The organism is Shewanella sp. SM95 (assembly GCF_025653595.1).
Lineage (GTDB): Bacteria > Pseudomonadota > Gammaproteobacteria > Enterobacterales > Shewanellaceae > Shewanella > Shewanella oncorhynchi.
Genome location: NZ_JAKKSE010000013.1, coordinates 1 through 57671 on the forward strand (window position 1 = coordinate 1; position 57671 = coordinate 57671).

The following is a 57671-nucleotide window of genomic DNA, read 5'->3' on the forward strand; positions in this document are numbered from 1 at the left end:
TCGAGACTAGGACGTTGATAGGCATGGTGTGTAAGCGTTGTGAGGCGTTGAGCTAACATGTACTAATGACTCGAGAGGCTTAACCATACAACCCAGATGGGTTTTACTGAAAATGTTCCAGACATTTTCTAGCACTTCCTCCTTCCATGGAGGTCGTACGAAAAGCCTTAGACAGAATATCGACACTTGATGAAGTTTGAACTCAAACAAAGAAAATCAGCTTTCCGAATTATTATTAGCGTGAGCCAGWGATGGACACGGTAATAAACAGAATTTGCTTGGTGACAATAGCCTTGTGGAACCACCTGATCCCATCCCGAACTCAGAAGTGAAACGCAAACGCGCCGATGGTAGTGTGGGGTCTCCCCATGTGAGAGTAGGTCATCGCCAAGCGCCTAATTATCTCATTGAGATGTAACCAAGCCAGCTGAATAAGCTGGCTTTTTTACGTCTGCAATTTGTTAAATCCAGCCTAGTGTCTATTCAATTAGTCAGTTTTCCTCCTATTTTTCTCTCCTTAACACTCTCTTTCACTCTTCATGACATCAATAATAAGTAATGGTTGTTGGTTATTTGTACGGTTATTTTGTCAATGCTCCGATTTTGCTACAGCGATCTTAGTTCTCGATCGAGCCTAGCTATTGCTATTAGTTAAGCGGTTACTTACCTTATGTTTTAATTTATTGGGGTAGATAAGGATCTGAGATGAAGTTAGAGATGATTTGCACTGGGGAAGAGGTGTTGGCGGGACAGATTGTTGATACCAACGCCGCTTGGTTTGCTAGTACTATGATGGAGCATGGTGTCGAGATCCAGCGTCGAGTAACCGTCGGCGATCGCCTTGAGGATCTGATTGCGGTTTTCCAAGAACGTAGCTTACATGCAGATGTGATTCTCGTTAATGGTGGTCTCGGGCCGACAAGTGATGATATGTCTGCTTTAGCGATGGCGAAGGCGAAGGGCGAACCATTGGTTGAGAATGCGGAGTGGCGTGAGCGTTTAGAGGAGTGGTTTACCCGTAATAACCGTGAAATGCCTTTAAGTAATCTCAAGCAAGCTATGCTACCAGCCTCAGCTGTGATGGTTGATAACCCCGTTGGAACCGCTTGTGGTTTTAGAGTTAAGCTTAACCGCGCTTGGTTATTCTTTACGCCTGGTGTGCCTTTTGAGCTGAAGCACATGGTTACAGAGCAGTTTGTGCCCTTTATTCGCGAAGAGTTTAACCTTGATGCTAAGGTCGCCTTAAAGAAACTATTGACCATAGGCCAAGGTGAGTCCGCTTTGGCAGATAAGTTAGAACCGCTAGAGCTGCCAGAAGGCATTACTATTGGTTACCGCTCTTCTATGCCGCATATTGAGATTAAGATTTTCGCCCGTGGCGAGAAGGCGATTGCGGTATTACCTCGCGTCGCTGGGCACATCAAAATGGTGCTGGGTACTGCGGTTGTGGCGGAAGATAAAGCCACCCTTGCCGAAGAAATTCATTATAAGCTGCTTAACTCAGGCTTGACCTTAAGCGTTGCCGAGTCTTGCACTGGCGGCATGATCACCAGTCAGTTAGTTGATTTCCCTGGCAGTTCATCTTACTTACAGCACGGATTAGTGACTTACAGTAATGAATCTAAAGTTCGCGTGTTAGGTGTTAATCCTTCAACCTTAGATGATCATGGTGCTGTCTCTATTGCGACTGTGGAAGAAATGGCTAAGGGGGCAAGGCAAATTTTAGATAGTGACTATGCACTGGCAACCAGTGGAATTGCGGGGCCCGATGGTGGCACAGATGAGAAACCTGTGGGCACTGTGGCGATCGCTTTAGCAACTCGCGGCGGTGTTTATAGTCAGATGATTAAACTACCGAGACGTTCACGGGATCTGGTACGGAGTTTAAGTGCTGCAGTGGCTTACGATATGCTAAGACGTGAGCTTTTAGCTGAAGCTGTGATCGTCGATTATCAGTCGATTGGGCGATTCAGTAAGTAACTCTTATACGGGCATATACCAGTTTAAACCCGCCAACAAAAATGCTCCCGAGGGAGCATTTTAACTTCTACAGAGATACAAAAATGGCAGATTATTTAGTGAACTTAAGCACTAATTTGCCTGGGGCAACTTGAATGCTTTCGGTCATTTTTGCCATCAGTGCTTGGTTACTGTCCTTGGTATCTAGTACATACACAGGCTGGTTTTCTAAGAATTGCCTTAGATAACCCATCACCTGCGGCGTGGCACTGCTAATCGCTTTTTCAATATCCTTGGGCGTTGATTCCACTTTGACTAATTCGAGTTGGCGCAGATAGACACTGTGCGTTGCGCTGTCATACCAAGGCTTGGCTTCGAAAGTCGTAGTGAGTTTGACACTCAATGGAAAGATCGGATTCTTAATTGATACTTGAGTTGTGGCACTTACGCTCATAGTGTCAGGTTTTGCACCTAGCTTGACACTGATGTCGTTAATGCGTACTTCTGCGCCAACTAATTGATTGCCTTGTTTAATCTCAAAATGGATCTCTTTACTGAGGTACTGCTCCATTTCGTGCTCGCTGATACTGTACTGCGAGACGCAGCCGCCAAGCAGTACAGTCAGTCCCAAGCAAATCGTGCGGGAAAGTTTTTTCATTAACCAGTGTTTCTCATACCCGCTGCCACACCTGCAATAGTCAGCATTAGCGCTAATTGCACATGTTCAGACGCAGGAGTTTCGGTTGTTTCCTTACGTGTCCGCGCTAATAGCTCGGTTTGTAAGAAGTTTAATGGATCGATATACGGATTTCGCAGTTTAACTGATTCGCGATTCCACGGTGTATGCGCCATTAAACTATCCGATTTTGTCAGCTCAAGCACGACTTTAATGCCCAGATCTAAGCGTTGGCGCAAGGTTTCGCCTAAGTGATGCAAGTCCTTAGGTACTAAACAGGTTTCGTAGTAGCGGGCCAAATTAGGTTCCGCCTTGGCGTAGACCATTTCTAGCATTGAAATGCGAGTGCTGAAGAAAGGCCATTCCCGTTCCATCTCTTGCAGTAAGCCCATTTCACCGCGTTCACAGGCGGCTTGAAGTGCTTCACCGGCGCCAAGCCATGCAGGTAACATCAAGCGGTTTTGCGACCAAGCAAAAATCCACGGAATTGCCCGTAGGCTTTCAATCCCGCCATCGACACGACGTTTAGCTGGGCGGCTGCCGAGTGGCAGTTTTCCTAATTCCACTTCTGGCGTTGCCGCGCGGAAATAAGCCACAAAATCAGGTTCATCACGCACTATGCCACGGTATGCACCCACTGATTCTTCAGCGATACGTTGCATGCAATTGCGCCATTCTTGCTTCGGCTCTGGCGGTGGTAATAGGGTTGCTTCCAATACGGCCGAGGTATACAGGGCCAAGCTTTGAACCGCGAGTTTTGGCAAGCCAAACTTGAAGCGGATCATTTCGCCCTGCTCAGTCACACGAATGCGGCCATCTACCGAACCTGGTGGTTGCGATAGGATAGCCTTGTGTGCAGGACCACCCCCGCGACCAATGCTGCCACCACGGCCATGGAATAGCGTAAGCTTGACGCCCGCTTGTTTACAGACCGCCACTAACTGCTCTTGAGCGTGATACTGAGCCCAAGCCGCCGCCATTACGCCGGCATCTTTAGCTGAGTCAGAGTAACCAATCATGACTTCTTGCATGCCTTTGGTATAACCACGATACCAGTCGATATCGAGCAAATCGGTAATACAGGCCGCGGCGTTGTTTAAGTCACTTAAGGTTTCAAACAGCGGTACTACACGCATTGGGTGCGAACAGCCCGTTTCTTTGAGTAACAGTAAAACCGTTAAGACATCTGATGGTTTACCCGCCATCGAAATCACATAGGATCCGAGTGCTTTTACCGGATGTTTAGCAATCAAACGACAGGTATTAAGCACTTCGGCCACATCGGCCGAGGGTTGCCAGTTACTTGGGATCAGTGGACGACGGTTGCTGAGTTCACGTAATAAGAAGGCTTGCTTCTCGGTTTCATCCCAATGGTTGAAATCACCCATGCCGAGATAGCGAGTTAACTCGGCGAGCACATCGCTGTGACGGCTGGCGTCTTGGCGAATGTCGAGCCTGAGCATATGAATGCCAAAACAGGCGAGACGGCGGAGAATGTCGAGCAATAAACCGTTGGCAATTAAGCGCATACCGCAGTCGGTCAAACTCTTATAAAGCATTTCTAACGGTGCTTTGAGATCGCTTTCTTGCCAAATCAGGCTCGACTTATCGACTTCAGGATTGTGGCCTTCGATGCGCGCATTTAAATAATCTATGGTGTCACGCAGTCTTTGACGAATAGATCGCAGCACGTGGCGGTAAGGTTCGCAGCTGTTATTGGTATAAGCCTTTAACTCATCATTGGCTTCTTCCATCGACAGTTCACCGACCAGCAGCACGATATCTTTTAAGAATAATCTGGCGGCTGCATGGCGGTTACGATCGAGCACCTCTTGGGTGACTTTGGCAGTTACAAACGGGTTGCCGTCGCGATCGCCGCCCATCCAGCTTGAAAAGCGCACTGGCGCTATATCAATCGGTAATTGCTGCCCTGTGCGTTGCTGCACTCGATCGTTAAGTTGTCTTAAGAAGTCAGGCACCGCATGCCAGAGTGACTCTTCAATGGTGGATAATCCCCAGCGAGCCTCATCTACTGGAGTTGGGCGCTCGCGGCGGATCTCATTGGTGTGCCATATTTGCGCAATTAATTGACGCAGGCGCAGATTGATCTGTTGACGTTCTCTATCCGACAGTTGGTCGTTTTCTTGCTCTGTTAAGCAGTCGACAATGGCGGCGTATTTTTGGATCAGGGTGCGACGGGATATTTCAGTGGGGTGCGCTGTTAGCACCAGATCAATATCCAGTGTTTTTAGACAGTCGAGCATTTTAGCTTGGTCGACACGACCATTGAGCATGCGTCCTAGAAGTTGTTCCACTGGGTCTGGCACGCAGACAAGTTCGTCGCAATTACGACTGATAGTATGAAATTGCTCGGATAAGTTAGCTAAGTTAAGAAATTGGTTAAAAGCTTTTGCAAAAGGGACTAATTCTTCGTCTGGCAAAGCTGTCAGTAACTCGAGCATTTGCTCTCTGGCGGCTTGGTCGCCTCGGCGTGAGTCTTTGGCAAGCTTACGGATCTGTTCAACCTTCTCAAGAAAAGAGTCCCCAAGATGGGTACGCATAGTATCGCCAAGGATTTGGCCTAACATACTCACGTTCGATCTTAATGACGCATACATATCTGTCATATTGTCTGCCATGGTTACTGACATAGTTACTCCGAATAGAAAAACATGAAAATTCCGCTGTGCATTTAGCCCGTTAGCACAATACCTATCACTTGGGGCTATGGTCAACAGCAGAACTTATAACTTATACGACTGGCTTATCCGATATGCAACCAATCACGGTATTTGATGAAGAATATTCAATAGAAATGCGAAGTCACGCAATATTTTTTGATGATTAGTGCAAGTGAATATGAAGTGCATCATTTTATGCTTTGCAGACATGTATCTTAGCTGTTAATGAAAAGGACTGATTTGGCTCATATTGACCCTGGATAACTGAGTTATTAACGAGTTAGCTGAGTGGGCGGCGTGTTTTCGATATCCCAGTTTGAGCTTAAAATATGAAAATAAATTAAAAATATATATTCACATATATTGCATAAGTAGATCTTTGTGGTAGTCTAGCCATCAGTTGAGATGAGTCACCCCCTGTGACCTGTAGAGTGAATATCATGATGTACAGTATTAGCCTGACAGTGAATAAAATAACAACCTATTACGATTTCCTGCGACGATAGTCTTGTCATCATAGATATGCGCGGTTGCGTGTAAGCTATTCATCTACTCTTTAAGTTTCTTTGATTCGGTTAATAAGACAAAAAACATGAAAAATATCGCCATTATTGGTGCCAGTGGTTACACAGGCGCGCAATTGACCGCTTTAATCCATGCAGAAGCAGAACTGACGATTCAAGGGTTGTATGTTTCTGAAAACAGTTTAGATAAAGGTAAGCCTTTAGCGGATTTGTATCCTAGCTATAGCCATATCGCATTAACGCTGTCGCCATTGTCCGATGAAGCTAAGGTAAAAATCGTTGCCGAAGCCGATGCCGTGGTGTTAGCGACTGAGCACTCGGTGAGCCTGCATTTAGCGGCTTGGTTTTATAGCCAAGGGTTAGCGGTATTCGATTTAAGCGGTGCCTATCGTTTCAGTGATGTGGCGCAATATCCGAAGTGGTATGGCTTTGAGCATGAATATCCTGAAGTTTTAGCCAAAGCCGTGTATGGCCTTGCCGAATGGAATACTAAAGAAATCGCTGCGACTAAGATGATTGCCGTGCCAGGTTGTTACCCGACCGCATCATTGACAGCGTTAAAACCGCTAGCGAGTTTACTGACATCGGCTTATCCGGTAATCAATGCCGTGAGCGGCGTAACAGGGGCGGGCCGTAAAGCGCAGTTACACACCAGTTTTTGTGAAGTGAGCCTGACACCTTACGGCGTATTAGGCCACAGACATCAACCCGAGATCGCCACTCAGCTTGGCCAAGAAGTGATATTTACACCGCACCTTGGTAACTTTAAGCGTGGCATTTTAGCGACCATTACCGTACAGCTAAAACCAGGCACTACGACTGCCGATGTGGCCGCGGCCTATAGTGTGTATGACAAGGCGCCATTGGTAACTGTAAAGCACAATCAGTTCCCGAAAGTGGACGATGTGGTGCTGACACCTAACTGCCACTTAGGTTGGAAGTTTGATGAGAATAGCGGTTACTTAGTGGTAGCCAGTGCCATCGATAACTTGATGAAAGGTGCTGCCAGCCAAGCGCTGCAATGCATAAAGATTCATTTTAACCTTTAATTGTTCATCCTTATTTAAGAGAGTCGTCAAGATGTCTACAAACAACTCAGTATTAGTGCTTAAAGTGGGCGGCGCGCTGCTGCAATGTGAAATGGGGATGGCGCGATTGATGGATACGGCTGCGGCTATGTTAGCCAATGGTCAGCAAGTGTTGATGGTACATGGCGGCGGCTGTCTGGTGGATGAGCAGTTAGCGGCTAATGGTATGGAGACCGTCAAGTTAGAAGGTTTACGTGTGACTCCGCCAGAGCAAATGCCGATTATTGCCGGCGCACTTGCTGGCACTTCGAACAAAATCCTTCAAGGCGCAGCGACTAAGGCTGGCATTGTGAGTGTGGGTATGAGTCTTGCCGATGGCAATACTGTTTCGGCTAAGATTAAAGATGAGCGTTTAGGCCTTGTTGGCGAAGTCACGCCAAACGATGGCACTTATCTTAAGTTTATCCTCGAGCAAGGTTGGATGCCGATTTGTAGCTCTATCGCCATGATGGACGATGGTCAAATGCTTAACGTCAATGCTGACCAAGCGGCGACGGCCTTAGCTAAATTAGTGGGCGGCAAGTTAGTGCTGCTGTCGGATGTTTCTGGGGTGCTCGATGGTAAAGGCCAGCTCATCCATAGTTTAAATGGCAAGCAGATAGCAGACCTTGTTAAGCAAGGTGTGATCGAAAAGGGAATGAAGGTCAAAGTTGAAGCTGCGCTCGAAGTAGCACAGTGGATGGGGCAGGCGGTACAAGTTGCCTCGTGGCGTGATGCAAGCCAATTAATCGCATTAGCAAAAGGTGAAGCCGTAGGAACACAAATCCAACCATAAGTGGAGTAGGTTATGAAGCATTTACTATCGATAAAAGACTTAACCCAGCAGCAGTTACAGGATCTAATTGCCTTGGCAAAAACGATCAAAGCCAATCCGGCTGAGTATCGTCATGCGCTGGATGGCAAGAGTGTGGTGATGTTATTTGAAAAGCCCTCACTCAGAACACGCGTTAGCTTTGATATCGGTATTAATAAGCTCGGTGGCCACTGTTTATACCTAGACCAGCAAAATGGTGAACTGGGAAAACGGGAATCGGTTGCTGACTTTGCTTCTAACCTGTCATGTTGGGCCGACGCAATTGTGGCGAGAACCTATTCACACACCACCATTGAACAATTAGCCGAGTTCGGCTCAGTGCCCGTGATCAATGCGCTGTCGGATCTTTATCATCCTTGCCAAGCCTTAGCTGACTTTTTAACTCTGGCAGAGCAGTTTGAGGATGTCAGTAAAGCTAAATTAGCTTATGTTGGTGATGGTAATAATGTCACTAACTCGCTGATGTACTGTGCGGCTATTCTCGGTGCCACCATGACAGTGATCTGCCCAGCGGGTCACTTTCCTGATGGCTACGTAGTGGCAGAAGTGCAAGAGCTCGCCAAACGATATGGCGGCAAGATAGTGCTGACCTCAGATATCGATGCGATTGAAGGCCACGATGCGATTTATACCGATACTTGGATTTCCATGGGCGACCCAACGCCTTTGTCGGATATCAAAGCGAAGTTTGCACCATACCAAGTAAACAAAGCTTTGATGGCGAAAGCGGGCGCTAACTTCTTTATGCATTGTTTGCCCGCCCACCGTGGTGTAGAAGTAACAGATGAAGTGATGGACGGTGCAGGATCCTTAATTCTGCAACAAGCCGAAAATCGGATGCATGCCCAAAATGCGGTACTGGTAACCTTATTTAGTTAAATTAACCCTGTTTAGCAGCCTGTTTTCTCCTTGAGAGAAACGAGTCATAGGAATTTAAGATGTCTATCGAGATAAAAAATACTGGCGTGAAAAAAGTGGTTTTAGCCTATTCAGGTGGTCTAGATACCTCGGCCATTATTCCTTGGTTAAAAGAAAACTACGATAACTGCGAAATCATCGCATTCTGCGCCGACGTCGGCCAAGGCGAAGAAGAGCTGGTTGGCTTGACTGAAAAAGCTTTAGCTTCAGGTGCTTCTGAATGTCATATCGTCGATCTAAAAGAAGAATTCGTTAAAGACTATATCTACCCAACGATTGCGAGCGGTGCGATTTACGAAGGCACTTATTTACTCGGTACGTCAATGGCGCGTCCTATCATTGCTAAAGCGCAAGTTGAAGTGGCTCGTAAAGTGGGCGCAGATGCTCTGTGCCACGGTTGTACTGGTAAAGGGAACGACCAAGTGCGTTTCGAAGGTTGCTTCGCCGCATTAGCACCTGATTTAAAAGTGATTGCACCATGGCGTGAATGGACTATGCAGAGCCGTGAAGATCTGCTGGCCTATTTAGCTGAACGTGACATCAAGACGTCAGCGTCAGCGACTAAAATCTATAGCCGTGATGCCAACGCTTTCCATATTTCCCATGAAGGTGGTGAGTTAGAAGATCCATGGAACGAGCCAAGCAAAGGCGTATGGACACTGACTGCCGATCCTGAAGATGCACCGAACAAGCCTGAATATGTGTCGCTAGAAGTAGAACATGGCCGTATCACTAAAGTGAATGGTGAAGCCCTAACGCCTTATGCTGCACTGATGACATTAAACGCCATTGCTGCGCCACACGGTGTGGGTCGTATCGACATTACCGAAAACCGTTTAGTCGGCATGAAGTCTCGCGGTTGTTACGAAACACCCGGCGGCACTGTGATGTTCGCAGCACTACGTGCAATTGAAGAGCTTGTACTCGACAAGACTAGCCGTAACTGGCGTGAGCAAGTTGCCGCACAAATGGCGCATTTAGTGTATGACGGCCGTTGGTTCACGCCACTGTGTAAGTCACTGCTGGCAGCATCTGAGTCACTGGCTGAATCAGTTAACGGTGAAGTTGTGGTAAAACTCTACAAAGGCCAAGCGAGCGCAGTGAAGAAACGTTCACCTAACAGCTTGTACTCTGAAGCGTTTGCCACCTTTGGTGAAGATCAAGTTTACGATCAAAAACATGCAGAAGGCTTTATCCGCCTGTACTCATTAGCGAGCCGCATCCGCGCACTCAACGCTAATGATGTAAAGTCTAAGTAATAGGTCGTTTAAAAGGGCGCCTAGCGCCCTTTTTTGTTTTTAGGTTTTGATTGAGTTTTTGATTCAGATGAGTCGATTTCAAATAAGCAGTGAGTAAGGGGAGTTAGCATGGCTTTATGGGGTGGAAGATTTCAGGGCGAAACGAGCGCGCTATTCAAATTATTCAACGATTCGTTACCCGTGGATTATCGCTTGTTCGAACAGGATGTGGTCGGCTCCATTGCTTGGGCGGATGCGATTGCCAGCGTGGGAATTATCTCGGCAACTGAATGCAGCGACTTGAAAAAAGCGCTCAATGATTTGCTGGTGGAAGTGCAGGGCGATCCGGCGATTATTCTCGCCTCGGGCGCTGAAGATATTCACAGTTTCGTCGAGTCGGCCTTGATTGCCAAAGTGGGCGATCTCGGTAAGAAATTGCACACTGGTCGTAGTCGTAACGATCAAGTTGCCACCGATTTAAAGCTTTGGTGTCAATCCGAAGGCAAAGCATTACTCGCGCGCCTTCAAGGTTTACATGCTGAATTACTGGCGTTGGCTGAGCGTGAATTTGATGCGGTAATGCCGGGTTATACTCACTTGCAGCGCGCGCAACCTGTGACATTTGGTCACTGGTGTTTAGCGTATGTGGAAATGACTGAGCGGGATATCAGCCGTTTAGCCGATGCGTTAACCCGCGCGAATACCTGTCCATTAGGTTCAGGCGCCCTTGCGGGCACAGCTTATAAGATGGATCGACATGCTCTGGCCGCGGCGCTGAATTTTGCCTCGCCAACGCTGAATAGCTTAGATAGCGTATCAGACAGAGATCACGTGGTAGAGCTTTGTTCAACCGCATCGATCAGCATGATGCACTTAAGCCGTATGGCCGAAGATCTGATCTTCTTTAACTCGGGTGAGGCAAATTTTATTTCCCTGAGTGATGAAGTAACTTCGGGTTCATCCCTGATGCCACAGAAGAAAAATCCAGACGCATTAGAGCTTATCCGTGGCAAAACTGGCCGGGTTTATGGCAGCTTAGTGGGCATTCTCACTACGATGAAAGCGCTACCTTTGGCGTACAACAAAGATATGCAGGAAGATAAAGAAGGCCTGTTTGACGTGGTCGATAGTTGGGCAATTTGCCTCGATATGGCGGCGTTAGTGTTGTCAGGTTTGAAGGTCAATCGCCCTAATGCGCTGTTAGCGGCACAGCAAGGTTATGCAAATTCTACTGAGCTTGCGGATTATCTCGTGTCTAAAGGCATGCCTTTCCGTGAGGCGCACCATGTTGTGGGTGAAGTCGTGGTTGCTGCGATAGCGAAGCAAATTCCGCTTGAGGATTTCTCCTTGGCCGAATTAAAAACTTTTGCCGCTATCATTGAAGATGATGTCTATCCAAACCTGACTATTGAAGCTTGTTTAGCGAAACGTGACGTGCTCGGTGGTACTGCATTGCCACAAATTCAGCAGGCGATTGCGGCCAAGAAAGTACGTTAGCGAGTTATTCAAATCCACAATTCAAGCCAATAAAAAACGCGACCTAATGTCGCGTTTTTTATTGGGCCACAATTAGTGGTAATGAATTTTTAGCATTTGTTTATTGGAATAAATCATCGGTTGGTGCATCGATGAATAAATTGTTTTCATCCTGAGTTTCGCTGATGTATTCCTTCGGCTCTGTACCTGAAATAAAGTACTCGAACGCACTGGTATAGTCGGTTTTTCGAGTAAGTTTACCCGTCGCTAAATCAATGCGTACCGAAACTATGCCTTCTGGCGGAATCGAGGTTGTCTCAGGAGTGCCTTGTAAGACACTGTTCATAAACTCGTTCCAGCCTGGACCTGCTGTTTTCGCACCCGCTTCGGCGCCAGTTATCTGATCTTTTTCGCCGTTTGCATTCCATGCGGTTCTGCCCAGTTGGCGACCGTGATCGTCGAAACCGACCCAGAAAGTGCTAGTGATGACTGGGCTAAAACCACTGAACCAAGTGTCGCGCGATTCGTTTGTGGTACCCGTTTTACCTGCAATATCATGGCGCTTAATCAATTTTGCTGCGCGCCAAGCCGTACCTTGCCAACCCGTGCCTTTACTCCAATCGCCGCCGCCCCAGATCACGCTCTTCAGTGCTTCGGTAATGAGGAATGCCGTTTGCTCTGAAATAATTTGCGGAGCGTAGCGACCGGTTTGATCGAAACACTGCGCAACAGGTGCACTAGGCTCAGCACCAGAGTCTCCACTTACGCTGAACGCCACAGGATCGCTCGGTGTAACTGGTTGGTTAAGACTTTGGCTAGGCTTACAGGCCAATGTAGGGTTCGCTTTTTCGATAACATTGCCGTAAGCATCTTCTACGCGATCAATATAGAAAGGTTCGAGTAAGAAACCGCCGTTAGCAAATACGTTAAATGCAGTAACCACTTGCAATGGCGTGACTGAAGACGAACCTAATGCAATCGATTCGTTGCGAGGTAAGTCGTTAGGATCAAAACCAAATTCAACGAGTTGAGCAATGGTTTCGTCGAGTCCGACATGTCGCATTGCACGCACAGACATAACGTTAATAGATTGCGCTAAACCCACACGTAAACGAGTGGGGCCTCCATAGATATCGGGTGAGTTTTTAGGGCGCCATGCAGTGCCTTGGCTGATATCGGGTTTATTAATTGGCGCATTGTCTATGAGGGTCGCTAAGGTAAAGCCTTTCTCTAATGCTGCGGCATAGATGAAAGGTTTAATATTCGAACCTAATTGACGTTTCGCTTGAGTCACTCGGTTGTATTGGCTTTGGCTAAAGCTATAACCACCAACTAAAGTGCGAATAGCACCATTTTTGGGGTCGAGTGATACTGTTGCGCTGGCGACTTCTGGTACTTGCGATAGTTGCAAATATTGGCCGTTATCACGGATCCAAATACGCTCGCCGACCTTGAGTATGTCAGAAGCTGATTTCGGTACACTGCCTTGACGCTTATCAGTAATAAACTTACGTGCCCACTTCAATCCATCCCAAGTAATGACTTTAGTTTCGCCTTTGGCGGTCATTATACTTGCTTGCTGATCTGCAATGCTGATGACTGCGGCGGGTTGCAATTCTTGTACTGAAGCAATCTTGGCTAGTTCAGTTTTGATTTGAGCAGATTCAGGTTTTTCGTCCGTCCACAACACGGCAGCAGGACCACGGTAGCCATGGCGTTCATCATAGGCATAGACGTTATTACGCAGTGCCTGTTGAGCTTTAAGTTGTAGATCCGATGAGATAGTCGTATAGACGTTGTAGCCATTGGTATAGGCTTCTTCTTCACCGTACTTCTGTACCATGTAATCCCGAGCCATTTCAGAAATATAAGGGGCATAGAGATCAATTTCAGCGCCATGATATCTGGCTACCAATTGCTCTTGTAGTGCCGCTTGGTATTCGGTTTGGCTGATGTAGCCGACTTCATTCATCCGCATGAGGACGACATTACGGCGAGCTAATGCACGCGAAGGTGACGTGATTGGATTGAGTGTAGAGGGCGCCTTGGGTAGGCCTGCAATAACGGCCAGTTCAGATAAGCTGAGTTCCTGCACGTTTTTACCGAAATACACTTGCGCAGCAGCCCCAACACCGTAGGCCCGTTGGCCTAAGTAAATGCGGTTTACGTAGAGCTCTAAAATTTCATCTTTGGTGAGTAACTCTTCAATATGATAGGAGATAAAAATCTCCTTCACTTTACGAATAATAGTCTTATCTCGGGTTAAGAAGAAGTTACGTGCGACTTGCATGGTAATCGTACTCGCACCTTGCTTTTTCTCACCAGTGGTCAACATCACTAATGCGGCGCGAAGCACGCCAACAGGGTCTATACCACCATGTTCATAAAAGCGGGCATCTTCGGTTGCGATAAACGCCTGTAGCAGAGGTTTTGGCACTTCGTCTAACGTTAGTGGAATGCGACGTTTCTCACCGAATTGAGAAATAAGTTTGCCGTCACTACTGTAAATACGTAAAGGTGTTTGAAGTTGCACATTTTTTAGTGTTGAAACATCCGGTAAATCCGGCAAAACATAAAAGTATGCTGCCACAATGGCGCCTACGCCCAAAAGGGCTAGACTGAATAGTGCTATAACAATACGTTTTAACCACTTCACCAAAATTTATCCTAATGTTCTGTTAAGTGCGACAGTATATAAGGCGCACACGTCTTGGTGAAGTAAAAACGTGAGACTCACAAAATAGCATTTGTAAAATGATGAAACATTCGATACAAGTAAGTATAACAAGTTGATTTTGTGCTAATCTCTTTTACTGAAATATAAATAAAAAAGTGACAATGGATATGCTTTCAAATTTATGGAAGCGTCAGGCTCCGCAGATGGTGGGAATCGATATCGGTTCCCATGAAGTTAAGGCCATTTTGTTGAGTAAGACTGCTGACGGATACAAAATATTGAGTCATGCCGCGGTACCCATTAAGAAGGGGGCCGTTAACGATCATGATATTCGTGATGCTGATGCCGTTGTTGAATGCCTTAAGCAAATAAAACGTAGCCTGCCTAAATCCGTTAAATATGCCGCTGTTTCTGTTTCGGGTTCTGCTGTGATGACGAAAGTGATCTACATGGATGCCTCCCTTAGTGAGGAAGAAATGGAGGCACAGATAGAAATTGAAGCCGATAACCTTATTCCGTATTCACTCGATGAAGTTAGCATAGATTTTGAAACGCTAAACGTAAACAGTACCGATCCTACTAAAGTTGATGTGCTGTTGAGCGCATGCCGCACTGATAATATTGATGTCAGAGTCGATGCGCTGGATAGCGTGGAACTTGAGGCTAAAGTGGTGGATGTTGAAGGTTACGCTTTAGGTCGAGCTGCCGAGTTAATTCTGGCTCAGCTTCCAGAAGGAGCGAAACATAAAGCCGTCGCTATGGTTGATATCGGCGCGAATATGACGACTTTCTCTGTGGTTGAATCGGGTGAGACGACTTTTATTCGTGAGCAAGCTTTCGGTGGTGAGCAATTTACTCAGTCGATATTATCCTTCTATGGCATGTCTTATGATCAAGCTGAGAAAGCAAAGATTGAAGGCGACTTACCACGAAATTATATGTTTGAAGTTTTGTCACCTTTTCAAACTCAGCTATTACAACAAATAAAACGTACGCTGCAGATTTATTGCACTTCCAGCGGTAAAGATAAAGTCGACTACCTCGTATTATGCGGTGGAACATCTAAATTAGAAGGTATGGCTAATTTACTGACGAATGAATTGGGTGTTCACACTATTATCGCCGATCCTTTTCAAGGGTGTTTGCATGCCGATGAGTCGGTTAAAAGTGCGCTGCAACCTACAATCAGCAAATATATGGTTGCTTGTGGCTTAGCATTGAGGAGTTACGGTCAATGGCGAACATAAACCTACTCCCTTGGCGAGAAGAGGCGAGAGAAAAACAAAAGCGCGACTATATTGGTATTTTAGCGGCAGTATTTTTAGCGTCGGCGATTTTAGTCTATGTCGCAGTATCTTTATTAGATGTTATGACAGATGAGCAAAAAGCACGTAACGCTTATTTGCAATCGGAAATCAGTCTGCTTGAAACACAAATTTCTGAGATCAAGAAAATTACTGAACGTAAGAAAGATATTGAGCGGCGTACAGAAATTATTCTTAATCTACAGCAATCCCGTAATTTGCCTACTCACGTATTAGATGAGCTTGTTCGAATTGTACCTCCAGGAATATATCTGTCTAGCCTAGAGAAAAAGGGCAGTTTGTTGCTGATTGAAGGGCGTAGTGAATCGAACAATAACGTCGCCAACATGATGCGAAAAGTGAAAACTTCCGAATGGTTAACCGATCCTAATATGCAATCGATCGTGACCCAAAATGAAGAGTTACGGCAATTACAGCGTTTTAGTTTGAGAGTCACTATTAAAGGCGCGAGTGTAGATGAGCCTGAGAAAATGACAAAAGGAGCGAGTAAATGAAACTCGATCTAAGTCAATTTAATGATATCGACTTTGAAAATATTGGTGGTTGGCCAAATCAAGTTAAAACCTTTTTTGCGATCCTTTTAGCACTCTGTGTTTTTGCTGCGGGATATTTCTTGGTCGTCTCCGATTCGGTAGATATTTATACCGCAGAGCAAGATAAAGAAGTGCAGCTCAGAGATGATTTCAAGAATAAGTATCAACTTGCGGCAAATTTAAAACTCTACCGAGAGCAGCTAGCGACGATGGAAGTGCAGTTTGCAGAGTTACTGAAGATGCTGCCCTCTGAAAATGAAATGCCAGGTTTGCTAGACGATTTAACTTTTGTCGCTACGGATGCAGGACTCAAAATTAATAGTTTGAATTGGGAGGCCGAAATTCAGCGGGATTTCTATATTGAGTTTCCAATTAAAATGTCTGTGACGGGAGATTACCATCAGCTAGGTAGTATGGTGAGTGGTGTCGCTAAGCTGCCGCGTATCGTTAGCCTCCATGATTTCACCATTAAGCGAGATGAAGCCGGCAACTTAGCAATGGATATCTTAGCCAAGACATACCGCTTTAAAGAAGGGGCTGAATTACCGCCAGAAAAACCTGCTAATAAGGGGAAGAAATAATGAAATTCTTACCTTTGTTAGCCTTGAGTCTTTTTTTAATGGGTTGTGTTGGCGATCGTAGTGATTTAGAGCTATTTGTTACTACAACCAAAGCGCAACACGTTGCTCATATCCCGCCCTTGAAAGAGCCGCCAAGATTTGAGCATTTTGCCTATCAAGCCGAATTAATGCGTAGCCCTTTTGTACCACCTTCGCGTGAGTTAACGGAAGAAGTTGTTGATACCAGCAAAGATTGTTTACAACCGGACTTAAAGCGTCGAAAAGGACGATTAGAAACTTATCCTTTAGATAATTTAAAAATGCGTGGCACCTTAAGTGAAGCCGATACAACTTGGGCGTTAGTTGAAACAAATGACGGCAGTGTTTATCGGATGGGCGTTGGTGAGTATTTAGGTCTGTTTAATGGACGCATTTCTAAAGTTACTTCACAAAATGTCGAAGTAGTAGAATTAATTCCAGATGGTTCAGGTTGTTGGTCCGAAAGGACGAGCAATTTAGAACTTTCTGGAGAATAACGAGCGAAGGATGAGGGAATAATGAAATCTTCTGCCGCGATAAAAGTCCCGTTAATTTCTTCAGGCTTAATCAAGTCTGTTATTGGGATCGCATTGGTATTTGGAATTTTGCCATCGAGTTATGCTGCAAACCGATTAATGGATGTTAAGTACCATGCCTTGGTTGACCACCAGTTAGAGCTAGAGTTGGTATTTGAAGAAGCGGTCACTCCGCCAGTTATTGACTCTAATGCCTCGCCTGCAGAGCTCGTATTAACCTTTGATAATAGTATTTCTGGTTTATCTAAGGATCGCTTACCCATTAATCAAGTCGGTGTAACTGACATGATGACTGAGCAGCAAGATACTCGTCTTAAAGTCACCTTAGGTATGTCCAAAGTGAAACCTTACCAAGGTTCAGTCATGGGCAACTCATATCGACTCACTATTAATGATGAGGTTGCAGGCGCTCAGACTCAGGCAGAAAATCCCTTCGTTAATAGCATTAAAAATATCGATTTTCGTCGTAATGAAAATGGTGGCGGTGAGTTATTGGTCTATTTGAATAACCGCTCTGTTGCCGTTAACGTTGAGCAAGTGGGCGCTAAACTCGAAGTTAAGTTATATAACACTGATATTAATAGTGATCTGCTTTATGTTATGGATGTGAAAGATTTTTCAACGCCAGTAAAAAGCTTCGAGACATTTAAAGAAGATCTAACAACGCGCATTTTAGTTGATATTGCTGGTGAATATGAGTTCAGTTATAAGCAAGAGGATAATCTCTTTAGACTCTCTATGAATAAAGTTGAGAGAGTTGCCGCCAAGAAAGATGTTAAAAAATACAATGGCCGTACTTTATCGCTTAACTTTCAAAATATCCCTGTACGTACTGTTTTGCAGATCATTGCTGACTATAACAATTTTAACTTAGTCACGAGTGATACTGTTGAAGGCAACATCACCTTGAGGTTGGACGATGTGCCCTGGGACCAAGCATTAGATTTGATTCTACAAACCAAAGGCCTAGATAAGCGTATCGAAGGCAACATCTTAATGGTGGCACCGAGCGAAGAGTTGGCTATTCGTGAAAGCCAAAATCTCAAAAATAGGCAAGAAGTTAAAGAGTTAGCACCTTTGTATTCTGAGTACTTGCAAATTAACTATGCCAAAGCGATCGACATTGCTGAGCTGCTGAAAAGCGCAGATTCTAGCTTACTATCGCCACGCGGCTCAGTTGCGGTCGATGAACGTACCAACACTGTACTCGTGAAAGATACGGCAGAAACGATTGAGAACATCCATCGTTTAGTCGAAGTACTCGATATCCCTATTCGTCAAGTACTGATCGAGTCACGTATGGTAACGGTCAAAGATGATGTCTCTGAAGACTTAGGCATACGTTGGGGCGTAACGGATCAGCAGGGCAGTAAGGGAACCTCTGGTACATTAGAAGGTGCTCAGAGTATTGCCAACGGCATCATTCCAACTCCAGACCAACGTTTAAACGTTAATTTGCCTGCGGCAGTGACCAATCCAACAAGTATCGCATTCCACGTTGCTAAGTTGGCAGATGGTACTATTCTTGATTTGGAATTGAGTGCGTTAGAGCAAGAAAATAAGGGTGAAATTATCGCCAGCCCTCGTATTACCACCTCTAACCAAAAGGCGGCTTATATTGAGCAGGGTGTGGAGATCCCTTATGTGCAGTCGACTTCAAGCGGTGCAACCTCGGTCACTTTTAAGAAAGCCGTGTTGTCCTTGCGAGTTACACCACAAATTACACCTGATAACCGCGTTATTTTAGATTTGGAAATCACCCAAGACTCTCAGGGCAAGACGGTTGACACACCAACGGGCCCCGCTGTCGCCATCGATACCCAGCGTATTGGCACTCAAGTGCTAGTTGATAACGGTGAAACCATAGTCCTTGGTGGTATTTATCAGCAAAACTTGATCAGCCGTGTGAGTAAAGTCCCTATTCTCGGTGACATTCCCTTAGTCGGTTTCCTGTTTAGGAACACAACAGACAAAAATGAGCGCCAAGAGCTACTTATTTTCGTAACCCCCAAAATAGTCGGTGAGAAGATCTAAGCACTTGCTATGTATCGACTAAAGCCAGCAGTGATTGCTGGCTTTATTATTACTGGAATACAATTCTTTGCATAAATAGCGCACATGGCTTGCCATAGTAGACCCTAAGCTGAGATAATCCTCGGTCAAGTCTCATAAGAGCAAGGTAACATATAGGTCGGCTTGATGTTGAGTCGATATAGGCATACTTTTCAATAAGATTCAGACGTACAAGAAATGGCTGAAAAACGTAATATTTTTCTGGTAGGCCCTATGGGCGCAGGTAAAAGCACAATTGGTCGCCATCTGGCGCAAATGCTGCATTTAGAATTCCACGATTCGGATCAAGAGATTGAACAACGCACAGGCGCTGATATTGCTTGGGTGTTTGACGTCGAAGGTGAAGAAGGCTTCCGTCGTCGTGAAGCTCAGGTTATTGCTGATTTGTCTGAGAAACAAGGTATCGTCCTTGCCACCGGTGGTGGTTCAGTACAAAGCAAAGATATCCGTAATCATCTGTCTGCTCGTGGCATTGTGGTTTACCTGGAAACCACTATCGACAAACAGGTTGCTCGTACTCAAAGAGACAAGCGACGCCCATTATTGCAAGTGGATGATCCTCGAGAAGTGTTGGAGAATCTTGCAGAGATCCGTAATCCATTGTACGAAGAAATTGCCGATGTGATTGTCAAAACCGATGATCAAAGCGCAAAGATCGTCGCAAATCAGATCATTGAGCAATTAGGTTTTTAGGCAGAATTTATGAAGCAAATTCAGGTTGATTTAGGTGTACGTAGTTATCCCATTTACATTGGCCAGAATTTGATGAGTGATGGCGAGACTTTGTCTCGCTACCTGCTTAAAAAACGTATTCTTATCGTCACCAATGAAACTGTCGCGCCTTTGTATCTTAAACAGATACAAGAGACGATGGCTTCGTTTGGTGAGGTCGAGAGTGTTATCCTTCCCGATGGCGAACAATTCAAAGACTTAGCACATCTAGATACTATTTTTACTGCATTGCTGCAGCAAAACTATGGTCGAGATTCTGTGCTGGTGGCTTTGGGTGGCGGCGTGATTGGTGATATGACGGGCTTTGCCGCGGCATGTTATCAACGTGGGATCGATTTTATTCAAATTCCGACAACTTTATTGTCGCAGGTGGATTCTTCCGTCGGCGGTAAAACGGCTGTTAACCATCCTCTTGGTAAAAACATGATTGGGGCCTTTTATCAGCCACAAATCGTGCTTATCGATACTTTATGTTTACATACGCTTCCAGCGCGCGAGTTTGCGGCGGGAATGGCGGAAGTCATCAAGTATGGCATCATGTGGGATGCTGATTTTTTTCAATGGCTTGAAGATAATGTAACGGCGCTAAAAACCTTAGATGCCGAAGCATTAGTTTATGCTATCTCTCGTTGCTGTGAGATTAAAGCCGATGTGGTTAGCCAAGATGAAACTGAGCAGGGCGTGCGTGCTTTGTTGAATCTGGGTCATACCTTTGGTCACGCGATTGAAGCCGAAATGGGCTACGGTAATTGGCTGCATGGTGAAGCCGTGTCAGCTGGCACAGTCCTTGCTGCTAAAACAGCTAAAGCACTGGGGCTTATCGATGAGTCAATAGTTTGTCGTATCATACAGTTACTACAAGCTTTTGAACTTCCAGTGAGTGCGCCGGAATCTATGGATTTCGACAGTTTCATTCAACATATGCGACGCGATAAAAAAGTTTTAGGCGGTCAGATTCGACTGGTGCTCCCAACGGCAATAGGCCGCGCGGATGTGTTTAGTCAAGTCACAGAATCTACCCTTGAACAGGTTATTCGCTGCGCATAAAAACTGTGTGGTGGGCGAGTGACGTTTCAGGGTTCTGTCTTGCTTCCTTCTCAGGAAGCCCTCATACAAAGAATGCATCATGTTGCCAGTTATAGCGATCAGCTGCTGGTGCTTTCTGGTGTCAGCGGTTCAGGAAAAACGACCTTAGTTACCGGATTAGCGACCGATTTTGACGAGTCAAATGCGGCATTTGTGATTTGTCCTATGCATGCCGATAACGCTGAGATACGCCGCAAAATTCTAGTCCAGCTAATTTCATCCCCTATTTTTGACGACGACATTCCCCTCGCCGATACCCTGTTGCGGCTTGCGAGCACGCAAACTAAACCTTTACATATTATTATCGATGATGCGCATTTATTACCTAAGGCGCTCTGGGCTGAGTGTATTATTCTCAATCAGATCCAGTGTGCGGGTAAGAATATTGCCGTCACGCTCACGGTTCCACCGGCATTCTTAGCGGACCTATTGCCACAATTACCCGAGCAATTGCGGCGGCAAATATTGCCTATCAGTATTGAGCCGTTAACCATGCCAGAGCGTGAAGCTTTGTATCAAACATTGCTGAGATACAGCGATCAAAACCCTTTTACGCCAAGGGAAATCGTACGCAGTCAGCTTGAGAAGCAAATGGGTACGCCGCAAGAAGTGGTCAATCTGTTAGATAAAGCCTTGCATAGCCCGCAAGAGAAAACATCTTCTTGGATGAAATATAAAGCTGTGGTGACAGCTGTGAGCATGTTGTTAGCGCTAGGTATTTGGCTTGGTGTTACTCAACCATTTTCTGAAGAGCAAGCCCTAGAGACTGCGACTTTTCCTGCGATAGATTCACCCGCTTTCTTGTCCTATGGGCAAAAAATCTTAGCCCCCTATTTTGCTCTGCGCGCTGATCAATTAAAGTTTGCCGCCGTACCCGTGACCGTTAACGAAATAGAAACATCCAAAGCCAAAACAGAACCGGCTGTCGATCCATTAAGTGAATTCCATGGTGAGGCACCACATCCTGAGCCTGATGATGCAGCCTTAGTGATCGTTGGTGAAGTCAGTAGCAAGTCTTTTGGTGGTGATGAGCCAACTGTGGATGCAGAGCCTCAAGCTAAAACGGTAGATGTTCAGTCCCCAGCGCCAGAGGTGGCAAAGGTTGATAAAACAGTTTTGGAACCGCAAAAGCCACTCAAAGGTTATACCGTACAAATAGCGAGTGTTGCTCAGTTAGATACCCTGCGTTCGACATTAAAGAGTCTTGAGAATGTCGAGGGTGTTCGAGTCGCAAAGTATAAACAGCGGTGGGTTGTCCTCGTTGGTCACTACAGCAGTAGCAAATTGGCTTCGAATGCGGCGGCTCAATTGGTTAAGGAGTATCGTTTTGAGCAACCTTGGGTCAGAAAATGGGCCGATTTGAAAGATTATCAAGTAGAAGAAAGTCTCTCAAATCGTGAAATTTCAGAATAAACAGAGTACAATCATGGCCTTTATTTTTGTCGGCATTCATCAAGTTAAATGATAAAAAAACACAGAGCCTTCCTTAAGTGGGCTGGCGGTAAATTTAAATTGGTGGATGATTTAGCCAGTTATTTACCCGCAGGAGACCGTTTGGTCGAGCCGTTTGTGGGTGCAGGATCCGTTTTCTTGAATACGGATTATCCTAGCTACCTGCTCTGTGACATTAATCAGGACTTGATCGAGTTATATCAGATAGTGAAGCATCAACCAGAAGCATACATTGCCGCAGCTAAAGCATTGTTTGTCGATGAGATGAATCAAAAGGAAGCTTACTATCAGGTGCGGACCGACTTTAATAAATGTCGCGACCCTTTCCAGCGTTCTGTGTATTTTCTTTATTTAAATCGCCATGGTTTTAATGGCTTATGCCGTTATAACCGTAAGGGTGGCTTCAATGTGCCCTTTGGCTCCTATAAAAAACCTTATTTCCCCGAAAAGGAAATCTGGGCCTTTTCTGAAAAAGCGCAACGTGCTGAGTTTAAATGCATTGGTTACGAAAAAGCCTTTGAGCAGACACGCAGTGGCGATGTTATCTATTGCGATCCACCTTACGCACCGTTATCTACTACATCCAGTTTCACGACATATGTTGGTGCAGGTTTTAGTTTAGACGATCAAGCACTGCTGGCTCGTCATTCGCGCCATACCGCGTTAGAGCGTGGTATTCCGGTATTGATTAGTAATCACGATATTCCATTAACTCGCGAGTTATATCGCGGCGCGCATTTAGCGAAAATTCAAGTGCAACGCAACATTAGCCAAAATGGCAGTGGTCGTAATAAAGTGGATGAGTTGATGGCGCTATATGATGAAAACTACGATCCAAAAGACGACTAGTTTCAACATAAATAACGTTTAGCTAAGCACTTGTCCTACGAGAAACATCAGACTTGCCACTAGGATGACAGCTAACACTATGCCCATCACTATGTAGGGCAATGGGGAACTGGTTTGAAAATCTTTTTTACGATTTTCGCTAGTTTGTACCCCGAAAAAGGCGGCAATGGTACTGTGGAATACTTGCCAAATGCGGCTAAGCATTAATAGGCGAGATGCGACGTAGTGGGCTTGAGATCATCCATAGGTTTATCTTGATGACCATGTAATAGTTCAAGTAGATCGACAAAGTGGAACTGACTCGAACGGTTTTTACCTGTAAGCCACGTTTTCCAGCTTAAGGTTTGTGCTTGATCGGCGCAGCGATTATTAGGGTGGCTACTGGGCAGTGCATTGTTGTAACGAGTGTCATTGCTACAAGCGCAAGATGCAGTTTCGGTATTTTCCGTCAGTTTTTCAACGCCAAAAGCTAGCGTGGCCACTACAACTGCAGTAAATGCCAACATCATAGATGACTTGAATGTCACCGACCTAACATAGTGTGAAAACTGACTAAACCGCTCCATCATAACGCTTCCTTTGGAATGAACCAGCACTGCGCCTCGAGTATAACAAACTCGCTTAGTTTATGAACAAAAAATTATCAATTCCAGCCAAAATGCTCGGAAATATTAGCTTATTTTACCGAATCTAAGCCCCAATTTACTGCGATAGCTGCAGAGTGCGCTGCTTTACTGACATAGACATAGCGGATCAATTGCCAGAAATGTGGCTTTAGCTATAGAGGCTTAGCTTGGCTCAGGGTAAAATAAGGCACTTTTTATCCAAATAGCAGCGAGTGTTTTATGCGTCCATTCTTGATTGCTCCATCAATTTTATCTGCCGATTTTGCCCGTTTGGGTGACGATGTAAAAGCTGTGTTAGATGCGGGAACCGACGTAGTACATTTTGATGTGATGGATAATCACTATGTTCCTAACTTAACGATTGGCCCTATGGTGTGCCAAGCACTGCGTAACTATGGGATTACCGCTGATATTGATGTGCATTTGATGGTCAAGCCGGTTGACCGTATCGTGCCTGATTTTGCTAAAGCGGGCGCGTCTATTATTACTTTCCACCCAGAAGCCTCTGAGCACGTCGATCGCACTCTTCAGCTCATCAAAGAGTGCGGTTGCAAGGCGGGTCTCGTGTTTAATCCTGCGACACCACTGCATTATCTTGACCATGTGATGGATAAACTCGACGTGATCCTATTGATGTCAGTGAACCCTGGTTTTGGTGGTCAATCCTTTATTCCATCAACCTTAGATAAGCTGCGCCAAGTGCGTGCGCGTATTGATGCCAGTGGTTTTGATATTCGTTTAGAAGTCGATGGCGGCGTTAAGGTCGACAATATCGCCGAAATCGCGGCCGCCGGTGCGGACATGTTTGTTGCGGGCTCGGCTATTTTCGGCAAGCCCGATTATAAGGCCGTTGTTGATGAGATGCGTGCCGAACTTGCTAAAGTTGGGGCATAGCCATGTGGGATAAGATTAAAGCGATTGCGTTTGATCTAGATGGCACGCTGATTGACAGTGTGCCGGACCTAACCGTTGCTACGCAGGAAGCCTTGACTGAGTTAGGTTTGAAGAGCTGCTCTGAGGCGCAAGTTCGTACTTGGGTCGGTAACGGTGCAGAGATGTTGATGCGCCGTGCTATGAGTCATGCTTTGGGTACGGATGTTGAGCAAACAACCCTTGATGCGGCTATGCCGATTTTTATGCATCATTATCAAGAAAATCTTGAAAAGCACAGTGCGCTGTATAGCGACGTGCATCAAGTGCTGCAAACTTTGTTTGATGCAGGCTTTAAGTTAGCGGTTGTCACCAATAAACCCTATCGTTTTACCATGCCATTACTCAATGCTTTTGGGATTAACGACTTTTTCAGCTTAGTGTTAGGTGGCGATACCTTAGCTAAGATGAAGCCTGACCCTTTGCCGCTGCAGCATTTATTGCATGAGTGGCAATTGGAGAAAACTGAGTTATTGATGGTCGGCGATTCTAAAAACGACATTTTAGCGGCGAAAGCGGCTGGGATAGCGTCAATCGGCTTGACCTACGGCTACAACTACGGTGAAGATATTGGCCTCAGTGGCCCAGATGCCGTATGTGAGCAATTTAGTGAGATTCTGAACTGGGTAAAACCTACCAAGTAATGGGGGGTTACCTGTTCTTTAGTCGATTTTTTTTAGTCTTTTTATATATAGATAGTGGAGCAATGACGTAATGACCAAACCCATAGTACTCAGCGGTGCACAGCCGTCCGGCGAATTAACCATAGGTAACTACATGGGTGCATTGCGTCAATGGGTTGCGATGCAAGATAGCCACGACTGCCTGTATTGTGTAGTTGATTTGCATGCCATTACTGTGCGCCAAGATCCTAAAGCATTGCGCGAAGCGTGTTTAGATACCTTAGCCCTGTATTTGGCCTGTGGCGTCGATCCTAAAAAGAGTACAGTGTTTATCCAGTCACAGGTGCCACAACATACGCAATTGGGTTGGGCATTAAACTGCTATACCCAAATGGGCGAGTTGAGCCGCATGACTCAGTTTAAAGATAAATCACAAAAGCACGCTAACAACATCAACGTGGGTTTATTTGGCTACCCAGTGTTGATGGCGGCGGATATTCTGATTTATCAAGCGAACGAAATCCCTGTTGGCCAAGATCAGAAGCAACACCTTGAGTTAACGCGTGATATCGCTACTCGTTTTAACAATGCCTATGGTGATACTTTCACCATTCCTGAGCCGTTTATTCCTGAGCTTGGCGCTAAAGTTATGTCACTGCAGGAGCCGCTAAAGAAGATGTCTAAGTCAGACGATAATCGTAATAACGTTATCGGCCTGCTAGAAGATCCGAAATCAGTGCTGAAGAAGCTGAAAAAAGCCATGACAGACAGTGATGAGCCGCCAGTCGTGCGTTTTGATGTGGATAATAAACCGGGTGTTTCTAACCTGCTGAGTCTCATGTCGGGTGTGACAGGGCAAAGCATTGCGAGCCTAGAAGCCGAGTTTGAAGGCAAGATGTATGGCCATTTGAAAGGTGCAGCAGGTGAAGCGGTTGTGAGCATGTTAGAGCCACTACAAGAGCGTTACCGCGCGATTCGTAGCGATCGCGCTTACTTAGACCAAGTGATGAAAGCTGGTGCACAGAGTGCGCAGGCGCGCGCCGAAGTGACCCTGAAGAAAGTGTATGAGAAGATTGGTTTGTTAGTGTAATCAATCGATCGATAAATTAAGCCGACGTTCGCGTCGGCTTTTTTGTGCCTGTAAATTCATCCTAAGCCTGTGATTTTAGCCAAGATGAGAAAGCGGCAATCGCTGGTTCTGATAAACGGCGTTGCTTACAAAAGAAGGTAAATTCAAATCCGGTATGCACATCGGGAAGATTCAAGGCGACTAAACGCCCCGTGGTGATATCGCCAGCCACCATAAAGTCCGGCGCTAGGGCTAAGCCTTGGCCAGCAATCGCCGCTTCAATCGCCATCACAATATGACTAAACACATGCTGTTGTTCGTTATCGAGTGGTATTTGGTGCGCCGATGACCACTTGTGCCAGTCAAGCCCTAATGGCCCTTCATCAACCACCAGCAGAGCTTGTTGCTGGAAATTACTCAGGCTTATGTCGCGCCATTTAAGGTAAAAACTGGGGCTGCATACAGGAATTAAACGCTCTTTGTGCAGTAACTGTTGCCAATAGCCACGTTGATTTAGCTTACCAGCGATGAAGATATCCGCGGTGCTGGTGCTTAGATCAGGATCTTGGGTGATCATCTCGAGGCGGATTTTCACGCTCGGATATTGGCGGCGAAAATCGGCGAGTCTTGGGATCAACCATTTTACTGAAAATGAGCTGTAAACGGCTAGGCAGAGCTGTTGATTTGGCGTATCGCGTACTTTTAAGTTGAGGTCGCTTAACTCGTTGAATATCCTCTCTAACTCTAAAAATAGTCCGTGCCCCTTAGGCGTTAACTGCAGTTTACGCCCCTGACGGTCGAACAGTTGCTCGCCAAAATACTCTTCTAATACTCGCACTTGGTGCGACACTGCACTTTGGGTGATGCACAGTTCATCGGCGGCCTTAGAAAAATGCTGCTGTCTGGCGGCAGCTTCAAACACTTGTAGAGCGCGTAATGGCGGGAGCTTTCTCATGATTTTCAATATCTAAAGGCTTTAGTATGAATTTAATTCATCTAGCATGAGAAAGCATCATTTCAGCTTAAGTTTTGCGAGGATTATCATGCCGCCATTGAGATTTATGGATGTTAAAAAATGCAACGCCCAGTAGTTATTGGTTTGATTTTATTGATAGTAGGTAACCTATTCAGTGCCTTCTATGATGTATCGATCAAGTGGTTACCGGACGATGCGAGTGCCTCGACTTTCCTCCTTGTCAGGCAAATCTCTTCAGTATTTATGTTGTTGCCAGTGTGGCTGTATTCGCAGCGTCCGATGACGACACATATCTCAGTTCACCTTTGGCGTGCCAACATAGGCTCAGTTGGCGCGCTTTTTTTAATTATTGGCTTAATGGCATTGCCGCTCGCGACAGTTAGCTCATTGTTTTACTCCGCACCGCTAATGATTATTTTGATGGGGTATTTCTTCTTGAGCGAGAGGATCACCGCTGCTCAGACAATCTGTACTGGCTTAGGTTTTGTCGGCATCTTGATTATCCTGCGGCCGAGCGAAATGAACTGGTACGGCATTGCTGTACTGTTTTCTGCTTTTACTTTTGCAGTGAATCAGTTAGCACTTAAAAAAGTACCCCATGCTGAGCATCCCGTGCTAACGCTAATGCTATATAACTTGCTGGGTATTCCGGCAACGTTAGTGATTGCAGCGTTTCAGGGGATTGAGGGTTTGAGTTGGGAGCTGGTGGGCGTGGCCTTGCTGAGCAACGCATTTTTATTGGTTTATCACTGGTTTTGTGTGCTGGCTTACCGCAAGGCACAGGCGAGTGATATCGCGATTGCGGAATACACAGGCTTGTTGTTTATTGTCTTTTTAGGCTGGTTGTTGTTCGATGAATGGTTGGATAACTTAAGTTGGCTCGGTGCCGCCTTAATCGTATTGCCTTCGTTGTTTTTACCTTGGCTAGGATCGCTCCTATCAAAATCGGCACCTAAGATAGCGGATACACTCACGGGAAAATAACAGCAAGGGTTAAAGCCTAAGTGGGCGAGTTAGCTCACCACTTAGGCTCAAGTTTTAAATAGGTAAACTGCAAAATTACTTAGCATACTCAAATACTTTCACCACTTTACGCACGCCAGCAGTATTACGGGCGATATCAACAGCTAAGTCTGCTTGTGAGCGATGAATAACTCCCAGCAGGAAGACTTCACCATTTTCAGTGATGACTTTAATGCGAGTCACATCCAAATCTTTTTCGTTCAGCATGCGGCCCTTCACTTTGGTTGTAACCCAAGTGTCATTGCTGCGGGTGGTGAAAGAGGTTGGATTGCCAATGCGGATTTGATTATGTATTTTGCCGCCGAGCTTAAGATCTTGTACGACCTTGATGGCTTTATCCCTTAACGTAGAGTTAGGGGCTTGGCCTATCATAAGTACATTGCCATTGACGGATACACCTGTGATATTCGTTTGTTTTTTAAGATCTTCTTGCTCTAGCAGTGCGCTGGTGATCTTAAAATCAGTATTGGTATCATCAAGCTGAGTCTTAACAGTACGTTCGTCGTTGGCCATCATAGCGCCACTGACTGCGCCCACCATAACGGCACCGGCGCAGCCTTGAAGCAGCAAGCAAACCATTAACAGCGGGGCAGCGTGTCTCATTGCTGCTCGTCCTGTGGGAAGAGGGTGCGGTCAATATTGTCACACAGGCAATGGATCACCAGTAGGTGCACTTCTTGGATACGTGCAGTGACATTTGAAGGTACGCGGATTTCCACATCGTTCACGCTCAGTAGGCCAGCCATAGCACCGCCATCTTTACCTGTTAGCGCTACGATAGTCATGTCGCGGCTTAATGCGGCTTCAATGGCTTTAATCACGTTACCTGAGTTACCGCTGGTCGAGATTGCTAGCAGAATGTCGCCCGGTTGACCTAAGGCAAAAATCTGTTTTGAGAAAATCTCATCATAGCTATAGTCGTTGGCGATAGCTGTGATGGTTGAAGTATCGGTAGACAGAGCGATGGCTGGTAAGGGTGGACGCTCAATCTCGTAGCGGTTTAGTAGTTCTGCTGAGAAATGTTGCGCATCACCAGCACTGCCGCCGTTACCGCAAGCAAGGATTTTATTGCCACCCAAAAGACAGTGCACCATCATCTCGGCCGCTTTGGCGATGGATTCTGGCAGTGCTTCGGCTGCATCGATTTTTGTCTGGATAGATTCAGTAAAGCTGTCTTTAATGCGTTCTAACATGGATAAATCCTTTCAGGATAAAGTGTTGCTATCATGCCATATTTCCACAAGCGTGTTGAGGCACAGACGTTAAAATAATTTGTGTAGTCACTCTTTCACTATTGGCACTTAAAAGGCATCGACTAGCCAATGAATTTGATCGGCTTCCATGGCGATGACATCGAAACGACAGGGCACATCGAGTCTATTGAGTTGTAAATAGTGGCTAGCCGCTTTGCGAATTCGCGAAATCTGCGCGCTGCTTAGGGCCTGTAATGCGCCGCCATATTGATTTGCCGAACGATACTTCACTTCGACAAATACCCAATGGTTTTTATGGCGCATGATTAAATCAATTTCCCCAAACGGATAGCGGACATTACGTTCGACAAAAGTTAATCCTTGTTGTTCAAGGTAACGTTGGGCGTGCGATTCTGCCTGCTGTCCGAGTGTCATAACTGGCGGAAGCTACCTCTTTCATAACGTCCCCAGCTTAATTGGCGGTTGACTATTCCATCTGGACTGACAGATAAAGCACCACTGCGACCATTGAATTGATAACCTGTGAATGAGCGCATTTGCGCTAAACGGCCGATCAAATCCATTGCATCATAACCCATAACAAACAAACGTTTCTGACTGTTATTCCAGCCCGAAAATAGTGTGTTGACCATCAGATTTTCTTCGCCGTTTTGCATTAGCCAAGGTGCGTCGCTTAGGGTCAGGTTATTTAAATCCTGCGCCGTTTGTGTGCTTTCATTTTCAACTCGGCTGCGGCTTGAGGTATATAAAGGCACAGGTTGTGTGAAAACGCTAAAATTTACGTCGATAAAGGCCTTGAGCAGGGTTAGATCCTGTGGCGTTGAAATCATATAAATGGCATCAATATCTTGGCGCGAGCGGAAGTCGGCTTGTACTGAATTGCCTAAAAGCTCTTTAATACGGGCGATCCGCTCTTGGCTATCGCGCACACCAAGGGCATCTTGTACTGTGGTGCGCATTTTATCACCGCCATCGAAGTAGTGAACTTCGACAGGGTTATCGCTCTTCTTTTTCCATGCTTGAATAAAGCTTTCGGCCATGCGTTTGCCAAGGGCATCGTTACTGGCGAGCAGTAACGGCATAGTTACGCCATCTTGATATAAATGCTCCGCCGCATCGGCCGCCTCTTGTGCAGGAGATAATGCAAAGTAGAACTTATTCGGATCGGGTGTGAACTTATCAACCTGATTTAAAAATAGTTGTGGTACAGGCGCAGCAGGTGCTGTTGCTGTATTGGCCGTTTTGTCTGGGTTGGCAGTATTAGCCACCGCATTAGTGGCGGTAGTGTTTGCCGCATTGATCACTTGCAGTTGTTCAATTTCAGTTGGCAGTAATGGGCCAATAATAAATTCGGCTCCCGCAGTTAGCGCCTGTTGGTAAGCGCTGGCAGCATCGTTTGCCGTGTCATAAAAGTTGACTGCGACTTGGTCATTTTGCTTGGCCATGTAACTGGCTAATATGCCTTGGCGAATTGCATTGGCAGCGTTAGCTCTTGGGCCTGTCAGCGGCAACAGCACAGCAATGTTTTTTGGCGTAAATGGCTTAGCGTTTAAGGCTCTGTCAAGATCGGCGGGCAGCTTAGCCGCTGCAGGATGATAAGGATTTTGTTTCTGCCATTCGCCTAAGTAGCGTACTAACTGTGTCGGATCGACAGCATAATGCTTCGCGATATAAGCCAGTTGTAACCAACCCGTAAACACAGGAGTCTTAGCATCTTGGGTAAAGGCTTTTAAGGTTTGTTCGTGCATTGGCTGCAGTACTTGCCAAATCGCGTTATTCACCTCGTTGGCTTGGGCGGGGGGCAAGTAAGTCGTCAGTAAACTCAGTTCACGCACTTGCTCAATAGGCTGTTTATTCAATTGATATAAATGCGCCTTGAATTGGTGATAAGCCGTCATCTGCCAGCTTGGCAAACTCCAATTGCTTGGATAATTCAGAACTTTAAGTGCATCACTATAGGTGGACGTATGTTCAAGCACGCGCGCGGTCAAGTATTTATGTTCGGCCAGAAATGTTGGGCTCTGATTCAAGCTTGGCTGTATTGATTTTAGTAGCTTCTGCGCTGCTGCGTAGTCGTTGGCATTGATGTAGGCATGGGCTGCGAGCAGCAGATTAGTATCGCGCTGCTGCGGATCTTTGCTATTGGCGGCTTGTGCCAAATACACATTGGCCGACAAAGGTGCGGATGCTAAAGAGGTGGCCACTGTGGGTGCAGTTCCGGTCGAGGTGGGCGTTGAAGTGCCACAACCCGCCAAGATTACCGATAAAATGGCCACGGAAACGAACTTAGTTGTATTCAGGCTTTTTAACACTGGGCTTCACTCTGGTAAGATGCAGCCTCTAGTTTAACCTTCTCTCGCGCTTGACGAAAGTCTTGGCACTGTCATTACAGAGGTATATATGGACCAAAGCGTCGCACTCTACATAGTTCCTACTCCCATAGGTAATTTGGGCGATATGAGCTCACGGGCAATAGAGGTGCTGAATCAGGTTTCATTGATCGCCTGTGAAGATACTCGCCACAGCGGTAAGTTATTGAGCCACTTTGGTATTACTACAAAAACTACGGCGCTGCATGACCATAACGAGCGTGCTCGTGCCCAGTGGATTGTCGATCAGCTTGCAGCTGGACTGTCGATTGCATTAATTTCAGATGCGGGTACCCCGTTGATTTCCGATCCGGGTTATCACTTGGTTTCCCATGTGCGCCAATCTGGGTTTAATGTGATCCCCTTACCCGGCCCTTGCGCGGCAATTACCGCTCTGAGCGCCTCGGGTTTGCCATCGGACCGTTTTTCTTTCGAAGGTTTTCTGCCGTCTAAAGAAAAAGCCCGCGCTGATAAGTTATTGGCACTGAAAGAAGATCCGCGCACGCTGATATTTTATGAATCACCACACCGCATCGAGCACAGTCTAACGACTATGGTTGAAGTGCTTGGTGGCGAACGCCATGTCGTCATGGCGCGTGAAGTAACCAAAACCTTCGAAACTTTTTTATCTGGTCCTGTCTCAGAGGTGCTTGCCACCGTAAGTACTGACCTGAATCAGCAGAAGGGTGAAATCGTGCTTATGGTGCATGGCTACCATTTGAGTGATGACGAAGCAATTCCCACCGTCGCCATTAATACGCTCAAACTCTTATGTGAGGAATTGCCATTGAAGAAAGCCGCAGCAATTGCCGCGCAAATTCATGGACTTAAAAAGAACGCTCTGTACAAATACGGCCTAGAGTCTGATTTATAAGCGCTAAAACGGTTACGAGCGGATTATCTGTGGTGCATCAGGGTGGCTTAGGCTATAATCCGCGCCGAGTTGGCCAGACAGTCGCCGCGTTCGCAAGAACGGGGAGGAAAGTCCGGGCTCCAAAGAGCGGGGTGCCAGGTAACGCCTGGGCGGTGCGAACCGACGACAAGTGCAACAGAGAGTAGACCGCCTGCCTGATTTATCAGGTCGGTAAGGGTGAAAGGGTGCGGTAAGAGCGCACCGTGCGGCTAGCAATAGTTCGTAGCAAGGTAAACTCCACCCGGAGCAAGACCAAATAGGGTTCCGTATGGCGTGGCTCGCGTTGGAACCGGGTAGGTCGCTTGAGCCTGTGAGCGATTGCAGGCCTAGATGAATGACTGTCCAAGACAGGACCCGGCTTATCGGCCAACTCACCTCATTCAACAAAAAGCCCGTTTGTCATTACGACAAACGGGCTTTTTGTTTTTTAATTTATACGGTAATGATAAATTTTATTTGATTAACTCATTAAAAAATCAGAGTTATCTCGTTCTCCCGTCCCTTCAGTCTATCGCTTATTTAGCTTTCAGTTTAGCCGCCATTACAGCCATTTCTAGTCTTTCTTCGTTGTAGGTAAAAATTACTCAATGCAGGTAACATCTACCGTTAACTGGGAGAGTCAATAGGAATAATTTAGTTCTAAGCTTTTGTTTTTATGCGTTTATATTGTTTGGTATAGCCATTGCATTGGTTTGTACGCAAAGTGCAGCATCTGGTTGCATTGCACAGTGTTCACCAAGGAGGCTTTCTATGGCCAGTTCAAAAAGCGTAGCAGAACAAACTAACAGTAAAGATAGCGGTGCTTTAAATTCACCCACAACAGCGAAAGCAACTGAAGTGACGCACCATGCTGTTGATGTAGTAGCAGAGAAAGCCGCAGTTGCAGAAGACACTTTGCGTAAAACGGCAGCTAGCTCACAGGAAACTCTGGCGCTAAAGCAGGAGGAAATCAAATTACAACTGCAAAGTTCTTATAGCAAAACCCGTGAGTTGGCAGCGCAAAATCCATTGGCTACAGCTGGGATTGCCTTTGCCGCTGGTGTGGTATTAACGGCTTTATTGCGCCGTCGCTAAGGTGGATTTATGCAAAACCGTGCAAGGTCAGAGGCGCCAGAACAAAGGCCCGTCCAGCATAGTGCGCAAACCGCCAAAACTGGGCAGACAGCATCAGCTGCTGCCCAGCATAAAGTTATTGATCAGGCAATGGATCAACTGGCTGAAATAGCTGTTCTTAGTAGTTCAGTGAAGCAAGCCTATCTCGAGCAGTTGAAGTTGGCCGGGAAAATAGCAACGGCAGAATGGCGGTTAACAGGGCGTAGCCTGATTATCGCTGCGGCTTTAGTCGTCTGTTTTGGTACTGGCATTACGTTATTCTGGGGCAGTATTTTATTGCTGTTGGGCTATATGCTGTTTCAATTGAGCGGTTCGTTATTGGCCACAGTGAGCGCTTTGGTGGTGCTACAGTTTGTTTTATTGCTTTGGTGTTGGCGTAGTCTTGACTATGTGCTGTCACAAACTGGCTTTTCGAAGACTTGGCAGCAATTACAGCTTTTGCTCTCGACTCGAGAGTCGGAACATCAAAAATAGGAGGTGCGAGTATGCTAATTCAACAGTTACTTAAAAAACAGCAGTTGAAGCTGACTGTGCTGACGGAACAAGGCCAGTTGCAGCATGATTTGTTACTGATGAGGAAACGACAATTAGCGCAAAGCAGTCGTGATTTTATAGGATCGACGCCAGGTTTAATCGTCAGTTTTAGCCTTGGCTGTCTGTTTCAAATGCGCCACAACAGCACTGTAAAACTACTGCGTAGCACTTTTGGCTTGCGTTGGATTACCAAACTCATCGCTTGAGAATGATGTAAATGCTGTGATTTTTACCTTAATGATTTCCATTGGTGCAGGTATGGGTTTCGCTGCTATTAGTTGTCGTCAATGCCGCTACAATTATGCCTCGAGTCAGTAAGTGTAAGTATTTTGCTTGTTGTGTAGGACAAGGTGTGGGACTGGCGATAAGTTGTTGAATTTGGCTTAAATAAAGAGCTGCTATGCTATGGGCTAATGTGTAGCTTGGAATAATAAATTCGTCAGTGTTGAAGGTGTTGATCAATTTATTTTCGATATGTTGCACAAGTTTAGTTTGTAATTGTTTAGTTGCAGCATCGAGGTCGCTACCTAGTCTAAATGACATGGAACGGCGAAACATGCTGTTTCGGCTAAAAGTAATAAGCAGTTTTTCCAATGAGGGTGGTGTGTTGGTTGAAAGCCAGTCTTCGGTTGACCGTAGATCTGCGAATATATCTTCAAAAATATTTTGATGTAGTGCAATAAGAATATCCAACTTGCGTTTGAAGTAGCGATAAAACGTCGTGCGCCCGACATCGGCTTTGTGCGCAATATCTGCCACTGCAATATCACGATAATCTTGTTGTTTAAGCATTTCCTTGAAAACGTGGAGAACCTTGAGCATCGCTCGCGGGCTTTGTTCTATGCGCATGTGGGGCTTGGTGTGCATACTGGATTTTGCTCCAAATTCAATTCAGGCGTTTGATTATACCTTAGCCTCAATGGCTCCTGTGTTGTGATTTTTACTTAAGTGGAACAGATAGGCTCAGGTGTACCATTTGAAACATGCGGGCGAGTTTGTGCCTGATGGTTAGGAATAATGGGCTTTATAGTGACGGTCATAGGGTTAACTGCAACGACAGTGTTACCTGAAATATGAAATTGTTACTACCGATGGAGAATCTGTGATGAGTGAAAATATTGAAGCGGCTCAAAGTGATAAACCAAATCATCCAATCAAACACAAATTAAGAGTAGGTATTTTTCTTTATCCCGGCATGACGATGCTCGATGCCTATGGGCCACTACAGTTTTTAGCCTTTGTACCATCTTTTGAAACCTTCACTTTTGCGAAAACCTGCATGCTATTACCCTGTGATGCGGGCGTTAACTTACAACCTAATTACGATTTCGATAATTGTCCACCGATAGATATCCTGTTAGTGCCTGGGAGCGCAAATCCTTTGGCGCAAATACAGGATGAGCAAGTCATTTCTTTCTTAAAACGCAAGGGGGAGCAAGCGCAATACATTACATCTGTATGCACTGGAGCCTTGATTCTTGCGGCAACAGGTTTACTTAATGGTTATCGCACGACCACTCACTGGGCTTATGCTTCAGTATTGGCACAATATCCTCAAATTACTTTTGAAAATAAACGTATTGTGATTGACCGTAATCGGATCAGTGGCGGCGGTATTACTGCAGGGCTCGATTTTGCTTTGGCACTCATTGCCAATATAGAGGGTGAACAACAGGCTAAAACACTGCAGTTATTGTTTGAATATGATCCTAAACCGCCCTTTAATTATGGCTCACCTATATTGGCTGATGCTCTTTTGGTACAGAGGGTTGAACAGGAGGTCAGGCAGATAGCGTCAGGATTATTTTAGGCCACAAGGCGCCAAAGATTGTCTTAAAAAGTACATAGTTCATACGATTATTATGTACCTTAGGTTTAAAAACTGCTTTTCACTAGGAATCGCCATTCCCAGCTGTTTACTGACTCGCCGCCCGTATAAGGGAGTGAAAAATCGATATGGGCTACGTTGCCATAGCTGGATCGAGAGGAATAAATCCGCGCGCCTATGCCTATGCTACCCAGTGGACCGCTGACTTCGTTATTCTCGGCGAGTTGGCCGCCGGAGGCTTGACCCAGATCGGCAAAGACTGCCCAGCCTAATTCAGCCAGTTGGTATAAGTTGATATTGGGGTAGTTGCGTATCTCGGCGGTCAGTAACCACTGATTATCCCCTTGTTGGTATTCGTTTGGATAACCGCGCACGCCAGTTTCATCCCCTAATCCTTTTGTTAGATCCAGATAAGTGTTCTGTGAAAGGCTAGCCCAAGCTTTACCATAAGCCGTCCACTTAGGATGGATTTGATAGAAGTATTCGGCTTGAACATCGACCTTATAAGTATCTTTTTGGGTGGTACCGATAGTGCTTGTTCCACCCATTTCTAACAGCCACAGTTGATCGTTAAACTTATACCCGCCAGTGCTTTGCCAGTTAACGTGGTAGCCTAAGGGATTGTTATCACCTATATCATTGGTTTCTATGCCGAATTGTACATAGTGATGCCAACCTAAGTTAAAGTCTTCATTGTTGGTGATCAGGTGAACATTATTCAGTACGTGGAAATCATCTTCGATAAACTCGTAGGCGACCCAAGGGTACATAAAGTCCCTGTCTTGAGGGAGCATGGACGTAGGATAGCGCTCAGAATGGGCAAACTCGTGCTTGTCTTGGGTGACACCAGTAATAAAGCGAGAAAGATGCTGACTGTTTTTATTAATTAACCAGCCGTATTGCAGATTGAGATAGTCGACTGTGTGTGTGAACTCATTCACCTCTTGCCCATTTTGTCTGAGGGTATCTGTACGGTTATCGTCTAAAAACTCCGCCGAATACATGGTACTCGTATTGAGGGAATAGAAGGGTTTACTCACATAAACGTGTTTAGCTTGACCGTCGCTATTGTCGTAGAACTCAGCGGCAACTGTGCCGTGCTCAATAATGCTGAGCGGCGCTTCAAAAGCAAATTTATAGCCATTCCGGGACTCATTGGATTGATATTTAAGTCGAGTGCGGATCCCCGTTCCAAGCAAGTTGTCTTCTTTGAGCCCGAAGGAGTAACGGGTGTCGCCACCTGAACTACTCAAACTCGCTGTTGGTAATAATGACCAATTATCCCAGGTCTCCACCACCACGGACTCAACGGATGGATCGACATCGGCTTGGGGATCTTTCTCGGCGATATAAATTTTCGCATCGCGAATGTAAGGCATTGCCCGTAAAAGTCGTTGGGATTCGTCGAGATCTTTTTGTGTAACAGTATCATTTTCGCTGAAGGTTAGATTATCGAGAACCACATATTCTTTGGTATTGATATGCAGGGCGTTAGCCCAGCGGTGAATGAAAAAAGCATCGGGATCTGACTCATCAAAAATGGGGTTGTTGACCACCACAATCTTGCTGACTTTTTGTTTTGTTTGATCTTGGTTTGCGGGATCGGCGAGCTTAGCCTCTTCTGCTTGGGCAACTCTGATTAGGTTGCCAACACAACAAGATAGGATGCATGCATACTGAAAAAATTTCTGCATAAAAGGCCACTCCCATGAAATCGACGACTGCAGCGAAAACAATTTCACGTTGCAATTCACAATTTAATAACACATGGAAAACGAGTGTTAGTCAAGGAAACATTTTAATAAGTTTCTTATTTTACTTAAGGTTAGCTTAAGATTATCTTGAGGTGGCGGCTGGGCGCGGGCTCCAGCCGGATTAGCGATTGTTACAGTGTACGCCTAGGTGGGACTGCGACGTTAGCAAAGATGAGCCCCGCAATTAGCGACATAAAAATCAAAAAGATTTGCGAGCCTATGTGCGACTGATTGAGCATGGTCTCACCTGAGATCAGTGCATTGAGTCCGATATAGGTTTTACTGCCAGGGACTAAGATCACTATTCCCTGCAACAAGGCGATGGAGGCAGGCGCCTTCATCCAGCGGGCGAAGAGGTTAGAATAAATTCCTACTGCCAAGGCACCAAAGAAGATCCCCACCGAATCACCAAAATAATGTCCGCCGAGCATGGCTGAGAAAAACGCCACTATCCCAGCCAATACGCCCCAAGGCGAATCTTGCATCCGTGCTTTAAAGATAAAAACCAGCGCCATAGATAGAATCGGAACTGCCGACCAAATTGCCCAGCGAGGTAAACCCTCTGGTTCAATATGAATCGCTTCGCCGAACATAGCTTTACCGATTGCCATGCCGAGCACTGCGCCAAAGTACAGCTTAAATAATTGCATGCTCGCATCCATGATGCGCGCCGTGCCAGAAATTAAATCCCGTGCGGCGAGTTCGGCTAAACCTAAGGTTAAGGCTAAGCCGGGAATAAAAATAATAATGGAGGAGAGGATCACTACTGGGATATTAATATTTGGATCGATACGCGCTATGCCACAGGCTGCGATGGCGCAAAGGATAGTGGCGAAGGGTTCGAGCACTTCGGCCATGCGGGCCGAGCGTTCGGCACGGTATACCAAGCCATAGACGAATAAGCCTAATAATCCTGACCAAAATACATCGTTCCAACCCGTGCCCATCAGCATAGCGAAAGCGGCGGCAGAAGTTCCAAAAGAAAAGCAAGTTAATACAGGGCCATAAGGATTGGGTTTATTGGCAATTTCTTCTAAGCGATCTAAGGCCTCGGCCAAAGTGCGTTTACCTGAGGTTAACTCATCGACCAATTCATCGGTGCGGGCGAGTGAGCCCAAATCGAGTTCACCGGGCTTAACGCGAGCGGCATGGTTATATTCTTGATCGGTATCATGTTGCAAAACGAAGGTCATCGACGTTGGAGATATAAGGAAATAGCCTTCGATACCTAAGGTGCGTGCAACGGTTTGTAAGTGGGTTTCTAGACGATAAGCGGGTGTGCCAAACTTATGCAAGGCTTTGCCTAGCTTTATGATAAATCTGCGTTTTTCGATAAACTCGTCGTTATCCAATCGGGGTATTCACTGTATAAAAAGTTGTAGGGAATGACGCGCGCATATTAACCTATCTTGTCTATAAAAGGTTAATGGCTTTTAACCTTAATACAAATAAATTGCTGATTTTTTGCAGCTCGGGCTATAGTCAGCTTTTTGATAAGGGGAAATAGGCATGTCTTTGATGGTAACGGGTCTTTACGCTAGCCTCACAGGGCTATTAATTGTCGCTTTGGCTTATCGAGTAGTGAAATTAAGGCGAGGTCAGAAAATCGGCCTAGGGGATGGTGGTAACAGCGCCTTAGCTTTGGCTAATCGAGTGCATGTTAACCTGATCGAAAATGCGCCTATCGTATTGATTTTAATGCTGGTGGCCGAAGCGGGTGGCTTGCCTGCATTTTATTTACACTGTTTTGGGACTGTGTGGATAGTGGCGCGCTTACTCCATGCTATTGGCTTAACTCAAGGCCAAGGTGGTTACCATTTTGGTCGTTTTTGGGGCGTATTGCTCACTTGGCTAGTGATTATCAGTTTGGCGTTGGTGAATTTGCTGCATTTTGCTCAAGGTTTAGGAAAGGGTCTCTAGGCTCGCAGGTTTGGGCGGTCAATTCCGCCCTAAGCCATATCCATAGCGGATTTAGGGGTATTACGCTTCTGGCTCAAATACCCCTGAAAATGCCTCGATTGGTGTTTTTTTAATCGCATCTATCCTCCATTCCCTGCTATACTCCGCGTCCCTAAATTGGCGTAACTTATTTTCGTGGCGCCTTTATTTGACATTACGTTTTCGGGTCACAATCCATGCAAGTTGAATCCACACTCTTTAGTCATCCCAAGTATTGGGCCACGGGCGACAGCACTGCGCCTTTCTTACCTATGTCTCGCAAGGAGATGGATAAGCTTGGTTGGGATAGCTGTGACATCATCATAGTCACAGGCGACGCTTATGTGGATCACCCAAGCTTTGGCATGGCGGTGATCGGCCGTATGTTAGAGGCTCAAGGTTACCGAGTTGGGATTATTTCCCAGCCAGATTGGTCGAGCAAAGAAGCCTTTATGCAATTGGGCCGCCCGAATCTGTTTTTTGGCGTCACCGCCGGCAACATGGATTCGATGATTAACCGTTACACCGCAGATCGTCGTTTACGTTCTGACGATGCTTATACCGCGGGTGATATTGGCGGCAAGCGCCCAGATCGCGCCGTGACTGTGTACACCCAGCGTTGTAAAGAAGCCTTTAAAGATGTGCCTGTGATTATTGGTGGTATCGAAGCCAGTTTGCGCCGCATCGCCCATTACGATTATTGGTCGGACAAAGTACGCCGTAGTGTGATTTTCGATGCTAAGGCCGACATTCTGATGTACGGCAATGCCGAGCGTCCTTTAGTCGAAGTGGCACGCCGCTTAGCTGCCGGTGAACCAATAAGCTCGTTGCATGATGTGCGTGGCACAGCCGTTATCCGTAAAGAGCCGCTGCCCGAATGGCGTGGTATGGACTCGCGCAAGATTGACCAACTGCACAAGATAGAGCCGTTGCCGAATCCTTACGGCGCCGATGATGTGGGTTGTGCTAACTTGTCCGGCCCGTCGGATGTGAAGATATTCGATAACGAAGCCCCTAAGCCAATTAGCGTTCAGCCGCCTAAACCTAAGCCATGGGATAAAACCTATGTGCTGCTGCCAGCGTTTGAAAAAGTCTCTGAAGACAAATACTTATATGCCCATGCTTCACGGATTTTACACCAAGAGCAAAACCCAGGTTGTGCCCGCGCGTTATTTCAACCCCATGGCGACCGCGCCGTTTGGGTGAATCCGCCCGCATGGCCGCTCAATACCGATGAGATGGATGCCGTATTCGATTTACCTTACCAGCGTATTCCTCATCCGATTTACGGCAAGGAAAAAATTCCTGCCTATGACATGATCAAGACGTCTATCAACATCATGCGTGGTTGCTTTGGTGGCTGTTCTTTCTGCTCGATTACCGAGCATGAAGGTCGAATCATTCAGAGTCGCTCACAAGAGTCGATTGTTAAAGAAATCAAAGATATTCAGGAAAAAGTGCCTGGCTTTACTGGGGTGATTTCCGATTTAGGTGGCCCAACCGCCAACATGTATCGTTTAGGTTGTACTAGCGAAAAGGCCGAAAAAACCTGTCGGCGTTTATCCTGTGTGTTCCCATCGATTTGCGGCCACTTAGGCACAGATCATAAACACACTATCGACCTGTACCGCGCGGCGCGTGCCGTCCCTGGCATCAAGAAAGTATTGATTGCCTCTGGCGTGCGTTACGACTTGGCGATCGAAGATCCGGCTTACGTTAAAGAGTTAGTGCAGCACCATGTGGGCGGCTACTTAAAAATCGCCCCTGAGCATACCGAAGAAGGTCCGCTCAGCAAGATGATGAAGCCCGGCATGGGCGCCTACGATAAGTTTAAAGAATTGTTCGACAAGTTTTCTAAGGAAGCGGGTAAAGAGCAGTTCCTGATCCCTTACTTTATTTCGGCGCATCCAGGCACGACCGACGAAGACATGGTGAACTTAGCGCTGTGGTTGAAGGAGCGTAAGTTCAAGCTCGACCAAGTACAGAACTTTTATCCGTCACCGATGGCGAATGCGACCACGATTTATCATACCGAGTTAAACTCGCTGAAAAACGTCAAGCACACCAGCGAAGTGGTATCTGTGCCGAAGAAAGGGCGCCAACGTCGCTTGCACAAAGCATTGCTGCGTTATCACGATCCTGCGGGTTGGCCATTGATCCGTGAAGGCTTAACCGCCATGGGGCGTGAAGACTTGATCGGTAATAGTCCGCATCAGTTAGTGCCGCCAGAAGGTCGAAATGAGCGCGGACCTAAGTGGATGAAAGATGCCAACCAAGGCCAAAAAGCCTTTACTCGCTTCTCGGGCAATCAGTTTGATGACCGCAAGGGCGACGGTAAATCTAAAAGTGCAGCTAAAGGCGGCGCGCAAGCTCAGGCTGGTGCTGAGTCAAAACCAGCCGCTAAAGGCGGAAAACCCGCAGCGAATGGCGCTAAGCCAACGGGATCTAAACCAACTGGCTCTAAACCCAGCGGAGCCCATTCGAGCCGTCCGGGAGCAAAAGCGCCCTTCGGCCAGTCTGGTTTTAAGGCAAGTGGCTCTCAAGCTAAAAGCGGTTCTCAGGCTAAAGGTGGAAGTCCATCAAAGAGTGGTGGTAAACCAGCAGGTAAGCCATCTCAAGGTCGCCAACAGGCCAAGTAATCACTTTTCGCCATCACAAATAATGTTTAAAGGCTGCTCCAGATATGGTTTGGAGCGGCCTAGCTAGCATGGTCATTCCGCTAAAATAGTCCTCAACTGGTATCGCTGGGCGAACTATTATAAGATCCCTGTCTGATGTTTATGTCTACTATTTGTTTATATTCGATATTTTAGCTATACATCTCACCCATATCCGCTGTTCGTTAACTAACATTAGATATTATGAATAAAAAGCGTAGACCCAGTCTTCAAGACGTTGCCGATCAAGTTGGGGTCACCAAAATGACGGTGAGTCGCTATTTAAAAAATCCAACAAGGGTGGCGCAAAGCACTCAAGAGAAGATTGCTGTCGCACTAGAAACCTTAGGTTATATTCCTAATCGCGCGCCGGAAATTTTAGCGCAAGCAACTAGTCGCGCCATTGGCGTGTTAGTGCCTTCGTTAACCAACCAAGTATTTGCTGAAGTGCTGCGCGGTATCGAGAATGTGACCGGCAAACGCGGTTATCAAACCATGCTGGCTCACTACGGGTATCAGGCCGAATTAGAAGAAGAGCGGGTGGCATCACTGCTCTCTTACAATATTGATGGCTTACTCTTGTCCGAAAGTTACCACACGCCGCGTACCGTGCGAATGATTGAAACGGCGGGCATTCCGGTCATCGAAATGATGGATAGCGTGTCGCCTTCGATTCAACAGTGTGTGGGTTTCGATAACACTGCGGCCGCATGCGAAATGGTTAAGGCCATGATTGCACAAGGCTATCGCCACATTGCCTACCTAGGCGCGCGCATGGATATTCGTACTCAGCTTAAGATGCGAGGCTACGAGTTAGCGATGCAGGAGGCTCAGCTTACACCTTTGGCGATGACCACAAATGAGGCCTCGTCGTTTTCCTTGGGGGCGTCGTTATTGCAACAAACATTAGCGAAATATCCCTATGTGGATAGCTTTTTTTGCACCAACGATGATTTGGCTGCGGGGGTGATATTTGAGTGTCAAAGACAAGGCATCAAGATCCCTGAACAAATTGGCGTTGCAGGGTTTCATGGCCATGATATTGGCCAATCTATGACGCCAAAATTGGCGAGCATTATTACGCCGAGAAAAGAGATAGGTCGAATTGCTGCCACTGAGCTATTAGACAGGCTAAATGGCAAAGAGATAGCAGAATCGGTTATCGACCTGGGCTATCGTATTGATTTAGGGGAAACACTGTAGACTTCCCCTCGTTCTTTCGCTTAACGACTTATGTTTGTCATCACAGGTTATCGTTAGAGAAACGCAGAGATGATGACTGCGACTATGCCGCCCGTCGTACCGATAATGGTCTCCATTACAGTCCAAGTTTGCAGTGTTTGTTTTTCTGACAATCCAAGAAAACGGTTAGCGAGCCAGAAGCCTGAGTCATTGACGTGTGAGAGCACAATCGAACCACCGCCAATGGCAATCGTAATTGCCGCCAATTGAGCACCATCTAAGTTTAGTGGTTCAAGTATTGGGATGATAAGGCCGCAAGCCGTTAACATGGCCACGGTTGCCGACCCTTGGATCACGCGCACCGAAGCCGACAAAATAAATGCCAGTATTACAATCGGTAATCCCGAACCTGCCAACATATTGCCTAATGCATCGCCGACACCCGAGTCAATCAGCACTTGCTTGAACACGCCGCCAGCACCGGTGACGAGAATAATGATCCCAGCAGGTTGTAACGCACTGCTACAGATTTCCATGATGCGCTCATTGGGAATATTGCGTCTCACGCCCAGTACATAGAATGCGATTAAACAGGCTAGCAAAATGGCGGTGAATGGATGACCTATCAAGGCGAGCCAATTATGCAGATCGGATTTTTCATCAATAAAGCGTGACACCACAGTCTTTAAACCGATAAGCAGCAGTGGGAACACCACAATACTGATTGATAGCGCAAATGAGGGGATTGGTCCACCTTCTCGTTCACCTTTTTCCTGCTGCTCGTGGGCAGGCAGCTCAACATGGACTTTTTGGGAGATGAGGCTGGCAAAGAGTGGGCCGCCTAGAATCATCGCCGGAATCGATGCCAATAAACCGAAGACTATCATGTAGCCAAAGTCGGCATTGAGCTGGGAAGCGACCAAAATAGGCCCCGGTGCAGGGATGAGAAATGCCTGACATGTGGCAATACCCGCGAGCAGTGAAATACCAATTTTAACGACGCTGCCGCCCCCTTTACGAACCACGGCAAAGGCGATGCCAATCAGCAGTACCACAGCAACGTCGAAGAAGAGGGGGAGCGCACAGATAAAGCCTGTAAAGGTCATGGCCCAGTGAGCTTTGTCGTTACCAAATTTATTCAGCAGTGTATGGGCTATCTGATCTAGCGCGCCAGTCTCTTCCATTACCCGGCCAAACATGGCTCCCAAAGCGACCACCACCGCAACAAAGCCCAGTGTTCCCCCCATACCTTGTTGAATCGTATTGGTAATATCAGCTGGGTTCATACCAGAGAAAAGGCCGGCAATGATCGACACCAGTATCAGTGATACTACTGCATGTAATCTCACTTTCATCACTAAGAACAGTAGCAGGGCGATTGAACCCAGTGCTGTCAGAATCAATGACATATCAGACATAAGAGGACTTTTCCTTGTTAGTTAAGTTGTCCACATTTTTGTAGGTTACCGGTAACATGTTACCCGTAATATGGTAGAGTGGGAAGTGACTAAATTCGAGAATTGGCATGAGGTTAACAAAGTGACTGAGAGAAAAAAAGGCAATAGCTATGTGTTCATGGGCGTCTCTAGTTGTGGCAAATCTTCGATTGGTGCCGCGGTCGCTGAGGCGTTAGAGACGAAATTTATCGATGGTGATGACCTGCATCCTAGAGCCAATATTATCAAGATGAAATCTGGCTCACCGCTCAATGATAGCGATCGTGCTCCTTGGCTTGAGCGCATCAACGACGCTGTGTATAGCATTGAGCAAAAGGGTGAAGAGGGGGTTATTGTCTGCTCTGCACTGCGTCGTCAGTATCGTGACTTAATCCGTCAGAACAACAGCAAGCTGGTGTTCATTCATCTATACGGAGATTTTGAATTAGTCAAAACACGCATGTTTGCCAGAAAAGCCCACTTCATGCCGATTGAGCTACTCAAGAGTCAGTTCGACACGCTGGAAATGCCCGCGACTGATGAAGCTGACGTTATCCAAGTGAGTATAGATGGCACTTTCGAAGAAGTCGTACAACGCTGTATTAATGCGATAAATGGCGAAGGGTAAGGTCAACGTTGGCCATTGAAGTCAAGCGCAAAGTCGTAATGCACATCGGCTTAAACCGCTCAATTTTTTAGAAAAAAAGCCACTCCAGAAACTAACTTGGAGTGGCGTAGAGATAATGGTAAGCCTGCGGTACCATCCAATGAGTGTTACGGCGAGCGTTTGTAGACGGAACGTGCGCCGCACCTCAGCCTCAAATAAGCTCACGCATATGAGCGATGACGCGAGCTGCCTATCCTGCTAAACATGATTTAACTCAACATGTGATTAGAACTGTCACTAAAGACTGTTACTCAAAATCGTCCTGCTTCATGCGACTAAGCAATGCCAAAGTAGAATGAGCGCTTTAGAAACCTTAGCTAACATCTCCTTTAGTCCTAAAAAAAGTAGTTAATCCCCACTGCGAAGCTGTTGTCTTCCTGTGCTTCGAGTGCAGGATCATCCATATCACTGAAATCTAGCTTCATCTCGGCAAACATCACAGTGTCGTTACTGTAGCGATAATGCAGCCCCAGCATGGCAAATTGGCGAGTCCATTGACCTTGAATCGGCGTAGCTACATCTGTGTCTAAATCTAAATAACTGAGTACAACCATAGGCACAAAACCGTTGTCGAATTGATAGGCCGTCATCAACTCGACACCAGTGGCGTCGTAGAGATCGCCGTTGACCAGTTCATTATTTTTACTTTTGTGAGCGTTAAAGCCCACATAGAGACCGTTGGCCTCACGTCCTTCGGCATAGTGATAGTAGTCACCATACATGGCACCAATGCCGACAATTTCATTGGTTTCATCGACTTGAGTATTGCCTAAGTGGCCTTCAAAATCGCCGCGGTTAAAACCTGCGAGTAGCTTAAATTTATCGGTTACCGCATAAGTGATACTGGCGCCGTAGCTGCTGTCAAAACTCAGTTCTGAGTTGGTCATCTCGCTACCGTCATCGTTCTTTAGGCTGACATCACCATTGGTTTTGGCGGCATATTGCAGGGCGATTTGTACTGGACCTAAATTATTACGGTAAATGAAGGCGGAATCGGCACGGCCTGTACCTGTGAGGCTGCCATCACCGAAGGTGTAAGCGCCAACGCTGTAACCTGCAAATACGTTCGGTAAATCTGTCGTGCCTGCGACATCGTAATAGGCACCCCATTGTTTACCGAAACTCAGGTTGCCCCATGTATCATGGGACATGCCAACATAACCTAAGCGGTTATAGAGAAAATCATCGGTTTTTTCGGCGGCGAGTTTGCCCCCTTGCATCACTAGCCCATCGTCGCTGGAGACCATGTTGATCCCCCATTCTGTGGTAGCAAAAGCGGTCCAACCATTTTTCTCGCTGCGCTCGAAGCTGAATCTTAGGCGTGACGAGTCGTCGATAACTGAAGTATCGTGGCTGTCATTTAATGCTGCAAACCCTAACCAACCCGTTAAATCTAAGGTATTTTTTTGATCTTTATAGAGTTCAACCGCCTGACTGCTGGTGGCCGTTAATAGCATAGGTAACACTAAAGCGAGACAAGTCTTATTCATAAATCCCCCGATAATGAGCAAGTATTCTCCAGGGGATCATAGGCTTGGCCTATGATCCCAGAGTTATCGTTAGTCGTGATGTGGATGTTGGTATTAATTGTTTCCGATCATGCGTTAGCCGTATTTAGGCTGGACGTGTGTCGGCAACAGGCGCTTGGTTTGAGATCACGCCGAAAATAGTCCAACCGAAGAAGGTGGCTATGGCGCCAAGCATCACTGCGGTTTCGCCAGAGCTGTACAAAGCATAGAAGCTATACAACGCACCGATTACGGCGATCACGTTGGCAACGCGGGCTTTATTGATAGGCACTTTTTGCTGTCTTTGCATTATGCCAAGCGCGGCCATAGATAAGATATAAGGCACAATGTTGGTGACGACGGCGAGGTTAACGAGTGCTTCGAACTGCTTACTCAGTGATGGGCTAATGGTCATCAGCGATAATGCTGTTTGGATCGAGACGATAATAGTCATGCCCCAAATTGGCGCATCGGCTTTGCTGACTTTAGAGAAAATTTTAGGAAAAAATCCTTCATCGGCAGAGGCTTTAAACACTTGGGCAATAGTGAACTGCCAACCTAAGAGTGATCCAGTACAGGAGATAATGGCGCAGGCCATCACGATTTTACCGACCACAGGATTAAACATTTGTGCGAAGGCTAAACCGAATGGCGCATTCGACATGGCAAGCTCGGCGTTTGGCACAATACCGGCAATGACGTTAGTGGAAACGATATAAATCACTGCTGCACCTAAGGTTCCGCCCATCACGGCGATAGGTACGTTTTTTTCTGGGTTATCGACGGCTTCGGAGTTTGCACAGGCCGATTCTAAACCGAGGAACGCCCACAAAGTCATAGCGATAGAACCGCCTAACGCTTTGAAGAATGGCATATCATGCGGGTTCCATGCACCTTTATAGAGGTCGATGTCAAACCAGAACCAACCAATTAAAGATACGCCAATCACTGGCAGAATAATTCCCCACACAGTCACGCTACTGACGCGACCCGTGATGCGGGCACCACCGAAGTTAGCAATGGTTGCCAACCAAAGTACACCAATGGTCGCAAGACAAATTGCCATCGGGCTTAAGTTAACTTCCAGCAACACGGCAGCGTAACCCACGGCAGAGATGGCAATCGCGACGTTGGCGATTAACAGCGAGACGGCATAGGTGTAGTTGGCCATAAAGTTGCCAGAACGGCCGAAGGCATACTCGGCATAACCGCCCATACCACCGGATTTTTTACTGAACATACCGCACTTAGCAAAGGCGAAGGCGAGGGCCGTTGACCCTGCAGCTGTTACTAACCAAGATAAAATGGAGATAGTACCGACTTGAGCTAATTGGGTTGGCAGCATAATAATGCCCGAACCCATCATGTTGACTATGGTGATAATAGTTAATTGGACGACGCCAATTTTATTTTCTGATTTACTCATACTAATAACCTAATTTAGGTGACTTATTATAGGAGGCATGAATTTGACTGCAGAGTGGGGTTAATAAACTCTGCAGTCAGTCTTCATTATTTATTTAGTACATAGCCCATTGCTTGAATTTTGCCGTCTGCGGTATTTTCGAGATAAACACCTTGCAGTTCTGGTGAGAATCCAGGTAATAGGTTGATGCCATCTTCAAGGGCAAGGAAATAACGCTGAACAGAACCGCCCCATATTTCACCTGGCACCATACATAACACGCCTGGTGGGTAAGGGAGCGCGCCTTCTGCTGCAATTCTTCCTTCAATTTGCGAGAGTGGGACTAATTCTACTTTGCCACGAATAAACTCTAGGTTTGCTTCCTGCGGGTCCATCACTTTTGTAGGGAAATGTGCTTTACGGAACATTTCTTTCTGCAGTTGTTTTACGTCATGGCTGACATAAAGATTGTGCATTTCTTGGCAGAGTTGACGGATAGAATAGTCTTTATAACGGGCTTTATTGGCGTTATAAACGTTAGGTAATACTTCAGATAATGGCGCATCTTCATCGACTAATTTCTCGAAACGAGATATTTGTGATACCAGATGTTGCATCTTGGCCATATCTTCCGCAGGTGTCATCAGGAATAAAATCGAATTCAAGTCGCACTTCTCTGGAATAATATTATTTTCCCGTAAGAAGTTAGCCAGAATAGTCGCTGGAATACCAAATTCGGTATATTTGCCTGTTTCAGCATCTATGCCCGGTGTTGTTAATAAGAACTTACAAGGGTCAACAAAGTATTGGCCTTTTTCATAACCTTCGAAGGAGTGCCATTTCTGACCAGGTTCGAATTCGAAGAAGCGTAAGTCATCGGCCATTTGTTCGGTTTCATAGTCTTGCCATAGGCGGCCATCGATCATTGTTGGCACGAATGGTTTGATATATTTACACTTTTTGAGCAATAGCTTACGTGCTTCGATACCCGCTTTTACCGCTTCGCGCCACAGATAACGACCGCTTGCGCCTTCATGCATTTTCGCATTTACATCTAGCGCCGCAAATAAAGGATAGAAGGGACTGGTAGAGGCATGCATCATAAAGGCGTTGTTGAAGCGTTTATGGTTGCAATATCTATCTTGGCCTTTGATATGTTTATCTTTTTTATGGATTTGCGAGGTTTGTGAGAAACCCGCCTGCTGTTTATGCACCGACTGAGTCACGATAATGCCTGGATCTTCAGCAGTCAGTTCGAGCAAGAGTGGTGAGCAGTCATTCATCATCGGGATGAACTGTTCATAACCCACCCAAGCCGAGTCAAATAAGACGTAGTCACAAAGATGGCCAATTTTATCAATCACTTGTCGAGCATTGTAGATGGTGCCGTCATAGGTGCCGAGTTGGATTATCGCCAAGCGGAATGGGCGTTTTTCATCGGCTCTTTCTGGCGCGACTTCACGAATTTGCTCTCTTAAATAGGACTCTTGAAAACAGTGGGCATCAATGCCACCAATAAATCCGAAGGGATTACGTGCCGTTTCTAAATAAACAGGTGTAGCACCTGCTTGAATTAATGCGCCATGGTGGTTTGATTTGTGGTTATTGCGGTCGAATAACACTAGGTCGCCTTTCGCTAACAGCGCATTAGTCGCGACTTTATTTGATGACGAAGTGCCGTTAAGTACGAAATAGGTTTTATCGGCATTAAAAACTTTGGCAGCGTATTTCTGTGCTTCCAGTGGAGCGCCTTCATGGATCAGTAAATCACCCAGTTTCACGTCGGCATTACACATATCCGCGCGGAAAATTGTTTCGCCAAAAAAGTCGAAGAATTGGCGGCCCACAGGGTGTTTACGGAAGAATTGTCCGCCTTGGTGACCAGGACAGGCAAAGGTAGAGTTACCCATTTCGACGTATTTTTTTAACGTACCGAAGAAAGGTGGCAATAGCGCTTGTTCATATTTACTTATTGCAGTCTCAACCTGTTTTCCGTAGAAGTCAGTGTTATCACCGCAGAGTTCAAATACCCCTGTAATCGATGAGCAAACATCATCAGGGAAGGTTTCTTCACAGCAAACTGAAACGAAAATGGGCAGTTTCAATCCGGTGTTTTTAATCTTTTCAACAATACCATTTCTAACATCATCAACAGAGACGACAGCCGCGCCCACATCGCAAAAATCTGTGGTTAATACATTGACAACTTCTCTGTCGATATCGAAACAAGATCTAACAGATAAGCTAGCGGCTACTTTTAATGATTTCATAGTTAATTTCCCTTTTACTTTATAAAAAATAGATACAAGTGTGCCTATATCTAATTAAAAACATTAATGGTATGAAATTAGATATAGCTATTCCGTGCGCAGATTAAATGTGGTTATGCCAAAGTTACGAAATAAATATGAGTAGAAATATATTTATTGAGCGTATGAATAGCTTAGCCGCAGTAAAACTGCACTGATAAAAGAATGCTTTGATTAAGGTGTTAGATAATAAACCAAATAAAAACAGTACGATAAGTGTTTGCACCTATTAGGGCAATAGCACTTTAGACCTGTTAATTGGCCTACTACCTACGCTAAGGTTAGCGGAGGAAGATAAAGGAGTGATCGAAATAGTCACGTTGACTAGGCATCATGATATGCCGTGTGCGCCTGATATGCGCCATAATTTTAGATTTCCTCTTCATATACGACTCCATTATGACTTAGAGAAAATGGTTAGGTTTTTATTACGTAATGAAGTTTATATGCGAGTTATAAATAAAATCATGACCTATGTCTTATTTTTAAATAATTAGCACGTCAATTTAACTTAAATTATCAATATTAAATGGAGTCAATCATGCTTAAGTATCTTTATCTAAATTATGAAAGTAAATATTGTCAGCATTATTTAAATAATATTATTTGCATAAAATATCTTATTTCAAATATCTAATCTTAATTTAAAGGCTGCTGTAATCATCATTCTGATTTATACCGCATTCCATATTTGCATTGTTATGCAGATATTTTCGTTACAAAATCATCTTCCTGCTTGAAAAATGCAAAAGTGATAACTTTTTTCTCACATTTGAGCATTTGGGGCAGAAAGTTGTCGTTTTAGGGCAGATGTTATTTTTTTGATTGACGTAAAGTGAGTCAGGTCGAACATGAATAGGAGATAGACATGAATAAAGGGTGGTTAGGGGCGAGTTTAGTGCTTGGGTTATTCGTTGGACAGGCAAGTGCTATGACATTAACGAGCAAAGATATGAGCGAGGGCAATAAACTGACATCGCAATTAGTGTTTAATGGCTTTGGTTGCCAAGGGGAAAATATTTCGCCGCAACTGACTTGGACTGACGTGCCCACAGGAACTAAAGCATTTGCAGTGACAGCTTATGATCCTGATGCACCAACGGGCAGCGGTTGGTGGCACTGGGCCGTATATAACTTACCCTTAGCGCAAACTTCGCTCGCACAAGGTGCGGGCTCGCATGTTGATGCACTGCCCAAAGGTGCTATTGCCTTGAAGAACGATTTTGGCACTACAAATTTTGGTGGCGCATGCCCGCCCCAAGGTCATGGCGTTCACAGGTATGAATTTACTGTGTGGGCATTACCCAGTGCTTTAGAATTGCCAAAGGATGCTAGCCCTGCCTTATTGGGCTTTATGCTCAGGGCACAAGCGCTCGGCAGCGCCAAGTTGACTGCGGTATATAATCGATAATCCATTGATAATTAGGCTGGTGTCATGATCCGTATGTTTGAATATGATTCGAAGCAGGCACAATCTTTATCTCAAGTCCCTGTACATCAGCCGTCGATTATTCGGGTTATCTATGGTGAAAAGTCTCTGCTCTGGCAAGATGAATCTGTTTTAGTAGGCCAAGGGCAGTTACTGTTAATTCCTGCTGGTTCGCATATTAGCTTTGTTAATCGACCTTTTCTTGGGCGTTATCGGGCGGTGCAGTTATTACTCCCCCACGATTTACCCCAAGGCATTTTATCAAGTGCTACCGATTGGCGTGACCCTATGCCAGTCCAAAATATATCACGCGCTGTGGACTTAGCTTGGAATGCGCTATTACAGAGTTTGACCTTGTCTCTGGCCGATCCTGTTCAACTGCATTATTTGGCTGCATTACTGTTAAGTTTGCCAGATAAACGCAGTGTGAACTGGTTGTATGGACACACCCAACGCAGCGTGACTCAAGCGGCCTTGGCCTTGATGAGTGTGAGTCCTTCGGCGTCATGGCAGCAGGAGGATATTGCCGACAAGTTACACATGAGCACGGCAAGCCTTAGGCGTAAATTGGCCTTAGAAGACACTAGTTTTAGGCAGTTACTGGTAGAAGTGCGGCTTTGTCATGGTTTAGCCATGTTGCAGAATTCGAGCGAGCCAGTATTGCAAGTGGCTTTGGCCTGTGGTTATCAATCTGCGGAAAAGTTTTCCTTACGTTTTAAGCAGCAATTTGGCCTGACCCCTGCGGCTTATCGTCGTACACTGTGAAGTGGCATGGGTGTATACCCAAACAACTTTAGGGTATTGGAGAAATATGATGGCGGATGAGCAATTTACTGACAGCGGATTTTGGAACAAGATCAAACTCTTTAGCCGTCAAGCAGGTAGAGAGGTCATCGAGCGGGCACTATGGCTTTATTATGCAGCGCAACAACCCAATACGCCTAAGTGGGCTAAGTCAGTCATCTACGGCGCTTTAGCGTATTTTGTTTTGCCTTTAGATGCGATTCCCGATCTGACTCCTTTAGTTGGCTTTACCGATGATTTAGGTGCCCTTGCCGCGGCCCTGACTATGGTGACCTTATATATCGATGATGAAGTGAAATCCCTTGCAGCGGATAAACTCACACTGTGGTTTGGAGATAAGCCAAGCGAACCTAAGACTTAAACCTATTGCGAGCGCAATCGCCTAAGTGATGCAAAATTGTGCTAAAAATATGATTTCATTAGGAGTCGTTGATTTGGTTTTGACTGAGATTTTCTGGGGTAAAAATATTTTTTTGCAAATGTTTCACTATTGCTTGATTGCGCTATATGCTAGCGCTGTTTTGTAAACCCCTTGTGTTTGTTTAGGCAGATAAATGAAAAATATTATGGTAGTGATCCTATGGCTTTTAGGTGTCTCTGCCGCTACCCCCGCGTTTGCCGATGAGGCCTCTCCGGAACAACTCGCCCGTCTTTACCTCGATTTTATGGCACAGAATAGTCGCCAGAGCGAAGCTTTGTGGCCCGGTTTTCGCCTTGAAGATAAAGTACACCTCTTTAGTTATGGTGGTAATGTCTGGCTTCGACAGCCTGGTGGCGAAATAATCCAAGATAACAGTGTGTTAGAGTCTGTCAATCTGCACTCTGGTCTATCGGTGAGCTTCGGCTTTCCACAATATAATGGCCAGCCAGGCGTATTGATCCAGCTCGAAGTGCCGAACATCCAATTTACTCGCGACACTAAGCCAACGGATTTAGCTTTTTTAATCTGGGCGAGCAATGGCTTGCATGAAGCCTTCCATTTTTATGCCCAATCCGAATGGCGAGTATTAGAAGACGGTAAGCGTTATGAGGGTGAGGTCTTTCCGCTCAACTTCGATGCTCGCTATTATCGTTTACAGTTATTTGATGCCTTAATGGCGGCGCTGGCACAACCCGAACAACAGTCATTACATCTTAGCTATGCTGCTTATTGGTTGCAGCAATGGCGCCAAATTGCGCCGAATGAAGATAGAGTCGGTTACATCAATGATCTCGTTGAAGGCAGCGCTAAGTATGTGGAATTGGCCGCAGGTGCGCGTGTATTGAGTCAAAATCAAACTTTACTTGGTTATCAGCAAATACTGACAAAATATGTGTATGACTATTATCAACAGCAGAAAATGTGGGTTGGTTGGACGGCTGAGGCGGCAAATATTGGCGCTCTGGCGGGCATATTGTTGGATAGCACTCAAGACCCTTATGTATGGAAAGAGTCGGTCATGTCGGGTATGTTGCCTGTGGATTTACTACTGAACCGCGTAAAGCCAGTATCCCCGTTAGACAAGAAAGACACTAAACAGAAGAAACAGCTGCAGGAGATGCTAGCGTATTACCCTGCCACTCAAGCAAAATTGTCTCAGTTGTTGTTGAATGTGCAGGATCCAAAAGTGCCGTTATTGGTTATGCCGAGCGTGAGCGATAGCAGCAGTTTTATTGATGTGGGTGACGTACGTTCTGGCTTTTATGTGGTGCCCTATCAAGAGGAAATGACTCAAGCTTATTTAGGGATGAGCGCGCAATTTAGTAACTTGTCAGTGAGTGGCAGTCCATTACTTGATGTTCCGGTACAAAATTTTTGTGAGGGCATTGAGGCGGCAACTCTGTTACCTTTAGCATTCCCCTTTCAGCGTGAGGGTCAGTATCTGGTATTCAACGAAGCGGAAGTCCATGGAACTATTAGGGTTTCTGCGAGTGTTGTTGATGGAAGAACCCTCTACTGTGCGATGAATTAATAATGAGAAAAAATCAGCTCGAATTTACCTACATGCGTGGCATTGCGATTATCTTTATCGTGCTTGGCCACAGTATTTACAACTCTGGTGAAGGTTTCCCGCTGTTGCTGGAAAACCTATTGCGCGGTGGCACGGCTTTGTTTGTGTTTATCTCAGGGTACTTTTTCCATCGTATTTTTTATAAGGATTTCGACTACAGCAAGTTTATGAAGAACAAAGTACAGAACGTACTTTATCCTTTTTTAGTCGTCTCTTTGATCGGTTTATTATGTTTGTGTTTGCGCTGGATTTTTATGGAGCACCAGTCGCTCGATAAACTCTTGCTGAGTATTTTTTATACGGTACGTAACGGTTATATCCTGTATCCGCATTGGTATATTCCATTCATTATGGCGGTATTTTTATTCTCGCCGATATTTTTATGGTTTATCCGTTGCTCACAGCAGATGCGCTGGACGCTATTTGTACTGAGTTGTGTGGTGGCTATTCTGCTGCATAGACCCATAGGCAACGTCAATTTCATCCACTCAGTGGTGTATTTTATGCCTTTCTATTTGATTGGTATTTTATATTCGCAAGATGAACATATTGTGACGCGCTTTGGGTCTATCTTTACTGCCCTCGCGATGATTTTTTTAGTGGTGAGCTTAGTCGAGCAAACTTACATAGTGCAGCATATTGGTAATTACCATAAGGCACCGTTTGAATATAACGGTATCGATTGGCAGTTTATTCAGAAACTTTGTTTATGTGTATTAGTACTGAATTTCTGTGAATGGTTGTCGGGACGAAGTCGTTTGCCTTGGTTAGTCGAAGTCGCTGAGATGAGTTTTGCAATTTTCTTTATTCATCCACTCTTCGATATGCTATTTAACACGGCTGCAACCGTAATGCGTTTCCGCTTCCCACCAGGTTCTGCTGTGACTAGCGTGCTCTTTTCCGCTGGGATTTTCATTTTCATGATGGTAGGCAGTATTATGACGGCTCGCTTTATCAAAAAGCGTCTGGGTAATCGTTCGCGTACTTATATCGGCTGGTAATCACTTTGGTTTATCATCACTAACACTAGGTGAAATTCAGTTTGAATTTATTTCCTAGTGTTAGGGTGTTTTTCATCTAAAAAAGTGGAGAACATAATGAATCCCAACATTACCCTACCGAGCCTCGGGCTCATCAGTTTGTCTTTTATCGCGTTGCCATCAATCGCCGCTCAAGTTGAGTCGCTATCCACCAAGACGCAGAATACTTTTTTCGCACAAATCGCGGCCCATTGTGGCCAAGCCTTTGCGGGAAAAGTGGTATCGGGTGACACGGCTGATTCGGCCTTTAGCGGCAAGTCGTTAATTATGCACGTGCGTGAATGTAGCGACACTGAGCTTAAGATCCCGTTCCATGTGGGTGATGACCACTCGCGTACTTGGGTGCTGACTAAAACGCAGCAAGGGCTTAAGTTGAAGCACGACCATCGCCATCAGGATGGAAGTGAAGATGCTGTGACCATGTATGGTGGCGACACTATGAATGACGGGACAGTACAGAAACAGTCCTTTCCCATTGATAGGGAATCTATCGATAACTTCGTCAAGAATGGACTCACTCAGTCGATTACCAATGTGTGGCACATGGAAATTACGCCAACGATTTTTAGTTACCAACTCACGCGAGAACAACGCAATTTTAAAGTCGATTTTGATCTTACCCAGCCAGTAGCATTACCACCCAAACCTTGGGGACACGACTAGTGTTGTTATTAAGCTAGCTCAAAATGGTGTTCATCACCTGCTTATGTTGCCCGTTTATGTGGATAACGACACTACGCGGGCTCAGCCTTGCATTAAACCCAGTCAAATCATTGTTTCCTAAACCGATTCAGTGAACAGAACTTTTATGGCTGTTTAAATATTGGACGATATGATGGGTTTCAGGCATAACCAGCACTATAAGCTTGTTCAGAGCCCTTATCATGGTGTAAGTCTCTCCCTCCTGAGCGTTATCATTTCGCATCCTCAAAGTAACACTTCGCAGATACTTTATCCTGTACATGGCGCTTTTTGAGATGACCGGCGACGATAACTGTACAGTTTCTTCCATTGCTTATTTGAGCCATGAAGCTTTTGCCTACTGACCGCTAAGTTATTGGGATGCTCTTATGCCATAACGCTGTGGCTTACTTAGG

At 45.8% G+C, this 57671-nt stretch carries 52 protein-coding genes, 2 rRNA genes, 1 other RNA gene and 1 pseudogene (1 of these 56 running past the window's edge); 37 read left to right on the forward strand and 19 right to left on the reverse strand.

From position 1 onward, the window contains the following. The 3 genes from L5M29_RS14260 to L5M29_RS14270 form a co-directional block, all read left to right on the forward strand. A 23S ribosomal RNA gene (locus tag L5M29_RS14260) occupies positions 1–87 on the forward strand; the annotation flags it as partial. Between the two features lie 190 nt (positions 88–277). Next, positions 278–393, forward strand: a 5S ribosomal RNA gene (gene rrf / locus L5M29_RS14265). Between the two features lie 312 nt (positions 394–705). Continuing rightward, positions 706–1980, forward strand: a complete 1275-nt coding sequence (locus L5M29_RS14270) for a CinA family nicotinamide mononucleotide deamidase-related protein (RefSeq protein ID WP_219251827.1) — start codon at positions 706–708, stop codon at positions 1978–1980. Positions 1981–2071: 91 nt separating this feature from the next. Here the strand turns inward: L5M29_RS14270 and L5M29_RS14275 are convergent, their stop codons facing one another. Further along, on the reverse strand, positions 2072–2617 hold the full coding sequence (locus tag L5M29_RS14275) for a DUF1439 domain-containing protein (protein ID WP_263168366.1): 546 nt from the start codon (positions 2615–2617) through the stop codon (positions 2072–2074). Then, the gene (gene ppc, locus L5M29_RS14280) at positions 2617–5286 is read right to left on the reverse strand and encodes a phosphoenolpyruvate carboxylase (protein ID WP_263168367.1); all 2670 of its coding nucleotides are present in this window, start codon (positions 5284–5286) and stop codon (positions 2617–2619) included. The genes L5M29_RS14275 and ppc overlap by 1 nt, the downstream gene beginning before the upstream one ends. A gap of 622 nt (positions 5287–5908) precedes the next feature. Here ppc and argC point away from each other — a divergent pair. The 5 genes from argC to argH all read left to right on the forward strand — a co-directional run bounded on the left by argC (position 5909) and on the right by argH (position 11395). Then, on the forward strand, positions 5909–6889 hold the full coding sequence (gene argC / locus L5M29_RS14285) for an N-acetyl-gamma-glutamyl-phosphate reductase (protein WP_212601370.1): 981 nt from the start codon (positions 5909–5911) through the stop codon (positions 6887–6889). A 31-nt stretch (positions 6890–6920) separates the two neighbouring features. Continuing rightward, positions 6921–7703, forward strand: coding sequence for an acetylglutamate kinase (argB, locus tag L5M29_RS14290; RefSeq protein WP_212601371.1), 783 nt, complete (start codon positions 6921–6923; stop codon positions 7701–7703). 12 nt (positions 7704–7715) lie between these two features. Next, positions 7716–8621: an ornithine carbamoyltransferase gene (locus L5M29_RS14295; RefSeq protein WP_105250543.1), complete on the forward strand. Its 906-nt coding sequence runs from the start codon at positions 7716–7718 to the stop codon at positions 8619–8621. Positions 8622–8680: 59 nt separating this feature from the next. Then, entirely contained in the window at positions 8681–9919 is a 1239-nt protein-coding gene (locus tag L5M29_RS14300) for an argininosuccinate synthase (protein ID WP_173248114.1), read from the forward strand. A gap of 108 nt (positions 9920–10027) precedes the next feature. Then, positions 10028–11395 carry an argininosuccinate lyase gene (argH, locus tag L5M29_RS14305; RefSeq protein ID WP_263168368.1) on the forward strand — a complete coding sequence of 456 codons (1368 nt, stop codon included), beginning with the start codon at positions 10028–10030 and terminating at the stop codon, positions 11393–11395. Between the two features lie 100 nt (positions 11396–11495). On the opposite strand, the gene L5M29_RS14310 is transcribed toward argH, so the two are convergent. Further along, complete coding sequence (locus L5M29_RS14310; protein WP_263168369.1) at positions 11496–14030, reverse strand: penicillin-binding protein 1A; 2535 nt, start codon at positions 14028–14030, stop codon at positions 11496–11498. 188 nt (positions 14031–14218) lie between these two features. Between L5M29_RS14310 and L5M29_RS14315 the strand changes: the two genes are divergently transcribed. The 9 genes from L5M29_RS14315 (at position 14219) to L5M29_RS14355 (ending at position 23236) form a co-directional block, all read left to right on the forward strand. Next, the gene (locus L5M29_RS14315) at positions 14219–15298 is read left to right on the forward strand and encodes a pilus assembly protein PilM (RefSeq protein ID WP_105253014.1); all 1080 of its coding nucleotides are present in this window, start codon (positions 14219–14221) and stop codon (positions 15296–15298) included. Then, positions 15286–15870 carry a PilN domain-containing protein gene (locus L5M29_RS14320; protein WP_105250539.1) on the forward strand — a complete coding sequence of 195 codons (585 nt, stop codon included), beginning with the start codon at positions 15286–15288 and terminating at the stop codon, positions 15868–15870. Before L5M29_RS14315 ends, L5M29_RS14320 begins: the two co-directional genes overlap by 13 nt. Further along, positions 15867–16490, forward strand: a complete 624-nt coding sequence (locus tag L5M29_RS14325; RefSeq protein ID WP_173496129.1) for a type 4a pilus biogenesis protein PilO — start codon at positions 15867–15869, stop codon at positions 16488–16490. The genes L5M29_RS14320 and L5M29_RS14325 overlap by 4 nt, the downstream gene beginning before the upstream one ends. Beyond that, positions 16490–17005 (forward strand): pilus assembly protein PilP, encoded by a 516-nt coding sequence (locus L5M29_RS14330; RefSeq protein WP_105250537.1) that lies wholly within the window; start codon positions 16490–16492, stop codon positions 17003–17005. The genes L5M29_RS14325 and L5M29_RS14330 overlap by 1 nt, the downstream gene beginning before the upstream one ends. Before the next feature lie 21 nt (positions 17006–17026). Further along, the gene (locus L5M29_RS14335) at positions 17027–19078 is read left to right on the forward strand and encodes a type IV pilus secretin PilQ (protein WP_113941458.1); all 2052 of its coding nucleotides are present in this window, start codon (positions 17027–17029) and stop codon (positions 19076–19078) included. Positions 19079–19294: 216 nt separating this feature from the next. Beyond that, the gene (aroK, locus tag L5M29_RS14340) at positions 19295–19810 is read left to right on the forward strand and encodes a shikimate kinase AroK (RefSeq protein WP_006083542.1); all 516 of its coding nucleotides are present in this window, start codon (positions 19295–19297) and stop codon (positions 19808–19810) included. Positions 19811–19819: 9 nt separating this feature from the next. Then, a complete protein-coding gene (gene aroB / locus L5M29_RS14345) occupies positions 19820–20896 on the forward strand; it encodes a 3-dehydroquinate synthase (protein ID WP_263168370.1) in 1077 nt (358 codons plus the stop codon). A gap of 18 nt (positions 20897–20914) precedes the next feature. Further along, positions 20915–22348 (forward strand): AAA family ATPase, encoded by a 1434-nt coding sequence (locus tag L5M29_RS14350; RefSeq protein WP_263168371.1) that lies wholly within the window; start codon positions 20915–20917, stop codon positions 22346–22348. Positions 22349–22396: 48 nt separating this feature from the next. Next, positions 22397–23236 carry a Dam family site-specific DNA-(adenine-N6)-methyltransferase gene (locus L5M29_RS14355; protein WP_131525404.1) on the forward strand — a complete coding sequence of 280 codons (840 nt, stop codon included), beginning with the start codon at positions 22397–22399 and terminating at the stop codon, positions 23234–23236. A gap of 18 nt (positions 23237–23254) precedes the next feature. On the opposite strand, the gene L5M29_RS14360 is transcribed toward L5M29_RS14355, so the two are convergent. Next, positions 23255–23440, reverse strand: coding sequence for a DUF2970 domain-containing protein (locus L5M29_RS14360; protein ID WP_131525403.1), 186 nt, complete (start codon positions 23438–23440; stop codon positions 23255–23257). Next, the gene (locus L5M29_RS14365; RefSeq protein WP_105250531.1) at positions 23440–23805 is read right to left on the reverse strand and encodes a hypothetical protein; all 366 of its coding nucleotides are present in this window, start codon (positions 23803–23805) and stop codon (positions 23440–23442) included. Before L5M29_RS14365 ends, L5M29_RS14360 begins: the two co-directional genes overlap by 1 nt. A gap of 276 nt (positions 23806–24081) precedes the next feature. Here L5M29_RS14365 and rpe point away from each other — a divergent pair, with 276 nt between their 5' ends. The 3 genes from rpe to trpS all read left to right on the forward strand — a co-directional run bounded on the left by rpe (position 24082) and on the right by trpS (position 26505). Next, positions 24082–24756: a ribulose-phosphate 3-epimerase gene (gene rpe / locus L5M29_RS14370; protein ID WP_012090481.1), complete on the forward strand. Its 675-nt coding sequence runs from the start codon at positions 24082–24084 to the stop codon at positions 24754–24756. A 2-nt stretch (positions 24757–24758) separates the two neighbouring features. Continuing rightward, positions 24759–25436: a phosphoglycolate phosphatase gene (locus L5M29_RS14375; protein ID WP_131525402.1), complete on the forward strand. Its 678-nt coding sequence runs from the start codon at positions 24759–24761 to the stop codon at positions 25434–25436. A gap of 70 nt (positions 25437–25506) precedes the next feature. After that, complete coding sequence (gene trpS, locus L5M29_RS14380) at positions 25507–26505, forward strand: tryptophan--tRNA ligase (protein WP_113941452.1); 999 nt, start codon at positions 25507–25509, stop codon at positions 26503–26505. A gap of 61 nt (positions 26506–26566) precedes the next feature. Here the strand turns inward: trpS and L5M29_RS14385 are convergent, their stop codons facing one another. After that, positions 26567–27439 carry a LysR substrate-binding domain-containing protein gene (locus L5M29_RS14385; RefSeq protein WP_173913161.1) on the reverse strand — a complete coding sequence of 291 codons (873 nt, stop codon included), beginning with the start codon at positions 27437–27439 and terminating at the stop codon, positions 26567–26569. Between the two features lie 120 nt (positions 27440–27559). Between L5M29_RS14385 and L5M29_RS14390 the strand changes: the two genes are divergently transcribed. Then, a complete protein-coding gene (locus tag L5M29_RS14390) occupies positions 27560–28444 on the forward strand; it encodes a DMT family transporter (RefSeq protein ID WP_131525400.1) in 885 nt (294 codons plus the stop codon). Positions 28445–28519: 75 nt separating this feature from the next. Here the strand turns inward: L5M29_RS14390 and dolP are convergent, their stop codons facing one another. From dolP to L5M29_RS14410, 4 genes are all read right to left on the reverse strand, one after another. After that, the gene (gene dolP, locus L5M29_RS14395) at positions 28520–29086 is read right to left on the reverse strand and encodes a division/outer membrane stress-associated lipid-binding lipoprotein (protein ID WP_105250526.1); all 567 of its coding nucleotides are present in this window, start codon (positions 29084–29086) and stop codon (positions 28520–28522) included. Beyond that, complete coding sequence (locus L5M29_RS14400; RefSeq protein WP_105250525.1) at positions 29083–29676, reverse strand: phosphoheptose isomerase; 594 nt, start codon at positions 29674–29676, stop codon at positions 29083–29085. The genes dolP and L5M29_RS14400 overlap by 4 nt, the downstream gene beginning before the upstream one ends. Before the next feature lie 108 nt (positions 29677–29784). Beyond that, a complete protein-coding gene (locus L5M29_RS14405; RefSeq protein WP_105250524.1) occupies positions 29785–30111 on the reverse strand; it encodes a YraN family protein in 327 nt (108 codons plus the stop codon). Next, a complete protein-coding gene (locus L5M29_RS14410) occupies positions 30108–32009 on the reverse strand; it encodes a penicillin-binding protein activator (RefSeq protein ID WP_263168372.1) in 1902 nt (633 codons plus the stop codon). Before L5M29_RS14410 ends, L5M29_RS14405 begins: the two co-directional genes overlap by 4 nt. 88 nt (positions 32010–32097) lie before the next feature. Here L5M29_RS14410 and rsmI point away from each other — a divergent pair, with 88 nt between their 5' ends. From rsmI to L5M29_RS14435, 5 genes are all read left to right on the forward strand, one after another. After that, on the forward strand, positions 32098–32940 hold the full coding sequence (rsmI, locus tag L5M29_RS14415) for a 16S rRNA (cytidine(1402)-2'-O)-methyltransferase (protein WP_113941448.1): 843 nt from the start codon (positions 32098–32100) through the stop codon (positions 32938–32940). A 65-nt stretch (positions 32941–33005) separates the two neighbouring features. After that, positions 33006–33357: RNase P RNA component class A (gene rnpB, locus L5M29_RS14420), an RNA gene on the forward strand. Between the two features lie 372 nt (positions 33358–33729). Continuing rightward, on the forward strand, positions 33730–34053 hold the full coding sequence (locus L5M29_RS14425) for a DUF883 C-terminal domain-containing protein (protein WP_105250521.1): 324 nt from the start codon (positions 33730–33732) through the stop codon (positions 34051–34053). A 9-nt stretch (positions 34054–34062) separates the two neighbouring features. Beyond that, positions 34063–34566 (forward strand): hypothetical protein, encoded by a 504-nt coding sequence (locus L5M29_RS14430; RefSeq protein ID WP_263168373.1) that lies wholly within the window; start codon positions 34063–34065, stop codon positions 34564–34566. A gap of 11 nt (positions 34567–34577) precedes the next feature. After that, positions 34578–34832: a hypothetical protein gene (locus L5M29_RS14435; RefSeq protein ID WP_113941445.1), complete on the forward strand. Its 255-nt coding sequence runs from the start codon at positions 34578–34580 to the stop codon at positions 34830–34832. A 28-nt stretch (positions 34833–34860) separates the two neighbouring features. On the opposite strand, the gene L5M29_RS14440 is transcribed toward L5M29_RS14435, so the two are convergent. Continuing rightward, positions 34861–35493 (reverse strand): TetR/AcrR family transcriptional regulator, encoded by a 633-nt coding sequence (locus tag L5M29_RS14440; protein ID WP_263168374.1) that lies wholly within the window; start codon positions 35491–35493, stop codon positions 34861–34863. Positions 35494–35731: 238 nt separating this feature from the next. Between L5M29_RS14440 and L5M29_RS14445 the strand changes: the two genes are divergently transcribed. After that, positions 35732–36436, forward strand: a complete 705-nt coding sequence (locus L5M29_RS14445; RefSeq protein ID WP_263168375.1) for a DJ-1/PfpI family protein — start codon at positions 35732–35734, stop codon at positions 36434–36436. Positions 36437–36501: 65 nt separating this feature from the next. Here the strand turns inward: L5M29_RS14445 and L5M29_RS14450 are convergent, their stop codons facing one another. Together L5M29_RS14450 and L5M29_RS14455 are read right to left on the reverse strand one after the other, a co-directional pair. Then, positions 36502–38148, reverse strand: a complete 1647-nt coding sequence (locus L5M29_RS14450; protein ID WP_263168376.1) for a hypothetical protein — start codon at positions 38146–38148, stop codon at positions 36502–36504. 191 nt (positions 38149–38339) lie between these two features. Continuing rightward, on the reverse strand, positions 38340–39560 hold the full coding sequence (locus tag L5M29_RS14455; protein ID WP_105250515.1) for a threonine/serine exporter ThrE family protein: 1221 nt from the start codon (positions 39558–39560) through the stop codon (positions 38340–38342). A gap of 157 nt (positions 39561–39717) precedes the next feature. Here L5M29_RS14455 and L5M29_RS14460 point away from each other — a divergent pair, with 157 nt between their 5' ends. From L5M29_RS14460 to gntR, 3 genes are all read left to right on the forward strand, one after another. Next, positions 39718–40128, forward strand: a complete 411-nt coding sequence (locus L5M29_RS14460) for an MAPEG family protein (RefSeq protein ID WP_263140982.1) — start codon at positions 39718–39720, stop codon at positions 40126–40128. A 215-nt stretch (positions 40129–40343) separates the two neighbouring features. After that, entirely contained in the window at positions 40344–42785 is a 2442-nt protein-coding gene (locus tag L5M29_RS14465) for a YgiQ family radical SAM protein (protein ID WP_263168378.1), read from the forward strand. Between the two features lie 222 nt (positions 42786–43007). Next, positions 43008–44006, forward strand: a complete 999-nt coding sequence (gene gntR, locus L5M29_RS14470) for a gluconate operon transcriptional repressor GntR (protein WP_168826035.1) — start codon at positions 43008–43010, stop codon at positions 44004–44006. A 53-nt stretch (positions 44007–44059) separates the two neighbouring features. Here gntR and gntU read toward each other — a convergent pair whose 3' ends face one another. Further along, positions 44060–45403 (reverse strand): gluconate transporter, encoded by a 1344-nt coding sequence (gntU, locus tag L5M29_RS14475; protein WP_105250511.1) that lies wholly within the window; start codon positions 45401–45403, stop codon positions 44060–44062. Between the two features lie 85 nt (positions 45404–45488). Here gntU and L5M29_RS14480 point away from each other — a divergent pair, with 85 nt between their 5' ends. After that, positions 45489–46049 (forward strand): gluconokinase, encoded by a 561-nt coding sequence (locus L5M29_RS14480; RefSeq protein WP_263168381.1) that lies wholly within the window; start codon positions 45489–45491, stop codon positions 46047–46049. A gap of 374 nt (positions 46050–46423) precedes the next feature. Here L5M29_RS14480 and L5M29_RS14485 read toward each other — a convergent pair whose 3' ends face one another. From L5M29_RS14485 to speFL, 4 genes are all read right to left on the reverse strand, one after another. Beyond that, entirely contained in the window at positions 46424–47578 is a 1155-nt protein-coding gene (locus L5M29_RS14485; RefSeq protein ID WP_263168383.1) for a porin, read from the reverse strand. 124 nt (positions 47579–47702) lie between these two features. After that, a complete protein-coding gene (potE, locus tag L5M29_RS14490; RefSeq protein WP_105250509.1) occupies positions 47703–49022 on the reverse strand; it encodes a putrescine-ornithine antiporter in 1320 nt (439 codons plus the stop codon). 86 nt (positions 49023–49108) lie between these two features. After that, the gene (speF, locus tag L5M29_RS14495) at positions 49109–51271 is read right to left on the reverse strand and encodes an ornithine decarboxylase SpeF (protein WP_263168384.1); all 2163 of its coding nucleotides are present in this window, start codon (positions 51269–51271) and stop codon (positions 49109–49111) included. A 320-nt stretch (positions 51272–51591) separates the two neighbouring features. After that, positions 51592–51708, reverse strand: coding sequence for a leader peptide SpeFL (speFL, locus tag L5M29_RS23800; RefSeq protein WP_100199882.1), 117 nt, complete (start codon positions 51706–51708; stop codon positions 51592–51594). Between the two features lie 470 nt (positions 51709–52178). Between speFL and L5M29_RS14500 the strand changes: the two genes are divergently transcribed. The 6 genes from L5M29_RS14500 to L5M29_RS14525 all read left to right on the forward strand — a co-directional run bounded on the left by L5M29_RS14500 (position 52179) and on the right by L5M29_RS14525 (position 57237). Continuing rightward, positions 52179–52721 (forward strand): YbhB/YbcL family Raf kinase inhibitor-like protein, encoded by a 543-nt coding sequence (locus tag L5M29_RS14500; protein ID WP_113941436.1) that lies wholly within the window; start codon positions 52179–52181, stop codon positions 52719–52721. Positions 52722–52745: 24 nt separating this feature from the next. Next, a complete protein-coding gene (locus tag L5M29_RS14505; protein ID WP_113941435.1) occupies positions 52746–53504 on the forward strand; it encodes a helix-turn-helix transcriptional regulator in 759 nt (252 codons plus the stop codon). Between the two features lie 49 nt (positions 53505–53553). Next, positions 53554–53904, forward strand: coding sequence for a YkvA family protein (locus tag L5M29_RS14510; RefSeq protein ID WP_263168460.1), 351 nt, complete (start codon positions 53554–53556; stop codon positions 53902–53904). Between the two features lie 193 nt (positions 53905–54097). Then, positions 54098–55495: a hypothetical protein gene (locus L5M29_RS14515; RefSeq protein WP_105250504.1), complete on the forward strand. Its 1398-nt coding sequence runs from the start codon at positions 54098–54100 to the stop codon at positions 55493–55495. A 2-nt stretch (positions 55496–55497) separates the two neighbouring features. After that, on the forward strand, positions 55498–56535 hold the full coding sequence (locus L5M29_RS14520) for an acyltransferase family protein (RefSeq protein WP_263168387.1): 1038 nt from the start codon (positions 55498–55500) through the stop codon (positions 56533–56535). 96 nt (positions 56536–56631) lie between these two features. After that, positions 56632–57237, forward strand: a complete 606-nt coding sequence (locus tag L5M29_RS14525; RefSeq protein WP_263168389.1) for a hypothetical protein — start codon at positions 56632–56634, stop codon at positions 57235–57237. A gap of 127 nt (positions 57238–57364) precedes the next feature. Here the strand turns inward: L5M29_RS14525 and L5M29_RS14530 are convergent. Further along, positions 57365–57671: pseudogene (locus L5M29_RS14530) on the reverse strand (transposase); it runs 234 nt beyond the window's last position.

Bases quoted from the DNA above. Each gene is read 5' to 3' on its own strand.
- L5M29_RS14270 (WP_219251827.1), top strand. From the start codon at position 706: ATGAAGTTAGAGATGATTTGCACTGGGGAAGAGGTGTTGGCGGGACAG.
- L5M29_RS14275 (WP_263168366.1), bottom strand. From the start codon at position 2,617: ATGAAAAAACTTTCCCGCACGATTTGCTTGGGACTGACTGTACTGCTT.
- ppc (WP_263168367.1), bottom strand. From the start codon at position 5,286: ATGTCAGTAACCATGGCAGACAATATGACAGATATGTATGCGTCATTA.
- argC (WP_212601370.1), top strand. From the start codon at position 5,909: ATGAAAAATATCGCCATTATTGGTGCCAGTGGTTACACAGGCGCGCAA.
- argB (WP_212601371.1), top strand. From the start codon at position 6,921: ATGTCTACAAACAACTCAGTATTAGTGCTTAAAGTGGGCGGCGCGCTG.
- L5M29_RS14295 (WP_105250543.1), top strand. From the start codon at position 7,716: ATGAAGCATTTACTATCGATAAAAGACTTAACCCAGCAGCAGTTACAG.
- L5M29_RS14300 (WP_173248114.1), top strand. From the start codon at position 8,681: ATGTCTATCGAGATAAAAAATACTGGCGTGAAAAAAGTGGTTTTAGCC.
- argH (WP_263168368.1), top strand. From the start codon at position 10,028: ATGGCTTTATGGGGTGGAAGATTTCAGGGCGAAACGAGCGCGCTATTC.
- L5M29_RS14315 (WP_105253014.1), top strand. From the start codon at position 14,219: ATGCTTTCAAATTTATGGAAGCGTCAGGCTCCGCAGATGGTGGGAATC.
- L5M29_RS14320 (WP_105250539.1), top strand. From the start codon at position 15,286: ATGGCGAACATAAACCTACTCCCTTGGCGAGAAGAGGCGAGAGAAAAA.
- L5M29_RS14325 (WP_173496129.1), top strand. From the start codon at position 15,867: ATGAAACTCGATCTAAGTCAATTTAATGATATCGACTTTGAAAATATT.
- L5M29_RS14330 (WP_105250537.1), top strand. From the start codon at position 16,490: ATGAAATTCTTACCTTTGTTAGCCTTGAGTCTTTTTTTAATGGGTTGT.
- L5M29_RS14335 (WP_113941458.1), top strand. From the start codon at position 17,027: ATGAAATCTTCTGCCGCGATAAAAGTCCCGTTAATTTCTTCAGGCTTA.
- aroK (WP_006083542.1), top strand. From the start codon at position 19,295: ATGGCTGAAAAACGTAATATTTTTCTGGTAGGCCCTATGGGCGCAGGT.
- aroB (WP_263168370.1), top strand. From the start codon at position 19,820: ATGAAGCAAATTCAGGTTGATTTAGGTGTACGTAGTTATCCCATTTAC.
- L5M29_RS14355 (WP_131525404.1), top strand. From the start codon at position 22,397: ATGATAAAAAAACACAGAGCCTTCCTTAAGTGGGCTGGCGGTAAATTT.
- L5M29_RS14360 (WP_131525403.1), bottom strand. From the start codon at position 23,440: ATGCTTAGCCGCATTTGGCAAGTATTCCACAGTACCATTGCCGCCTTT.
- L5M29_RS14365 (WP_105250531.1), bottom strand. From the start codon at position 23,805: ATGATGGAGCGGTTTAGTCAGTTTTCACACTATGTTAGGTCGGTGACA.
- rpe (WP_012090481.1), top strand. From the start codon at position 24,082: ATGCGTCCATTCTTGATTGCTCCATCAATTTTATCTGCCGATTTTGCC.
- L5M29_RS14375 (WP_131525402.1), top strand. From the start codon at position 24,759: ATGTGGGATAAGATTAAAGCGATTGCGTTTGATCTAGATGGCACGCTG.
- trpS (WP_113941452.1), top strand. From the start codon at position 25,507: ATGACCAAACCCATAGTACTCAGCGGTGCACAGCCGTCCGGCGAATTA.
- L5M29_RS14385 (WP_173913161.1), bottom strand. From the start codon at position 27,439: ATGAGAAAGCTCCCGCCATTACGCGCTCTACAAGTGTTTGAAGCTGCC.
- L5M29_RS14390 (WP_131525400.1), top strand. From the start codon at position 27,560: ATGCAACGCCCAGTAGTTATTGGTTTGATTTTATTGATAGTAGGTAAC.
- dolP (WP_105250526.1), bottom strand. From the start codon at position 29,086: ATGAGACACGCTGCCCCGCTGTTAATGGTTTGCTTGCTGCTTCAAGGC.
- L5M29_RS14400 (WP_105250525.1), bottom strand. From the start codon at position 29,676: ATGTTAGAACGCATTAAAGACAGCTTTACTGAATCTATCCAGACAAAA.
- L5M29_RS14405 (WP_105250524.1), bottom strand. From the start codon at position 30,111: ATGACACTCGGACAGCAGGCAGAATCGCACGCCCAACGTTACCTTGAA.
- rsmI (WP_113941448.1), top strand. From the start codon at position 32,098: ATGGACCAAAGCGTCGCACTCTACATAGTTCCTACTCCCATAGGTAAT.
- L5M29_RS14425 (WP_105250521.1), top strand. From the start codon at position 33,730: ATGGCCAGTTCAAAAAGCGTAGCAGAACAAACTAACAGTAAAGATAGC.
- L5M29_RS14430 (WP_263168373.1), top strand. From the start codon at position 34,063: ATGCAAAACCGTGCAAGGTCAGAGGCGCCAGAACAAAGGCCCGTCCAG.
- L5M29_RS14435 (WP_113941445.1), top strand. From the start codon at position 34,578: ATGCTAATTCAACAGTTACTTAAAAAACAGCAGTTGAAGCTGACTGTG.
- L5M29_RS14440 (WP_263168374.1), bottom strand. From the start codon at position 35,493: ATGCACACCAAGCCCCACATGCGCATAGAACAAAGCCCGCGAGCGATG.
- L5M29_RS14445 (WP_263168375.1), top strand. From the start codon at position 35,732: ATGAGTGAAAATATTGAAGCGGCTCAAAGTGATAAACCAAATCATCCA.
- L5M29_RS14450 (WP_263168376.1), bottom strand. From the start codon at position 38,148: ATGCAGAAATTTTTTCAGTATGCATGCATCCTATCTTGTTGTGTTGGC.
- L5M29_RS14460 (WP_263140982.1), top strand. From the start codon at position 39,718: ATGTCTTTGATGGTAACGGGTCTTTACGCTAGCCTCACAGGGCTATTA.
- L5M29_RS14465 (WP_263168378.1), top strand. From the start codon at position 40,344: ATGCAAGTTGAATCCACACTCTTTAGTCATCCCAAGTATTGGGCCACG.
- gntR (WP_168826035.1), top strand. From the start codon at position 43,008: ATGAATAAAAAGCGTAGACCCAGTCTTCAAGACGTTGCCGATCAAGTT.
- gntU (WP_105250511.1), bottom strand. From the start codon at position 45,403: ATGTCTGATATGTCATTGATTCTGACAGCACTGGGTTCAATCGCCCTG.
- L5M29_RS14485 (WP_263168383.1), bottom strand. From the start codon at position 47,578: ATGAATAAGACTTGTCTCGCTTTAGTGTTACCTATGCTATTAACGGCC.
- potE (WP_105250509.1), bottom strand. From the start codon at position 49,022: ATGAGTAAATCAGAAAATAAAATTGGCGTCGTCCAATTAACTATTATC.
- speF (WP_263168384.1), bottom strand. From the start codon at position 51,271: ATGAAATCATTAAAAGTAGCCGCTAGCTTATCTGTTAGATCTTGTTTC.
- speFL (WP_100199882.1), bottom strand. From the start codon at position 51,708: ATGGAGTCGTATATGAAGAGGAAATCTAAAATTATGGCGCATATCAGG.
- L5M29_RS14500 (WP_113941436.1), top strand. From the start codon at position 52,179: ATGAATAAAGGGTGGTTAGGGGCGAGTTTAGTGCTTGGGTTATTCGTT.
- L5M29_RS14505 (WP_113941435.1), top strand. From the start codon at position 52,746: ATGATCCGTATGTTTGAATATGATTCGAAGCAGGCACAATCTTTATCT.
- L5M29_RS14510 (WP_263168460.1), top strand. From the start codon at position 53,554: ATGGCGGATGAGCAATTTACTGACAGCGGATTTTGGAACAAGATCAAA.
- L5M29_RS14515 (WP_105250504.1), top strand. From the start codon at position 54,098: ATGAAAAATATTATGGTAGTGATCCTATGGCTTTTAGGTGTCTCTGCC.
- L5M29_RS14520 (WP_263168387.1), top strand. From the start codon at position 55,498: ATGAGAAAAAATCAGCTCGAATTTACCTACATGCGTGGCATTGCGATT.
- L5M29_RS14525 (WP_263168389.1), top strand. From the start codon at position 56,632: ATGAATCCCAACATTACCCTACCGAGCCTCGGGCTCATCAGTTTGTCT.